Annotated in this window: 50 protein-coding genes, 1 other RNA gene and 1 other annotated feature (2 of these 52 only partly in view); of the genes, 33 read left to right on the top strand and 18 right to left on the bottom strand. The window is 39.4% G+C overall.

The annotated features are described in order from the left end of the window. The 5 genes from guaB to pbpD1 form a co-directional block, all read left to right on the top strand. On the top strand, nucleotides 1-620 hold the 3' end of the coding sequence (guaB, locus tag GL301_RS13965) for an IMP dehydrogenase (RefSeq protein ID WP_003722118.1). It extends 847 nt beyond the left edge of the window; the window shows 620 of its 1,467 coding nt (coding positions 848-1,467); the start codon falls outside the window, past its left edge; the stop codon is at nucleotides 618-620. Nucleotides 621-780: 160 nt separating this feature from the next. Further along, complete coding sequence (gene recQ / locus GL301_RS13960; RefSeq protein ID WP_003725310.1) at nucleotides 781-2,553, top strand: DNA helicase RecQ; 1,773 nt, start codon at nucleotides 781-783, stop codon at nucleotides 2,551-2,553. A gap of 23 nt (nucleotides 2,554-2,576) precedes the next feature. Then, nucleotides 2,577-4,730, top strand: coding sequence for a DNA topoisomerase III (locus GL301_RS13955; protein ID WP_014929276.1), 2,154 nt, complete (start codon nucleotides 2,577-2,579; stop codon nucleotides 4,728-4,730). 108 nt (nucleotides 4,731-4,838) lie between these two features. After that, nucleotides 4,839-6,506, top strand: coding sequence for a CocE/NonD family hydrolase (locus tag GL301_RS13950; RefSeq protein WP_003740321.1), 1,668 nt, complete (start codon nucleotides 4,839-4,841; stop codon nucleotides 6,504-6,506). A 178-nt stretch (nucleotides 6,507-6,684) separates the two neighbouring features. Next, on the top strand, nucleotides 6,685-8,022 hold the full coding sequence (pbpD1, locus tag GL301_RS13945) for a D-alanyl-D-alanine carboxypeptidase PBPD1 (protein ID WP_003734219.1): 1,338 nt from the start codon (nucleotides 6,685-6,687) through the stop codon (nucleotides 8,020-8,022). 80 nt (nucleotides 8,023-8,102) lie between these two features. Here pbpD1 and GL301_RS13940 read toward each other — a convergent pair whose 3' ends face one another. From GL301_RS13940 to GL301_RS13915, 6 genes are all read right to left on the bottom strand, one after another. Further along, on the bottom strand, nucleotides 8,103-9,050 hold the full coding sequence (locus GL301_RS13940; RefSeq protein WP_003725306.1) for a glycosyltransferase family 2 protein: 948 nt from the start codon (nucleotides 9,048-9,050) through the stop codon (nucleotides 8,103-8,105). 10 nt (nucleotides 9,051-9,060) lie between these two features. Continuing rightward, the gene (locus GL301_RS13935) at nucleotides 9,061-10,914 is read right to left on the bottom strand and encodes a DUF6020 family protein (protein WP_003725305.1); all 1,854 of its coding nucleotides are present in this window, start codon (nucleotides 10,912-10,914) and stop codon (nucleotides 9,061-9,063) included. Between the two features lie 179 nt (nucleotides 10,915-11,093). Further along, entirely contained in the window at nucleotides 11,094-12,866 is a 1,773-nt protein-coding gene (locus tag GL301_RS13930) for an ABC transporter ATP-binding protein (RefSeq protein ID WP_003725304.1), read from the bottom strand. Further along, nucleotides 12,866-14,587: an ABC transporter ATP-binding protein gene (locus tag GL301_RS13925; RefSeq protein ID WP_003725303.1), complete on the bottom strand. Its 1,722-nt coding sequence runs from the start codon at nucleotides 14,585-14,587 to the stop codon at nucleotides 12,866-12,868. Before GL301_RS13925 ends, GL301_RS13930 begins: the two co-directional genes overlap by 1 nt. Before the next feature lie 161 nt (nucleotides 14,588-14,748). Next, nucleotides 14,749-16,455 (bottom strand): aminodeoxychorismate synthase component I, encoded by a 1,707-nt coding sequence (pabB, locus tag GL301_RS13920; protein WP_003725043.1) that lies wholly within the window; start codon nucleotides 16,453-16,455, stop codon nucleotides 14,749-14,751. Further along, a complete protein-coding gene (locus GL301_RS13915) occupies nucleotides 16,452-17,024 on the bottom strand; it encodes an anthranilate synthase component II (protein WP_003727636.1) in 573 nt (190 codons plus the stop codon). Before GL301_RS13915 ends, pabB begins: the two co-directional genes overlap by 4 nt. A gap of 129 nt (nucleotides 17,025-17,153) precedes the next feature. On the opposite strand from GL301_RS13915, the gene GL301_RS13910 reads away from it, so the two are divergent. The 3 genes from GL301_RS13910 (at nucleotide 17,154) to GL301_RS13900 (ending at nucleotide 19,461) form a co-directional block, all read left to right on the top strand. Next, the gene (locus tag GL301_RS13910; RefSeq protein WP_003725041.1) at nucleotides 17,154-17,573 is read left to right on the top strand and encodes a pyridoxamine 5'-phosphate oxidase family protein; all 420 of its coding nucleotides are present in this window, start codon (nucleotides 17,154-17,156) and stop codon (nucleotides 17,571-17,573) included. Between the two features lie 52 nt (nucleotides 17,574-17,625). Next, nucleotides 17,626-17,848, top strand: a binding site (T-box leader). 58 nt (nucleotides 17,849-17,906) lie between these two features. After that, complete coding sequence (gene serS, locus GL301_RS13905; protein WP_003725040.1) at nucleotides 17,907-19,190, top strand: serine--tRNA ligase; 1,284 nt, start codon at nucleotides 17,907-17,909, stop codon at nucleotides 19,188-19,190. A gap of 19 nt (nucleotides 19,191-19,209) precedes the next feature. Beyond that, entirely contained in the window at nucleotides 19,210-19,461 is a 252-nt protein-coding gene (locus GL301_RS13900; protein WP_003727637.1) for a TfoX/Sxy family protein, read from the top strand. Between the two features lie 53 nt (nucleotides 19,462-19,514). On the opposite strand, the gene GL301_RS13895 is transcribed toward GL301_RS13900, so the two are convergent. Beyond that, the gene (locus GL301_RS13895) at nucleotides 19,515-21,242 is read right to left on the bottom strand and encodes an ABC transporter ATP-binding protein (protein WP_003725038.1); all 1,728 of its coding nucleotides are present in this window, start codon (nucleotides 21,240-21,242) and stop codon (nucleotides 19,515-19,517) included. Nucleotides 21,243-21,571: 329 nt separating this feature from the next. Between GL301_RS13895 and GL301_RS13890 the strand changes: the two genes are divergently transcribed. The 8 genes from GL301_RS13890 (at nucleotide 21,572) to GL301_RS13855 (ending at nucleotide 28,175) form a co-directional block, all read left to right on the top strand. Further along, on the top strand, nucleotides 21,572-22,261 hold the full coding sequence (locus tag GL301_RS13890) for a Crp/Fnr family transcriptional regulator (protein WP_003725037.1): 690 nt from the start codon (nucleotides 21,572-21,574) through the stop codon (nucleotides 22,259-22,261). A gap of 140 nt (nucleotides 22,262-22,401) precedes the next feature. Beyond that, a complete protein-coding gene (gene fsa / locus GL301_RS13885) occupies nucleotides 22,402-23,046 on the top strand; it encodes a fructose-6-phosphate aldolase (RefSeq protein ID WP_003725036.1) in 645 nt (214 codons plus the stop codon). Nucleotides 23,047-23,064: 18 nt separating this feature from the next. Next, a complete protein-coding gene (locus GL301_RS13880) occupies nucleotides 23,065-23,412 on the top strand; it encodes an SH3 domain-containing protein (protein WP_070298311.1) in 348 nt (115 codons plus the stop codon). A gap of 116 nt (nucleotides 23,413-23,528) precedes the next feature. Continuing rightward, complete coding sequence (gene lde, locus GL301_RS13875) at nucleotides 23,529-24,737, top strand: multidrug efflux MFS transporter Lde (protein WP_070298310.1); 1,209 nt, start codon at nucleotides 23,529-23,531, stop codon at nucleotides 24,735-24,737. Next, nucleotides 24,727-25,017 carry a helix-hairpin-helix domain-containing protein gene (locus GL301_RS13870; protein WP_003725033.1) on the top strand — a complete coding sequence of 97 codons (291 nt, stop codon included), beginning with the start codon at nucleotides 24,727-24,729 and terminating at the stop codon, nucleotides 25,015-25,017. The genes lde and GL301_RS13870 overlap by 11 nt, the downstream gene beginning before the upstream one ends. After that, nucleotides 25,010-25,699: an NAD-dependent protein deacylase gene (locus GL301_RS13865; protein WP_003725032.1), complete on the top strand. Its 690-nt coding sequence runs from the start codon at nucleotides 25,010-25,012 to the stop codon at nucleotides 25,697-25,699. The genes GL301_RS13870 and GL301_RS13865 overlap by 8 nt, the downstream gene beginning before the upstream one ends. Nucleotides 25,700-25,816: 117 nt before the next feature. After that, a complete protein-coding gene (locus GL301_RS13860) occupies nucleotides 25,817-27,151 on the top strand; it encodes a hemolysin family protein (RefSeq protein WP_003725031.1) in 1,335 nt (444 codons plus the stop codon). Between the two features lie 67 nt (nucleotides 27,152-27,218). Next, on the top strand, nucleotides 27,219-28,175 hold the full coding sequence (locus GL301_RS13855; protein WP_003727642.1) for a LacI family DNA-binding transcriptional regulator: 957 nt from the start codon (nucleotides 27,219-27,221) through the stop codon (nucleotides 28,173-28,175). Nucleotides 28,176-28,179: 4 nt separating this feature from the next. Here the strand turns inward: GL301_RS13855 and GL301_RS13850 are convergent, their stop codons facing one another. Genes GL301_RS13850 through GL301_RS13835 form a run of 4 tightly spaced genes read right to left on the bottom strand, consistent with a single transcriptional unit; the run spans nucleotide 28,180 to nucleotide 35,661 of the window. Beyond that, nucleotides 28,180-29,313, bottom strand: a complete 1,134-nt coding sequence (locus GL301_RS13850; protein ID WP_070286748.1) for a glycerate kinase — start codon at nucleotides 29,311-29,313, stop codon at nucleotides 28,180-28,182. Beyond that, entirely contained in the window at nucleotides 29,310-30,992 is a 1,683-nt protein-coding gene (locus GL301_RS13845) for a sugar phosphorylase (protein WP_070298309.1), read from the bottom strand. Before GL301_RS13845 ends, GL301_RS13850 begins: the two co-directional genes overlap by 4 nt. 1 nt (nucleotide 30,993) lies before the next feature. Next, a complete protein-coding gene (locus GL301_RS13840; RefSeq protein WP_021496591.1) occupies nucleotides 30,994-33,642 on the bottom strand; it encodes a glycoside hydrolase family 38 N-terminal domain-containing protein in 2,649 nt (882 codons plus the stop codon). A gap of 60 nt (nucleotides 33,643-33,702) precedes the next feature. Next, a complete protein-coding gene (locus GL301_RS13835) occupies nucleotides 33,703-35,661 on the bottom strand; it encodes a fructose-specific PTS transporter subunit EIIC (protein WP_003725026.1) in 1,959 nt (652 codons plus the stop codon). 165 nt (nucleotides 35,662-35,826) lie between these two features. On the opposite strand from GL301_RS13835, the gene GL301_RS13830 reads away from it, so the two are divergent. The 3 genes from GL301_RS13830 to GL301_RS13820 all read left to right on the top strand — a co-directional run bounded on the left by GL301_RS13830 (nucleotide 35,827) and on the right by GL301_RS13820 (nucleotide 37,655). Then, nucleotides 35,827-36,579: a MurR/RpiR family transcriptional regulator gene (locus GL301_RS13830; protein WP_003725025.1), complete on the top strand. Its 753-nt coding sequence runs from the start codon at nucleotides 35,827-35,829 to the stop codon at nucleotides 36,577-36,579. Between the two features lie 82 nt (nucleotides 36,580-36,661). After that, entirely contained in the window at nucleotides 36,662-37,030 is a 369-nt protein-coding gene (locus GL301_RS13825; protein ID WP_003725024.1) for a hypothetical protein, read from the top strand. A gap of 13 nt (nucleotides 37,031-37,043) precedes the next feature. Next, the gene (locus tag GL301_RS13820; RefSeq protein WP_003727646.1) at nucleotides 37,044-37,655 is read left to right on the top strand and encodes an HAD family hydrolase; all 612 of its coding nucleotides are present in this window, start codon (nucleotides 37,044-37,046) and stop codon (nucleotides 37,653-37,655) included. Between the two features lie 42 nt (nucleotides 37,656-37,697). Here the strand turns inward: GL301_RS13820 and GL301_RS13815 are convergent, their stop codons facing one another. The 3 genes from GL301_RS13815 to GL301_RS13805 form a co-directional block, all read right to left on the bottom strand. Next, a complete protein-coding gene (locus GL301_RS13815; protein ID WP_003725023.1) occupies nucleotides 37,698-38,102 on the bottom strand; it encodes a cupin domain-containing protein in 405 nt (134 codons plus the stop codon). After that, nucleotides 38,102-38,557 (bottom strand): MerR family transcriptional regulator, encoded by a 456-nt coding sequence (locus GL301_RS13810; protein WP_003725022.1) that lies wholly within the window; start codon nucleotides 38,555-38,557, stop codon nucleotides 38,102-38,104. Before GL301_RS13810 ends, GL301_RS13815 begins: the two co-directional genes overlap by 1 nt. 84 nt (nucleotides 38,558-38,641) lie before the next feature. Continuing rightward, the gene (locus tag GL301_RS13805; RefSeq protein WP_003734227.1) at nucleotides 38,642-39,523 is read right to left on the bottom strand and encodes a helix-turn-helix domain-containing protein; all 882 of its coding nucleotides are present in this window, start codon (nucleotides 39,521-39,523) and stop codon (nucleotides 38,642-38,644) included. Between the two features lie 169 nt (nucleotides 39,524-39,692). On the opposite strand from GL301_RS13805, the gene GL301_RS13800 reads away from it, so the two are divergent. Genes GL301_RS13800 through GL301_RS13790 form a run of 3 tightly spaced genes read left to right on the top strand, consistent with a single transcriptional unit; the run spans nucleotide 39,693 to nucleotide 41,992 of the window. After that, nucleotides 39,693-40,142, top strand: coding sequence for a MarR family winged helix-turn-helix transcriptional regulator (locus GL301_RS13800; protein ID WP_003725020.1), 450 nt, complete (start codon nucleotides 39,693-39,695; stop codon nucleotides 40,140-40,142). Then, on the top strand, nucleotides 40,139-41,491 hold the full coding sequence (locus GL301_RS13795) for an MATE family efflux transporter (RefSeq protein WP_003725019.1): 1,353 nt from the start codon (nucleotides 40,139-40,141) through the stop codon (nucleotides 41,489-41,491). The genes GL301_RS13800 and GL301_RS13795 overlap by 4 nt, the downstream gene beginning before the upstream one ends. A gap of 57 nt (nucleotides 41,492-41,548) precedes the next feature. Continuing rightward, nucleotides 41,549-41,992, top strand: a complete 444-nt coding sequence (locus tag GL301_RS13790; RefSeq protein ID WP_003727648.1) for a VOC family protein — start codon at nucleotides 41,549-41,551, stop codon at nucleotides 41,990-41,992. Between the two features lie 19 nt (nucleotides 41,993-42,011). On the opposite strand, the gene GL301_RS13785 is transcribed toward GL301_RS13790, so the two are convergent. Continuing rightward, nucleotides 42,012-42,473 carry a GNAT family N-acetyltransferase gene (locus tag GL301_RS13785; RefSeq protein WP_010959088.1) on the bottom strand — a complete coding sequence of 154 codons (462 nt, stop codon included), beginning with the start codon at nucleotides 42,471-42,473 and terminating at the stop codon, nucleotides 42,012-42,014. A gap of 53 nt (nucleotides 42,474-42,526) precedes the next feature. Then, nucleotides 42,527-43,261, bottom strand: coding sequence for a MerR family transcriptional regulator (locus GL301_RS13780; protein WP_003727649.1), 735 nt, complete (start codon nucleotides 43,259-43,261; stop codon nucleotides 42,527-42,529). A gap of 79 nt (nucleotides 43,262-43,340) precedes the next feature. Between GL301_RS13780 and GL301_RS13775 the strand changes: the two genes are divergently transcribed. After that, nucleotides 43,341-44,060, top strand: a complete 720-nt coding sequence (locus tag GL301_RS13775) for a glucosamine-6-phosphate deaminase (protein WP_003727650.1) — start codon at nucleotides 43,341-43,343, stop codon at nucleotides 44,058-44,060. A 41-nt stretch (nucleotides 44,061-44,101) separates the two neighbouring features. On the opposite strand, the gene mbcS is transcribed toward GL301_RS13775, so the two are convergent. After that, entirely contained in the window at nucleotides 44,102-45,679 is a 1,578-nt protein-coding gene (mbcS, locus tag GL301_RS13770; protein ID WP_003730749.1) for an acyl-CoA synthetase MbcS, read from the bottom strand. A gap of 194 nt (nucleotides 45,680-45,873) precedes the next feature. Here mbcS and tadA point away from each other — a divergent pair, with 194 nt between their 5' ends. The 10 genes from tadA (at nucleotide 45,874) to GL301_RS13720 (ending at nucleotide 57,631) form a co-directional block, all read left to right on the top strand. Then, nucleotides 45,874-46,344 (top strand): tRNA adenosine(34) deaminase TadA, encoded by a 471-nt coding sequence (gene tadA / locus GL301_RS13765; protein ID WP_003730750.1) that lies wholly within the window; start codon nucleotides 45,874-45,876, stop codon nucleotides 46,342-46,344. Between the two features lie 381 nt (nucleotides 46,345-46,725). Then, nucleotides 46,726-48,132 (top strand): cytochrome ubiquinol oxidase subunit I, encoded by a 1,407-nt coding sequence (locus GL301_RS13760; RefSeq protein ID WP_003722078.1) that lies wholly within the window; start codon nucleotides 46,726-46,728, stop codon nucleotides 48,130-48,132. Continuing rightward, entirely contained in the window at nucleotides 48,119-49,132 is a 1,014-nt protein-coding gene (gene cydB / locus GL301_RS13755) for a cytochrome d ubiquinol oxidase subunit II (RefSeq protein WP_003727651.1), read from the top strand. The genes GL301_RS13760 and cydB overlap by 14 nt, the downstream gene beginning before the upstream one ends. Continuing rightward, a complete protein-coding gene (gene cydD, locus GL301_RS13750; protein ID WP_003725011.1) occupies nucleotides 49,132-50,856 on the top strand; it encodes a thiol reductant ABC exporter subunit CydD in 1,725 nt (574 codons plus the stop codon). Before cydB ends, cydD begins: the two co-directional genes overlap by 1 nt. Further along, the gene (gene cydC, locus GL301_RS13745; RefSeq protein WP_003725010.1) at nucleotides 50,856-52,595 is read left to right on the top strand and encodes a thiol reductant ABC exporter subunit CydC; all 1,740 of its coding nucleotides are present in this window, start codon (nucleotides 50,856-50,858) and stop codon (nucleotides 52,593-52,595) included. Before cydD ends, cydC begins: the two co-directional genes overlap by 1 nt. Nucleotides 52,596-52,737: 142 nt before the next feature. Continuing rightward, nucleotides 52,738-53,685, top strand: coding sequence for an LPXTG cell wall anchor domain-containing protein (locus tag GL301_RS13740; protein WP_003727653.1), 948 nt, complete (start codon nucleotides 52,738-52,740; stop codon nucleotides 53,683-53,685). Between the two features lie 42 nt (nucleotides 53,686-53,727). Continuing rightward, a complete protein-coding gene (locus GL301_RS13735; RefSeq protein WP_003725008.1) occupies nucleotides 53,728-54,666 on the top strand; it encodes a GW domain-containing glycosaminoglycan-binding protein in 939 nt (312 codons plus the stop codon). A gap of 112 nt (nucleotides 54,667-54,778) precedes the next feature. Continuing rightward, nucleotides 54,779-56,293, top strand: coding sequence for a gluconokinase (locus GL301_RS13730; protein WP_061661521.1), 1,515 nt, complete (start codon nucleotides 54,779-54,781; stop codon nucleotides 56,291-56,293). 276 nt (nucleotides 56,294-56,569) lie between these two features. Further along, an RNA gene (gene ffs, locus GL301_RS13725) (signal recognition particle sRNA large type) lies at nucleotides 56,570-56,836 on the top strand. Nucleotides 56,837-56,989: 153 nt separating this feature from the next. Next, nucleotides 56,990-57,631, top strand: coding sequence for a hypothetical protein (locus GL301_RS13720; protein ID WP_003725005.1), 642 nt, complete (start codon nucleotides 56,990-56,992; stop codon nucleotides 57,629-57,631). A gap of 31 nt (nucleotides 57,632-57,662) precedes the next feature. Here GL301_RS13720 and GL301_RS13715 read toward each other — a convergent pair whose 3' ends face one another. Next, on the bottom strand, nucleotides 57,663-57,671 hold the 3' end of the coding sequence (locus tag GL301_RS13715; RefSeq protein WP_003722069.1) for a hypothetical protein. It continues 147 nt past the right edge of the window; 9 of the gene's 156 nt are visible here — the last part of the coding sequence; its start codon lies off the right edge, out of view — the gene reads right to left on this strand; the stop codon is at nucleotides 57,663-57,665.

Genomic DNA, 57,671 nt, shown 5'->3' with positions numbered 1-57,671 from the left:
CAGCTGAAGGAGCACGTGCTCTTTTTGAAGTTGGTGTTGATATCGTCAAAGTTGGGATTGGTCCTGGTTCCATCTGTACGACACGTGTTGTTGCAGGTGTTGGGGTTCCTCAAATCACAGCGATTTACGATTGTGCAACTGTTGCACGCGAATTTGGTAAAACAATTATCGCAGACGGCGGCATTAAATACTCCGGTGATATCGTGAAAGCTCTAGCTGCTGGAGGAAATGCGGTTATGCTAGGAAGTATGCTTGCTGGAACAGACGAAAGCCCTGGTGAAACAGAAATTTTCCAAGGTCGTCAATTCAAAACTTACCGTGGTATGGGTAGTTTGGCAGCGATGGAGCACGGTTCAAAAGATCGTTATTTCCAAGCAGATGCGAAAAAATTGGTTCCTGAAGGTATTGAAGGTCGCGTTCCTTACAAAGGCTCCGTTGCTGATATTATCTTCCAATTAGTTGGCGGTATTCGTTCAGGTATGGGTTACACTGGCTCTCCTGATTTAAGACATCTTCGTGAAGAAGCAGCATTCGTTCGTATGACTGGCGCTGGACTCCGTGAAAGCCACCCACATGATATTCAAATTACAAAAGAAGCACCAAACTATAGCATTTCTTAAGGTCGAAAAAGCAGGAATCTCTTCCAAAAGAGGTTTCTGCTTTTTTATTTCTACTATAAAAATAAGAAAGCTGCGAGAAAACACGAATTTCTCCAAAAAGCTTCAATTAAAGTCATAAAACCGCTATACTGTTTCTATAGAGGAGGCGTGAAAAAAGATAATGATAGAGCAAGCAAGAGCTATTTTACAGCAAAACTTTGGTTATCAAGATTTTCGGAATGGACAAGTAGACGTCATTTCGAAACTTTGCGCGGGAGAAGATACGCTAGCAATCATGCCAACGGGTGGCGGGAAGTCACTTTGTTACCAAATCCCAGCACTTCTTTTTGACGGTTTGACCATTGTTGTTTCTCCACTAATTTCACTTATGAAGGATCAGGTAGATGCGCTAGTCTCAGAGGGGATTGCAGCTACTTTTATTAATAGTACACTGACTAATAGAGAAATAGATATTCGACTGGATGCTGCATTTTCAGGTGAGTTAAAGATGCTTTACATTGCTCCAGAACGCATTGAAACGCCAGGTTTTCAGCGTTTAATTGAGCAGGTACCTATTTCATTATTTGCGATAGATGAGGCGCACTGTATTTCGCAGTGGGGTCATGATTTTCGTCCTAGCTACCTGACGCTGTGCGATAGTTTGGATAAAATGACCAGACGTCCGCTCGTTATCGCGCTTACTGCGACAGCGACGCAGGCTGTTTCAGACGATATTTGCCGATTGCTAAAAATAGGAGCAGATTCAGTCGTTAAAACTGGATTTTCCAGAGATAATTTGGCTTTTCAAGTAGTGAAAGGGCAAGATAAAGATAAGTATTTGATTGATTATTTAACAAAAAATGTAACGGAATCCGGAATTATTTATGCTTCGACTCGGAAAGAAGTAGAGCGGCTGCACACTTTCTTGCTAAAAAAAGGTGTTGAATCTGGTATGTATCATGGCGGAATGACCGATTTAGCACGGAAAGACTGGCAAGAGAAGTTTCTATATGATGATATTCGAGTGATTGTGGCGACGAACGCGTTTGGAATGGGAATTAATAAATCTAATGTGCGTTTTGTTATTCATTATAATATTCCGCGCAATATTGAAGCGTACTATCAAGAGGCGGGTCGTGCTGGGCGAGACGGGGTTCCAAGTGATTGTATCTTGTTGTTTTCCCCGCAAGATAGCCGCATCCAGCAGTTTTTAATTGAACAATCCGAAATGGACGATGAGCGCAAACAAAATGAATTCGCCAAGCTACGCCAAATGACAGGGTATGGTTATACGGAAATTTGTTTACAGAAATACATCGTGCAGTATTTTGGAGACGACGAGGAAAACTGCGAGAAATGTAGTAATTGCTTAGATACAAGGGAAGCCACGGACGTTACAATTTTAGCGCAACAAGTTTTTTCTTGTATAAAAAGAATGGGTGAGCGTTTTGGGAAAGTATTAATTGCCAAGGTTTTGACAGGTTCTGCTGATCAGAAAGTGAAAGATTGGCGCTTTGACGAACTCAGTACTTATGGATTGATGAAAGATGCTTCCCAAAAAGATGTGTTACAACTAATTGATTACCTTACAGCAGAAAAATATTTACAACCAACTGATAGCCAATTTCCTTCCTTAAAACTGACGGATAGAGCCGTTTCGGTTTTACGAGGTGAGCTAAAAGTGGAAAGAAAACAAGCGAAACGGGCTGAAAAAGTTAAAATAGATGTAAATAGTGACCTTTTCGAGAAGTTGCGGGAAGTGCGGCGGGAACTGGCAGCAAAACACAAGGTGCCGCCATATATCATTTTTTCAGATGAAACGTTACGTGAAATGTGTGCATATATGCCGCAAACGGAAGATGCACTGCTTGAAGTCAAAGGCATTGGTGCGATGAAACGCGATAAATACGGTGCAGAATTCTTGGCTGTACTGCAACAAGAGGCATCGAAATAAAATAGAAGAGAGGGTTTTGACAGATGACAAAAACATTAGTACTGGCAGAGAAACCGTCTGTCGGTAAAGATATCGGCCGGGTACTCGGGGCTAAACAAGGTAAGAACGGCTATTTAGAAGGTGGAAAATATGTAGTAACTTGGGCGCTTGGACACCTTGTAACACTAGCTGACCCTGAGCGCTACGATTCGAAGTATAAAAACTGGAATATGGAAGATTTACCAATGCTTCCAGAGAAAATGAAGCTAGAACCAATCAAGCAAACGAGAAAGCAATATGAAACGGTTAAGAAGTTAATGAACCGTACAGATATAACCACGATCGTTATTGCAACAGATGCAGGTAGAGAAGGAGAACTTGTAGCTCGCTGGATTATTGATTATGCGAAAATCAAGAAGCCTCTAAAAAGACTATGGATCTCCTCTGTAACGGATAAAGCGATACGTGAAGGCTTCGAACACTTAAAACCAGGGAAAGCTTATGAAAATCTGTATCACTCTGCAGTCGCTCGTTCTGAAGCTGACTGGGTGGTAGGAATCAATGCTACGCGTGCGTTGACAACGAAATATAACGCACAACTTTCCTGTGGCCGAGTGCAAACGCCAACCCTTGCAATGATTCAACATCGTGAGGAAGAAATTCGTAATTTTAAACCACGTGAGTACTATGGAATTACCGCGCTAACCGAACAAGAAAGTTTCACGTGGAACAATGGGCAAACTTTTGATAAAGCTTTAGCAGAAAAACTAGTAAAGTCTTTACAAGGGGAAAATGCGGTAATCACAGACGTTTCTATGAAAGAAAAGAAAAATTTCTCACCAGGTTTATATGATTTAACCGAATTACAACGCGATGCGAATAATAGATATGATTTTTCGGCGAAAGAAACGCTGAATATTATGCAAACATTATACGAGCGCCACAAAGTACTAACGTATCCACGAACAGATTCGCGCTTTATTTCAACAGACATTGTCCCAACACTAAAAGAACGTTTAGCGGCCTGCGGGGTGGGTGAAAATGCAAAAGCTGCTCGTCAAATCAGCGGAAAACCAATCAAAGCGAACAAATCATTTGTAGATAACAGCAAAGTGAGCGACCATCACGCAATTATTCCGACCGAGCAACCTGTTTCCCTCGGAGATTTAAGCGATAAAGAACGGAAAATTTATGACCTTGTCGTCAAACGCTTTTTAGCAGTGCTTTCAGACCCATATATTTATGAAGAAACCTCTGTTAAAGCTAAAATCGGCCAAGAAGAATTCACTTTAAAAGGTAAAGTTGTCAAATCCCTTGGTTGGAAAAGTATTTACGGAGAGTCGCGCGAACCAGATCAATTAACTAAAATGAAAAAAGGCGACACTATCCCAGTTAAACGAATCAATTTAGAGACGGGGAAAACAAAACCACCAGCGAGATTTAACGAGGCAACTTTACTTTCAGCTATGGAAAACCCATCTAAGTACATGGAAACAACGAACAAGGCGCTCGCCAAAACACTGGGTGAGACAGGTGGACTTGGAACAGTTGCAACTCGTGCAGACATCATTGAAAAACTTTTCAATAGCTTCTCCTTAGAAAAACAAGGCAAGGACATTCATATTACTTCCAAAGGACGCCAATTGCTAGAATTAGTGCCCGAAGATCTGAAATCCCCAGAACTAACGGCGCGTTGGGAACAAAAATTATCTAAAATCGCAAAAGGCGAACTAGATTATCGTAAATTCACTGAAGAAATGCGTAACTATGCGAAAAAAGCAGTAACTGAAATTAAACAAAACGATAAAAAATTCCGTCACGATAACATTACTTCACAAAAATGCCCAGACTGCGGTAAGCCGATGCTAAAAGTGAAAGGCAAACGTGGTACGATGCTAGTTTGTCAGGACCGTGAATGCGGTCATCGTGAATCTGTTTCAAGAACGACGAATGCTCGTTGCCCTAATTGTCATAAACGAATGGAAATGCGCGGCGAAGGTGATAAACAAATTTTTGTATGTGTTTGTGGACACCGGGAGAAACTATCTGCCTTCCAACAACGTCGTGACAAACAGAAAAATAAAAATGTATCCAAAACAGATGTAGCTAAATTCATGAAAAAACAAAACAAGCAAGAAGATGGGCCGTTTAACAATCCTATGGCAGAAGCGCTTGCCAAATTAAAGCTAGATAAATAAGAATGGACAAAGCGACCCACTCATATTGAGTGGGTCGCTTTGTTTGACATAGTCTGTCGTATACGAAACAATAAAAGAGAAATCAATACTGAAAAGGAGATGTTTCACGTGAAACATAATCAATTAATTATTGAAACGGATGTCCCAGCTGAAATGCGCGATGGTGTAACGCTTTACGCAGATATATATCGCCCAGCAGACGCGGGGGAATATCCAGTTTTACTTACAAGGTTACCTTATAGTAAATCATACGGGCTTCACTTTATTCGTCCTAATATTTTGGCGGAGCAAGGTTATGTTGTTATTGTTCAAGATGTTCGTGGCAGATATACGTCAGAAGGAGATTTTGTTCCATACATAGCAGAAGTTGACGATGGATATGATACGATTGAGTGGGCTGCGAACCTGCCTTATGCTAACGGAAATGTCGGCATGTTTGGTTTATCTTATTATGGTTATACGCAAATTTTAGCCGCAATTAGCGGGAACAAACATTTGAAAGCCATTGCTCCAATTATGGCTCAAAATAGCATGACAGATGTTTTTAATGACCACGACGGCGCTTTAGAACTTGGAATGTGGGAAACTTGGAATCTAGAGTCCATGCTTCCAAACATGCTAGCCCGTACTTATAAAACGCAAGATGAATTAGAAGAAGCAGTGAACACATTAATGAAAAATCTAGACAATTTAGACGCACTTTATCAATTTAAACCTTATAAAGACTGGCCAGCAATCGGTCAAAATGAAATGCCTTACTTCTCTGAGTTATTAAATTATGAACCAACACATAACCATTGGCAAAAAATCGATGCAAAAAGCAATTATGATAAAATTAATGTACCAGGTCTCCATGTAGCAGGCTGGTATGACTGCTTTTTAGATAAAACAATCGCTAATTTTCAAAATGGTCACTTGCGAGGTCTTGGAGATAAGCTCATCATTGGTCCATGGACGCATGCTAATTTCACTCAGATGATTGGCGACCGTGATTTTGGAATGGCGGGCACTAAATGGGGAGAGGCGAATATGCATGCTAGACATATAGAATGGTTCAATCATTGGTTGAAAAAAGAGCCTTTACCAGCATCAGCGCCTGTTAATTATTTTGTGATGGGGTTAAATGACTGGAAAACAGCTGAAAACTGGCCTCCTCAAAATGCAAATATGACACCATTATATTTTAAAAATGAAAAAGTGAGCGCAGAATTCACACCTCCTACAACATCTTCAGAAGCAAAATTTAGCTATGATCCAGAAAATCCAGTACCATCAAACGGTGGAGGGACCTTACATAAGGCACTAAATGCAGATGGACCTCGTGACCAACAACAAATTGAACTTCGTGAAGACGTTCTTTGCTACTCAACGGAGCCACTAAAAGAAGCAATCGAAGTTACCGGATCAATTCAAGTGAAACTTTGGGCCAAATCAGATGCACCTAACACGGATTTTACAGCGAAATTAGTGGATGTATTTCCAGATGGAACGGCTTTTAACTTAGCAGATGGCATCATCCGGGCGGCCAAGCAACATGGCGACAATGTGCAAAATAATATTAATGAATACACTATCGACCTTTGGGCAACAAGTAATTTATTCCAAAAAGGTCATCAAATCCGCGTTGAAATATCTTCTAGTAATTTTCCGAGATTTGATCCAAACCCAAATACAGGCGATAACTTTATTAATTCCACTGAAAGCCAAATCGCCAACCAGACGATTTATCATAGTCCTGAATTTCCATCACATATTCTTCTGCCAATCGTTCGCTAGAAATTTTGGTTTTTTGGGCGAAAAGTTTTATATACGGCACTACTAAATCATGGTAAAATATGAAAGTATCCGTCAAAAAAATGAAACTTATTCGAAAAGGGAATTTTTATGATAGGTTTCTTTATTAAAATATAGATAAAATGAGTTAATAATTTACTCAAATGAAGGAGAAGTTGCAGTGAAAAACATAATTAAAAAAACAGGGATTGTAATCATGGCAGCATCCCTTGCAGTAAGTGGCTTCTTAGTAAGTCCGAAAGCAGCACAAGCCGCGGAAGCACCAAATGTAAATGCAAACGCAGCAATCGCAATTGAAGAAAGTACAGGTAAAATTTTATATTCAAAAGACGCTGACAAGCTAATGGGCATCGCATCCATGACAAAAATGATGGACGAATACTTACTACTGGAAGCAATTGACAAAGGACAAATTAAATGGGACGACAAAGTAACCATTTCTGAATATGCTTACAAAGTTTCACAAGACACATCACTATCGAACGTACCACTTAGACTTGGCGAAGAATACACTGTACAAGAATTATATGAAGCAATGGCGATTTACTCTGCAAACGGAGCAGCAATTGCTATTTCCGAAAAAATTGCAGGTTCTGAAAAAGAATTTGTCGATGCTATGAATAAAAAAGCGGACGAACTTAATCTAGGCGAGCACCAATTCGTTAACGCTACGGGCCTTAATAACGAAGACTTAAAAGGCGGTCAGCAAGTAGGTGGACCGAAAGACGAAAACAAAATGACAGCTCGCGGCATGGCGAAGTTAGCAAAACACTTAATAAATGATTACCCAGATGTACTTAAAACCGCTAGTACAACTAAGAAAGAGTTCCGAAAAGGTACATCAGACCAAATTGATATGACAAACTGGAACTGGTTATTACCGGGCTTGATTTACGGGCGCAAAGGTGTAGACGGTTTGAAAACAGGAACAACTGATTATGCTGGAATGTGCTTGACTGCAACCGCTGTACAAGATGGAATGCGAGTTATCACAGTCGTACTCCATGCAAATGGTGGAGCGCCTGGCGAGCATACAAGTGCTCGTTTTGATGAAACAAACAAAATGCTCGATTATGCTTTTAATAATTTCAAAGTAAAAGAAGTGCAAAAAGCAGGATCAAAAGTAAAAAATCCTTCTACAATTGCAGTAGATAAAGGAAAAGAAGATACAGTCGGACTAGTTACAAAAGATGCAGTGAAGCTAGTTGTACCGAAGAATGGCAATGAACCTAAGTTAAATACAAAGGTAACTATGAAAGAAAAAACAATAGAAGCACCAGTTAAAAAAGGTACGGAAGTTGGTAAAATGGAAGTATCTCTAAAAGATGGCGACAAGTTAGGCTATGTTGACGGAAAACAAACAGAAACAATTGACGTACTAACTGCTAGCGACGTTGAAAAAGCGAACTGGTTCATGCTCTCCACACAAGCAGTAGGTTCTTTCTTTACAGGCATTGGTAATTACGTTTCTGATGGTGTAAAAGGGTGGTTTAATTAACAGTAGAACAATTGTAGTACCGATATAAATAAAAGAGTCGATTTCCTGAATTAGGAAATCGACTCTTTTATTGGCTAACTTTAGTTCAATGGATTTCTTTCGCGGTATTTAACAAGTTCTAAGAAGTAGCTTTGTCTGCTTCTATGAGCTATCGTATCAAGGATTAATCCACAAATGAAGAACAGCATACCCATTATGATTAAACCAGTTGCAAGTAATGCACTCGGAAATTTTAGTACCAAGCCAATTTGAGCAAACTGAATTATGACTGGCAAACCAACTAGAACTCCTACAAGCACAAACAAAGAGGCTAATAAATTGAAAAATAAAAACGGACGACTATTTTTAAATAATCTTACAATCGTCATAATTACTTTGAAACCATCAGAAAAAGTGTTTAGTTTTGATTCACTACCTTCTGGACGATCACGGTAATCAATTTCAATTTCTTTCACTAAAAAGCGATTTTCCAATGCGTGAATGCTCATCTCAGTTTCAATCTCAAAACCAGGGCTTAAAACTGGCATAGTCTTAACAAAATAACGATCAAAGCCACGGTAGCCTGTCATGATATCTCTCAAATTACTTTTGAAGATACGATTAATTGTATTACGTACTAGTGAGTTACCAAAGTCATGAAAATTTCTTTTATTTTCTTCAGTGTAGGTACCATTACTCAGACGATCACCAATAACCATATTAGCTTCCTTATTGCGAAGCACCTCTAATATTTCATGGCAGTATTCTGCTGGATAGGTATCGTCACCATCGACCATTAAATAGTAATCAGCATCTATATCCGCGAACATAGAACGTACTACATTACCTTTACCTTGGCGCATTTCTTTTCGAACGATAGCACCATGATCTTTCGCTATTTCAAAGGTTTTATCTTTAGAATTATTGTCGTACACATAAATATCCGCATTTGGTAATTCTTTCTTAAAATCATCAATTACCTTACCAATTGTAAGCTCCTCGTTATAACAAGGCAAGAGTACAGCTACTTTCTCATTTAGAATTCCCATTATTCTCTCCTTAAAATTGATTTTCTTTGTAATTTTTTAATTTAGTTGCAAAAAAGACAATAGGCACGGTGAAAATAAAACTATAAGAATATCTAAAGTCTGTTGCTGGCATTGCGATTGCTATAGTAATAAGTGCCATTACTACAGGTGCAAAAATAAGAAGTTTCTTTTTAGGACGTTGGAGGCAGACGGCAGCAATTGCTATTATGAGCAATACTAATGGAATGGCTCCTTTTAATAAATAATTTTGCCACTCATTTGTTGTTTTTGCATAAATGCTATCTGTTATTTTCTTCAGACTTGGAGCTTTAGATATTGAAATAAGTGGATTAGTAGAGTCATCAATCCGTCTCTTATACTCATTGTAGCTAACAGCATCTTTTCCAGTTGCATTTTTGTATTCATTTTGATAGACTTCATATCCTAATTTATTAATCTCTTCTTCCGATAAACCTTCTGGGAAGAATTTGGCGAATGCTCTCACATCATATCTTGTATCTTGAATATTCGCTGAAGTATCAAAGAATACTTTATAATTTTCTGGAGAATAGAATTGCCAAATGACTGCTGTTTGATCTAAATAAGCCCCTACATAAGTACCGAAATTAGCCGTTAAGAGTTTGAACCAATTTTTAATGTATAGTCCAAAATCATCTTCAATGACGGATGAATTGTATTTGGTATCATGCTTAATTGGGTCTACAGTATAAGGGTTGTAATCTTTTTTCCAATTTTCTTCAGGTAATATGGAAGTGAAATACTCTTTTAATTCAGGAGTAAAGTTTCCATCATTGTAAAAAGTAGCCCCAATTTGTTGGGAAGGAATTGCTAGCGCTTGGTTTAATGGATTAGGTTGCGCATTAAGCCCGTTTGTCATAACCAGACCAAATAAAAAATTCAGTCCCAAGGTTCCAACAAGAATACCGGTAATAATAAGACGAAAGTTTTTCATGAAAATAAGCAAGCACAGAAGCGATACGATGATAATCATCATTCCATTGTTTCGTAAATTTATACAAACAAAAGCTACTAAAACAAAAGCGATAAGGTGCCACCAATTTTTCAGCCACATTCCATTAGATTGTACTATTTTTAAAATTAAAACGGTGAAAAGTAATATAAAGGCTGCAAATGGAAAATCTTTCCATGCTGTTGCAGAATAAAACATTGCTGCAGGGTAAATGGCATAGCCGATTGAAATACAAACACCAATCCAAATATGCGCGCCCATTTTTACAAGAGTATAAATAGCAAAGCCAACGATTAATGAAACAACAATTATTTGAGAAAAAATGTAACTCGAAGGTGAGTCGTAAATCGCACTTGTTGTTTCTATCCACAAAGTGTGTAAAAGCGGATGCCACTGACTATATTGGCGAATACCGTGAGCCATTCCCCATTGGTAATAGGAGTCAAATGTCATTTTTGCTGGATAATAGGCTAGAAATGAAATCATCCAGACCACGAATGGAATACTCGTAAATAGTGCGAAAAATGGCCATTTTACTTTGCGATTCGGTCTTGCTTTATATTCCGTTCGCATTTCAAGTAATAAAAGTAAAACAAAGATAGTGATTACAAGAAAAGTTCCTGCTAAAATAATACTATTAAAAACAAAATTCCCGCCATATGGTCCACCATTGAATGATGAAGCCATCCAAAATAAACTAATTATTAGTGAGGTTATCAATGTTGACCATTGAAATTGAAAGTTTTTCTCTTGTCTAAAATAAAGAACCGTTAAAACTACTGCAAATAACAACCAGCTTAAAGTTAGTTTAAAGGTTTCTGAATAATAGCTAATAGAAATTAAACTTAGTAATAGTAGCAAAACCCCAACTATAACTCTTTTTTTATTTAACACTCTTTTTCTCCACTCCCTATATGAGACGTTACTATCCTTTAATATAGCAAAAAAAAGATGCTAGCGCAATTGAAATTTAAAGCGAGCCCTTACTTGAAAAAGATAAGGACTCGCTTTAAATTTACTAGTTAGACAACGTTTTGCCTGCCAGATAAATCACTCTTTGGAAGAGTGATTATTTATTCAATAACAAACTGATTATGATAAAGCTCAGAATAAAATCCTTCCGCCTTCATCAGCTCATCATGGTTACCTTGTTCAATCACTTCACCTTGATGTAGCACGACGATATGGTCGGCATCGAGGATGGTTTTTAAACGGTGGGCAATGACGAAGCTAGTTCGGCCAGAGATTACGTTGTCCATAGCTTTTTGGATGCGGCTTTCGGTTACGGTATCTACATTACTTGTCGCTTCATCTAGAATTAGAAGAGACGGATTTGTAATAATAGTTCTCGCAATACTCATAAGCTGCTTTTGACCAACGCTGAAAATATTGTTTTCATCACTGATTTCTGTTTCATAACCTTTTTCTAGGTTCATAATGAAGTCGTGGATGTTAGCTTGTTTTGCAGCGTTGATTACTTCGTCGTCGCTTGCTTCCGGCTTACCGAAAACAATGTTATCACGAATGGTTCCTGTGAATAGCACGGAATCTTGTAGCACGATACCGACTTGTTTACGAAGGGAATCTAGGCGAATATCGCGGATGTCGATATCATCAAAGAGAATCGCGCCACCATCGACATTATAGAAGCGATTAAGAAGGTTCATAACAGTTGTTTTACCAGAGCCAGTTGGACCGACAAGAGCAACCATTTTACCTTTACTTACATCAATCGAAACGTCTTTTAGAACTGGTTTTGCAGGGTCATAAGCAAAATCTACGTGATCTAGTTTGACACCTTTATTAATACCATCAATTGTTTGTAAGTTTTCGCGTTCTACTTCTTCTTCCTCTGCAAATACTTCACTAACACGGCGCGCACCAGTGATTGCTAGTTGTAGCAAGCTGTACTGGGACGAAATTTGTGTAAGTGGCATATAGAATTGTTGTGAATATTGAACGAACATAACGATTAAACCAAGAGCGGCTGTGCGTTCAAGGTCGCCGTTTAGAGCTAACCATCCACCGAAGAAGATAACAATAGCTGTATTTAATAGGGAAATACCTTGCATCATTGGGAAAAGTAAACCGGAGTAAACTTGACCTTTGTAAGTTGCGTTTTTAACGATATTGTTTTGTTTAACAAAGCCGTCAATTGTTTCTTCTTCTAAGCCATTTGTGATAATAATTTTTTGACCAGAGATTTTTTCGTCAATGTAGCCGTTAAGTACGCCTAGTTCATCTTGTTGAATATCAACGAATTTGCGGGCTTTTCGAATAATCACTGTCGCAATAATAATCGCAAATGGAGCAGATATTAGAGTAACGAAGGCTAGTTCCACGTTTTGTTGGAACATCATGATGATAACACCAATCATTAGCGCGACGTTGGATAGTACTTGGATCAATGCTTGGTTTAGTGTGTTGGAAATATTATCTAAGTCACTAGTGAAACGACTAAGCATTTCGCCATCATTGCGACTATCGAAGAAACGGATTGATAGTTTTTCCATCTTGCGGAAAAGTCCTATACGCATTCTGTTCGTCGATTTACCAGCTACCCCTGTCATAATGATACTTTGGATAAAAGTGGCAGCAGCGAGGAGTACGTAGCAGAGAATCAGCATCCAAATGATATGGATGAAGTCACTCTTGTCATCAACACCCGTTTGCATTAAATTAACAACGTAATCTCCAAGTTCTTGAACGGCGTTACCAATATATTGTGGTGCTTTTACTTGAAGGTATGTCGCAAAAACTACAGCAATTAAAATGACAAAAAGTTGAGGTTTATACCCCCGCAGATAGTGCCAGAAAAAGCGACTAATTTGTTTAAACTCTTTCATTATGCGGTTACCTCCTTGCCTTTTTGAGTGTCGTAAATTTCACGGTAAGTTTCATTTTCTTTTAGAAGTTCTTTATGGGAACCGACGCCAACGAGTTTACCTTTATCTAACACGAGAATTTTATCTGCTTGAATAACAGAAGAGATTTTTTGTGCAATGATGAAAGTCGTTGTGTCGTCTAGCTCTTTATTCAGCGCTTCTTTCACTAATTTCTCGGATTTTGCATCAAGCGCGCTTGTGCTGTCATCGAGGATTAGGACTTTCGGGGAACCGATAACGCCACGTGTAATCGAAAGGCGTTGTTTTTGTCCACCGGAGAAGTTGTTTCCACGTTCGGAAACAGGAGCTTCATAAAGTTTTGCTTGTTTGTCGATAAACTCTTTCGCTTGTGCTATTTTACTTGCGTGTTCCATTTCTTCTGCAGTTGCGTCTTTTTTACCATGACGTAAATTGTCTGCAATTGTTCCGGAAAAAAGAATCGCGCGTTGGAGCACGAAGGAAACAGTGCTGCGAAGCGTTTTTTTGTTGATATCTTTTAGGTTCGTTCCGCCGATAATAACTTCACCTTCCGTTGGGTCGTAAAGTCGGGGGATTAGTTGGGCAAGAGTGGATTTACCAGAACCTGTTGCACCAACAATACCGACCATCTCACCAACACTTGCTTTGAATGAAATATCTTCCAGAGCAGGCGTATCGTCACCGTCGTATTTGAAACTAACGTTACGGAATTCAACTGTACCTTCTAAATCTTGTTCTGGCGCGCTTTCATTGTAAGTAATATCTGGTTCTGTTTCCAGAACTTCGGTAATACGCTTCAAAGAAATAAGCGCACGAGAAGCCATCATCATCAGCATACCACCAATAATAATTGCCATCATAATTTGCATTAAGTAGTTCATGAATGATGCGATAGCTCCGATAACTTCAGGATTATCTGCAGCCATATCGCCTACAAAGAAAATAGAAACAACAATTGCTAAGTTAGAAACGAGCATAAATGCAGGAATCATTACAGAGAAAAGCGTTCCAACGATGATTGTGTGGCGAGTTAATTTGTCACTGACAGTTGTAAAGCGACTGATTTCATTATCTTCTTGCACGAAAGATTTAACTACGCGCATGCCAGCAAGGTTTTCTTTTGCAATAGAATTCACTCGGTCAATTAACTTCTGAATAATGGCAAAATGTTTACCCATAGACCCGAATGTGAATACAACAATCAGAACAACAAGAACAACGAGTACAATAATTACCCACCATAATTCAGGTAAAGTAAACATCGCTAAAATAAAAGCCCCGATGAACATAATCGGAATTCTCGTAAGCGATTGTAGTGAAAGCATCACTAAGTTTTGAACTTGGGTAATGTCGTTTGTTTGTCGAACAACTAGATTACCTGTCGAAAGTTTTTCGATGTTGCTGAATGAAAATGTTTGGATTTTACGGAAACTAGATTCACGAATATCTGCACCGACGCCTTGAGCGACTTTGGCTGAAAGTATTGTGTTTAGGATCCCGGCGATAAGGCCGACTGCGGCAATACCGATTAAAAGTGCGCCGATGGATGAGATTTCATCCATATCATCTTTCATGATGGCGTCTAGGACTTGCTGAAGTAACTTTGGTTGCCATAGTTGTGAGATAACCATGACTACTACAAACAGTGTAGATAGTGTCGCTTGTAGCTTGTATTTTTTTAGATGGTGAAACAATACTTTCATGATTTTCCTCCCTTGGAAAACGGAAATAAAAACGTGCGAACACATATTCTAATATAGATTGTGAAAATTTGCAAGTAATTTTTTCACAAATTATAAATGTGGCGAAAATATGGCGAATTTGACAAATTATTTCATTTTTAAATTGTGAAATTTCTATTCTTTTATTGTTTGATTTCTACTTCTATAAATCCTCTTACGCTATTAATTAACCACACATAGTCCGCTTCTAAAAGGTCTTTTTTTGCTAGTGTTTTCTCGGAAATCTTATTTTTAGCTAATAGTTCTGCTCTCATTGTCCCTGAAAGAAGACCTGAAGTTACTGGTGGCGTGAAAAAACAGCCATTTATACCTAGAACTATATTCCCGTTAATAAATTCTGTCAGTTCACCCCGTTCATTCCAAAGTAGTGTTTCCTCGGTTTGAGTATTTTTTAAGTTTTCATAGACCTTTCGATGAGTCGTTTTATGATAGAGAAATAAATCATTCGAAGGGACTGGTTTATCAGCAAGTTGCGCTGTTATTCGCTTGTTTTTTGTATCAATTCTTGTTAGTTCTAGATCATGTGCGCCATCAGGATGTAATAAAAAGCGCATTTTGTATGTGTCGGTCGTATTTTTTTGCGCAGTTTTGGTCCATAGTTTCTCTGTTTCTTCCCTATTAAAAGGAATACCGAAAAAGTCTGCGCTTGTTTGTAGTCGTTTTAAATGATATTCGGTTCGGAAAAGCTCACCATTTTCAATTCGCAAACATTCAATTAAAGAAAATTTTGTCGTCTTTTCTAAAATAGCTGATTTTGCGTGGATTTCGGAAAATTCGCTAGCGGCTTCCGAATCCCAGACGATACCGCCACCAACACCATAAGTTGCCTTGTTGTCTGCGATAGCAATAGTACGAATCGGTACATTGAAAATCGCATTTCCGTTAGGTTCTAAAAAGCCAATTGCTCCGCAGTAAACACCACGAGGAGAATCTTCTAGTTCTGAAATAATTTCCATTGTTCGTGCTTTAGGCGCACCAGTTATTGAGCCACATGGGAAGAGTGCTTTAAAAACAGCTGTTAAATCAGTCTCAGGAGGTGTTTCTGCTGTAACGGTTGAAGTCATTTGCCAAACAGTTGGGTAAGGTTCTAGCGTCATTAACTTAGGAACCTTGACACTCCCGGGTACAGCAATCATCCCAAGGTCGTTCCGTAGTAAATCGACAATCATCACATTTTCTGCACGGTTTTTAGGATCGTTTTTTAGCCAATCATGTGCTTCTAAGTCCGCTTGCTCCGTTATTCCGCGGCGAATAGTACCTTTCATCGGGCGTGTCGTTAGAAGATTTTCCTTCCATTTAAAAAAGAGCTCGGGTGAAGCCGAGATAATCTCAAAGTCACTGGTTGAAAGTAGGGCGGTGTAATTCGCCTTTCCAATCTGCTGTAACGTTTCATAAGTCGCTTGAGAAGAAAAGCTGTTTGGCACATCACTTTGAAGTCGCACGGTGTAGTTTATTTGGTAAGTATTTCCAGCTGCAATTTCAGCTTTGATTTGCTCTATTTTCTCGGCGTATTCAGGGAAACTAGTATTCATTTTAAAAGAGAGCGGCGAGGAATCTGGTGTTTCGGTAGCTGTATCGTTAAAATTATCGTATACACCAAACCAGACGAGGGGCATGTTTCCGCTCGGTTTTTTTGTTTTTAAATTACTTCGAAAAGCAGGCGCGGCCTCATAACTGACAAAACCGGCGACGTATTTTCCTGATTTTTGGGCTTCTTCGGCTGCTTTCATTATAGGAAGAACTTCTGCTAAATCATGCGTAACTAGTTCATACAGTGGATTTTCAAAAATTTTTGTGTCGCCTTCAAAATCAAATCGTAATAAGCTCATTTAACATTTCTCCCTAATCGTATAAAGTTTTCAAGTATTGCATGTCCGTTTTCAGATAGGATTGCTTCTGGGTGGAACTGGACGCTGTGAATCGGTTTTGATACGTGAGCTAGTCCCATTATAACGCCGTCTTCTGTCAGTGCGGTTACTTTTAAATTAGCGGGAACTGTGGCAGGATCAATAACTAAAGAATGGTAGCGCGTTACTTGGAACTTTGGTGCAAGCTCTGCAAACAACCCTTCCCCAGTATGCGAAATGATACTTGTTTTTCCGTGAACCGGGACTTTTGCCGGCACCACTTTTGCCCCGAAAAAATGAGCAATCATTTGATGACCGAGGCAAATGCCGAGAATAGGAACTTGAATTTTATCTAGTAGAGCTAAACTTACAGGGAAGTCTTCCGGTGAACCTGGCCCTGGTGATAGAACTACCATTTCGGGAACGAGTTGTTGAAATATTTCAAGCGAAAAATTAGTAGCAGAAACAACCTGTACCTCCTCTTGAAGCTCTAAAAAATATTGGTATAAATTATATGTAAATGAATCATTATGGTCGATGATTAAAATCACTTTAAATCCCCCTAGTTAAAACGGTTATACTCTTTTATAGCAAATAGCTAGAGAGATAACAAGCCCGAATGTTTAAAGCCGGGAGCCGAGTGGAAAGGTACACTAAATAACCAAAGGAAGGTGTTTGAGATGAAAAATGAACTAGAAGATAAGATTCTTGCCATTTTGGAACAACATCAAGTGGGTGTATTAACATCCGTACAAGGAGACTATCCTCATGCTAGATATATGACGTTTCTGCACGATGGTTTAACCCTTTACACACCGTCTGGCAAAGAATTACCAAAGACAGAAGAAGTACGTAGAAACCCACATGTATCCGTTTTAATTGGTTACGAAAGCCCAGGGTCTGCGTTTTTAGAAATTAATGGTTTGGCTTCTCTTGAAGAAGATGAATCAATCAAAGAACGCATTTGGGAAAACATTTCTAAAGAATGGTTCCAAGGCGAAGATTCACCGTCCTTTGTCGTTATAAAAATTGTACCTGAACAAATTAGAATATTGAATTCTGATGATGACGGTCCAGACACGCTCGATTTAATCGGTTAAAGATTTGCTTGTAATTTAAGCAGATATGCGATAGAATAACTTTAAATTAATACGAAAAGCGAAGACAAGAAGTAGTAATGAGGCAGAATTTCTAAAGAGAGCCAGTGGGTGGTGTGAACTGGTGAAGTTTCCTTATGAATCCATCTTGGAGTGAGTGGTGGAAAGCATAATTTTGCGAGTAAATCATTCCGGTTGGGTCCGTTAAACCTAAATGAAGCTGGGGATTTTTTGAAGTCCCAATAAGGGTGGCAACGCGGTTAACTCTCGTCCCTTTCCTGTTAATTCGGGAAAGTACGGGAGTTTTTATATGGAAAAAATAAAGGAGGAGTTAGCATGTTAGATGTTAAATTGTTACGTAATAATTTTGATGAAGTAAAGCAGAAATTACAAAATCGCGGGGAAGACCTTGGTGAATTCGAGAAATTTGGTGAGTTAGATAAACGTCGCCGTACGCTAATCGTGGAGACAGAAGCGCTGAAAAGTCAGCGTAATGAAGTGTCTCAAGAAATCGCTAAATTAAAACGCGAAAAACAAGACGCAGATGCTAAAATTGAAGAGATGCGTGTCGTTGGTGATCGTATTAAAACATTAGACATCGAGCTAAGAGAAATCGACGAGAAGTTAGATATGATTTTAATGTCGATTCCAAATATTCCGCATGAGTCTACTCCGGTTGGTGAATCGGAAGACGATAACGTGGAAATTCGCAAGTGGGGCGAAGTACGCGAATTTGATTTTGAACCAAAAGCTCACTGGGACTTAGGAACAGACTTAGATATTCTTGATTTTGAAAATGCTGCGAAAGTAACTGGTAGCCGTTTTGTCTTTTATAAAAAATTAGGTGCAAGACTGGAACGGGCGCTAATTAACTTTATGATGGACTTGCACTCGAATGAACATGGCTATGAAGAAATGTTACCACCGTACATGGTGAACCGTGCGAGCATGACTGGAACTGGTCAATTGCCGAAATTTGAAGAAGATGCTTTCTTAATTGAAGCAGAAGATTATTTCCTTATTCCAACAGCGGAAGTACCAGTAACAAACTACCACCGCGAAGACATTTTAAAAGCAGAAGATTTACCAAGAAAATATACAGCATTTAGCGCATGTTTCCGTTCTGAAGCGGGATCTGCTGGTCGTGATACGCGCGGCTTAATTCGCCAGCATCAATTTAACAAAGTGGAATTAGTTCAATTTGTTAAACCAGAAGATTCCTACGCGGCGCTTGAAAAATTAACTGGAAACGCAGAAGAAGTATTGCGTCGCCTAGAATTACCATATCGCGTATTAAGCATGTGTACGGCTGATTTAGGCTTCACTGCTGCTAAAAAATATGATTTAGAAGTTTGGATTCCAAGCTATAATTCTTACCGTGAGATTTCTTCTTGCAGTAATTTTGAAAGCTTCCAAGCAAGACGCGCTAACATTCGTTTCCGCCGTGAACCAGGGAGCAAACCGGAATACGTGCATACATTAAATGGTTCCGGGTTAGCACTAGGTCGTACAGTCGCTGCTATTTTGGAAAACTACCAAGATGCAGATGGTTCTGTACGCATTCCGAAAGTATTGCAAGGCTACATGGGCGGTATCGAGAAAATAGAATTACCAAAATAATATGGAAGAAGGAACTGTAATGGCGAACCTTAGCGAATTACCAAACATTGGCAAAGTACTGGAGCAGGATTTAATCAAAGCGGGAATAAAAACTCCCGGCGAGCTAAAAGATGTTGGAAGCAAAGAAGCCTTTTTACGTATTTGGGAAAATGATTCAAGCGTTTGTCTAAGTGAACTATATGCGCTTGAGGGAGCCGTTCAAGGCATCAGGTGGCATGGTTTAGACGAAGCAAAGAAAATCGAACTCAAAAAGTTTCATCAATCCTTATAGAAAAAGCGACGATGCATATTCGCATCGTCGTTTTTTTATTTCCCGGGAAATAGTTATTTTAATTGTTGTTCTGCAAAGGAAGCGTAAAGTGGATGGGAAGCAACTAATTCACTATGTGTGCCACGACCAGTTATTTCCCCGTGTTCAATAAAGAGAATTTGGTCGGCATTGACGATAGTAGAAAGGCGATGAGCGATAACAAAAGTAGTTCGACCTTCCATTAAGTTTGCCAAAGCTTGTTGAACGATTTGCTCGGATTGGCTATCTAAACTAGCTGTAGCCTCATCTAACATAAGGATATTAGGATTACGCAAGAATGCTCGAGCAATGGCAATTCGCTGTCTTTGACCACCTGAGAGCTTCACGCCACGTTCGCCGACTTCGGTTGCCATTTTGTCAGGAAGTTCGGAAATAAAGCCGTCAGCATAAGCTAGTTTTGCTACATTCCATAGCTCATCTTCCGTAATTTCTCGGTCCAAACCATAACAAAGATTATCGCGAATTGTACCAGAAAGCATCGCACTTTCTTGGGAGACATAACCAATTTGTGTTCGCCAGGAATTGATCGAAATCTCGGAAAGGGGAATATCGCCTACTAAAATTTCTCCCGTTTTCGGTTGATAAAAACGCTCTAAAATCGCAAATAAGGTTGATTTACCTCCACCGCTTGGACCAGCGAATGCGATAACTTCTCCGGGTTTTGTATCAAAAGAAACATGTTTTAGAATAGGCTCACCTTCATTATAGGAGAAGGAAATATCAGACGCGCGAATGGTTTTTCCGCTCACATCTACTTTTTTACCAGCGTCGAAATCTTCTTCTGTTTCATTCAAAATATCCGCAATTCGTTCTGTTGCGCCTTTTGCTTTTTGAAGTTGGGCGAAGAATGTTGCGAAAGAAGTGACAGGAACGATAATTTGGAACAGATAGAGCAAAAAGGCGATGAGGGTACCAGTAGTCATCGTTCCAGCTGAAACACGAATCCCACCGTAACCGATGATGCCAACGATAACCCCCATGACAACAAAGAAAATTAGCGGTCCAAGCACAGCAACAACTTTCGCCTCACGAATACCAAAGCCAAATAGGCGATTAATTCCTTGATGGCCAGCTTCGGTTTCTAGTGTTTCCGCATTCGAAGCCTTTACGAGCCTAGCTTCTGATAGCGTTTGGCTAATGGAACCAGTGAAGTCAGCCGTTTCATTTTGAAGACCTTTAGATATTTTAAACATTTTCTGACCAAGTGGTGCAACAACTAGCGCAGTAATCGGAACGGCCACTAAAATAATGAGTGTCATTTTCCAGTCCATGAAGAACAAAATAATAATCGCCCCGACAACAGAAATTATCCCCGTTACAAATTGCGGAAAATGGTCGGCAATCAGCTCCTTCACTACCACTGTATCATTTACCATGCGACTTACCATTTCCCCAGTCTTTGTATTATCAAAGTAAGAAACCGGTAAATGCACAATTTTCTTCCATAAACGTTCGCGAATCGTTGCAACGACTTTCTGACCCATGTAGTTAAGTAAGAAAATCGAGAAGCCATTCGTTATAGCTTGTAAAACAAATGCCAACACAATTAAAGCAATCATTTTTACATCGAGTGAAGCTATTGAAAAGCCATCAATTAAGTTCTTTGTAAAAAGTGGCACAACAAGGCCGGCAACTGTAGTTATCACACTGGCAAATAAAGCGCAGAAAATTATCCAATTCGCAGGTTTTGCGCTAATAAGTAATTGGAAAAATTTTCGCCAACTATATTTTTTCTGATCCATTCATTTCACCCTTCCTGAGTTACCCATCCATAAATTACTTACTTTTTAAGTATAATCAATTTATCTAAAAATAAACCAGTCTAAAGTGGTAGTTATTGAATTATTATCTGACTTTAAATATTTAATAAAAGTAACAAAAAGTTCGAATTTAGGATAAAACACTAACGAAAAACGAGATATAAATTAAGTATTTTATAAAAAGTTGTAATATATTTATCTTTAATTAGGTTTTTAGCTTTTTATGACTGACTGTGAATAGGATTTTGAATACAGCCTTTATGATATAATTACGAAGAGTTTCTTCAATATAATATAGCAAAGGAGAGAATATGCTATTCTTAAAAGAGCTTGAATCCAATCTAACGGTTAGCAAATTAATGGAGTTGTGCTTTGAACATCCAAGTTACAAAGACTACTGCTCGGTTATCAGCACCAAGAAAGGTGAGGTTCTAGAAAGTTTAAGTCCGGCTGGAACAAAAGTATATTTTGTTCTAAGCGGCATATACGGGATGATTGTAGAGGAAGATGCAGAAATGGAAGAAGAAAGCTATAAAGAAAGCATTGTTCGTTTCTTGCAAAAAGGAGATAGTTTTGGACTATATCATCTTTTTTACGATGAATGGAGTCCGCATGTTTCGATGCAGAGCTTAGGTCACGGAGAAGTTATGGAAGTAGATAGCAATTTCTTGTTCTCTATTTTCGACAAAAAAGATGAGAACAACTTTTTTATGATTAAAGTGATGGCAGAAGAATTACGTGAAGCCCATACATTTGCAAAACTAAGCTTCTTGAAAAAGGAAGAACGAATCCGCAAAGCCATTCTCAAATGCGCTCAAACTTTAGGAACGTTTTCTGATAACGGGATATTGCTACCAAGAGAAATCACGCAAGAAGTACTTGCAAGATACACAAATACATCACGAGAATACGTGGCTCATACAGTCATGCATTTAATTAAAGAGGATATAATTAGAAATAGACCAAAGCCTCTCCTAGTGATGGACAAAACTCGATTATAATTTTGTTTCACGTGAAACTTTTTGGAATGCTCAGTGGCATTCTTTTTTTTGTGGAAAAGCACTTCAAAAGCATTATTTAAATTTTTGCGTTATAATGGCTCTGTAATTGAAAGCGCTTGATAGAAAAGGAGGATGTTTTAATGAGATTTTTTATCGATACAGCGAACGTAGAAGAGATTAAAAAGGCTAACAGAATGGGATTCATTGCCGGAGTCACGACAAATCCATCACTTGTTGCAAAAGAAGGTCGCGATTTTAATGAGGTCATTCAAGAAATCACATCCATTGTTGACGGACCGATTAGTGGCGAAGTAGTAAGTTTAGAAGCAGATGAGATGATTGCGGAAGGTCGAGTTATTGCAAAAATCCATCCGAATATGGTTGTAAAGATACCGATGACAGGCGAAGGTTTGGCAGCTGTAAAAGTGTTGACAGAAGAAGGCATTAAAACCAATGTAACACTTGTGTTTTCTGCCACACAGGCCTTGCTTGCAGCACGAGCTGGCGCAACATACGTATCACCGTTTTTAGGTCGATTAGATGATATAGGCGACGATGGCTTAGTTCTAATTCGTGACATTGCGGATATTTTCGAGATTCACGGGATTCCAACAGAAATTATTTCAGCAAGTGTGCGACACCCAATCCACGTTATTGAATGTGCCAAAGCCGGAGCTGACATTGCTACGGTGCCATTTAAAGTGTTCGAACAAATGCTAAAACATCCGTTGACCGACAGTGGGATTGACAAATTTCTTGCAGATTGGGAAGCGGCGAAAAAATAAAAAGGTAGGTTTCTAACTATGAATCAAACATTTGTCGTGAAAAAAGAACATGTTAGTCAATATCCAAATCCCCTTTTTGTGAATAAAAATGAGTCTATTTGGGTGTTTGAAGAAGATACAGAATATCCAGGCTGGATTTTTTGTAAAGTGAAGTCAACCGGAAAAGAAGGCTGGGTTCCTAAACAAATTATTCAATTGAGTAATGATGGAAAGAGTGGAACCGTATCAGAAGACTACTCTGCGCGCGAATTAAATGTTAAACCAGGCGATAAATTAGAAAGTAATCGTGAACTTAATGGTTGGGTTTGGTGCGTAACAGAAGAGAATGAAGCTGGTTGGGTACCACGAGGAAATTTAGAAGCATAAAATGTTCCACGTGAAACATTTTACGCAAATATAGCAAAAAAGCGAAGGGTTTAGTTTTACTTTCGCTTTTTTTGTGGAATAATTAAGGATAACGATAGAAGAATCTAGGTGGGTTTATGGAAAATTGGAAGAAGAATTTGTATGTTGTCTGGGTGGGGTGCTTTCTAACCGGAACCGGATTAAATTTAATCATGCCATTTTTACCATTGTATATTGAAGAATTAGGAGTGCATAATCCGGGTCAAGTAAGCATGTGGTCAGGGATTGCACTCAGTTCGACCTTTTTAGTATCAGCTATTATGTCACCAATTTGGGGTAAACTAGCTGACCAAAAAGGGCGGAGAATTATGCTTTTGCGAGCTGCGCTAGGTATGGCGATAGCGATGATTCTGATGGGACTCGTAAGCAATGTATACCAATTTGTTGGTTTGCGCTTATTAATGGGGATTTTTTCAGGATATATTTCAACAGCAAATGCCCTTATTGCTACACAAGTTCCTCGTCATCGTAGCGGCTGGGCTCTTGGGGCATTATCTACGGCGGCGGTTTCGGGTGTGCTAATTGGCCCGTTAATTGGCGGAGCGTTGTCGGATACATTTGGCGTCAGACCAGTGTTTTACATCACAGGAGCACTTCTTTTAGGTAGCTTTTTCCTCACACTGTTCTTCGTAAAAGAGAAATTTACACCAGTAGAAAAAAAGGAAATGCGGTCAGGGAAAGAAGTTTTCTTATCGCTTAAAAACCCGGGCTTGATTATTTCCTTATTTATTACGACAATGATGATTCAAATTGCGTCCAACTCAGTGAACCCGATTTTGACATTATACGTGCGTGATTTGGCAGGAAATGCGCAAAACATCGCTTTTATTAGTGGGATGATTGCATCTGTTCCAGGGGTTGCGGCGCTTATTGCGGCACCGAGACTTGGGAGATGGGGAGACCGAATTGGTTCGGAGCGAATATTGTTAGGTGCGCTCATAGGTTCAATGTTACTCCAAATTCCAATGGCTTTCGCACAAAACCCATTACAACTAGGGATTTTACGTTTCTTATTAGGGCTTACAGACGGCGCCTTGCTTCCAGCGGTTCAATCATTGCTTACAAAAAATACACCGCGCGAGGTTTCAGGTCGGATTTTTGGTTATAATCAATCGTTTCAATACATTGGGAATGTTATCGGACCGCTTGTTGGGTCAAGTGTTGCCGCCCATTTTGGTTACGGAGATGTCTTCCTCGTAGTTGCAGGCTTTATTTTTATCAATGTACTAATCAGTTTTTATTTCAACCGAAAAATGCACGGAGAGAAGGGAAATCATGCCAACTGAACTAATAAAATTACCAGGAATAGGTAAAAAAATGGTGTTAATGTTAAATGAAATTGGGGTTGAAGAGGTTGCTGATTTAAAAGGGAAGAATCCGCTTGAATTATATGAGGATACTTGCGATAAGCGAGGCGAGAGAATGGATCCGTGTGTACTTTATACGTATCGCTGCGCAGTCTATGTTGCGGAAACGGATGAAGCGGAGCAAGATGTTGATTTGCGAAAATGGTGGAACTGGAAAGATAAACAACATATAAATGAAAGGAATTTAAAGAATGAATAAGTTGAATGAAGCACTCAAAAAAGCTGAACACATCGTTTTTCTAACTGGGGCGGGTGTTTCTGTCCCTTCTGGAATTCCGGATTATCGCTCGAAAAACGGCTTATATGCTGGGATGAGTAGCCCGGAATATATGTTGAGCCATACGTGTCTTGTGCGTGAACCGGAGAAGTTTTATCAATTTGTTACAGAAAACATGTACTATCCGGATGCAGAGCCAAATGCGATTCATACAAAAATGGCTGAAATCGAAGCGGAAAAAGATGTCACGATTATTACGCAAAATATTGATGGTTTGCATGAAAAAGCAGGTTCAAAAAAAGTCGTAAATTTTCACGGTAGTTTATATCATTGTTATTGCCAAAAATGCGGAATGTCTGTTACCGCTGAGGAGTACTTGAAATCGGATATCCATTCGGGTTGTGGTGGCGTCATTCGTCCGGATGTGGTGCTTTATGAAGAAGCGATTCCAGAGAGTGCGATAGACCAATCTCTTGCAGCTATAAGACAAGCGGATTTGATAGTGATAGTAGGGACATCTTTTCGCGTGAGTCCGTTTTGTAATTTAACGGATTATCGAAATAAAAAAGCGCGGATTTTTGCTGTAAATAAAGAACAGATTTCGCTTCCTTATCCATTTGAAATGATGGAAAGTGACGCTGTGAAAGTTTTCGCGGAGATTTGAAACCTTGCAGTAATAGGGGTGGCGTGATAAAATTTTCTTAACCGGCAAATTGTCCGGAATATTTAGAGAAAATGCATGGTCGTTTTCTTGATGAAAATAAGGAGTGGAGAGTTCCATATGAACCCTGACCCCGAGAGTCAGCAGATTATCTTGCAGTTAATTCTTATTGTGGTGTTGACGATGCTCAACGCATTCTTTGCCTCAGCAGAGATGGCCCTTGTATCACTGAACAAAAATCGTGTAAAAAGCCAGGCAGAAACCGGTGATAAAAAAGCGGTTATGCTAGCTAAACTCGTAGATGATCCAAGTAAATTTCTAGCTACTATTCAAGTTGGTATTACGCTTGCGGGATTCTTCTCCAGTGCGTCAGCTGCCACTAGTATTGCGACTAGACTTGAATCTGTTTTTGGAGGAAGTAGTTTTGCGAAAGAGTTATCCATTATCGTCGTAACTATTGTGTTATCATATATCACGTTAGTTTTCGGTGAACTTTATCCAAAACGTTTAGCACTTCAAAAATCAGAAAAAATTGCCCGTGTTTCTGTACGACCAATCATGGCAGTTGGTGTTGTGCTTCGTCCGTTCGTGAAATTCCTGTCTTTTTCAACCGATATTCTTGTGAAATTAACGAGAATGGAGAAAAATACGGATAATGAAAAAATGACGCGAGAGGAAATGCAGCTACTGATTGAAACCGGTCGACGTGACGGTGTAATTGAGGTAGAAGAATTACAAATGCTTCGTGGTGTATTTGAAATGGATAATAAATATGCGCGTGAAGTTATGGTGCCACGAACAGATGCGTTTATGATTGATGCCGAAACAGAGTCGGAAGAACTTTGTGACGCATTATTAAGTGAGAATTTTTCAAGGGTTCCCGTTTTTACAGGCGATCAGGACTCGGTGCTAGGTATTCTGCATATGAAAGATTTTTTTGCGGAAGCGAGAAAGTCAGGTTTTGAAAACATTGATGTGAAGGCGCTCGTTAAAGACGCGTATTTTGCGCAAGAGACGATGTTTATTGACGATCTACTTAAAAATATGCAAAGAACTAGAAATCAAATGGCTATTTTAATGGATGAATACGGTGGTGTTGCTGGTATTGTCACTGTAGAAGATTTATTAGAAGAAATTGTTGGCGAGATTGACGATGAAAATGATGTGTTTTCGGATGAAGTGAAGAAAATTGATGAGACGACATTTATCGTAGAAGGTCGCATGCCGCTTGATGATTTCAATGAAATGTTTCACGTGGAACTTCCATCACGTGGCGTAGATACTGTGGCTGGATTTGTGCTTACTTTAACTGGGACAATTCCAGAAGAAGATGATAAAGTAGTAGTAGAATACGGTACACTTCGATTTACAGTAGAAGAAATGAATGATGCCAGACTGGTTTCGGTTCGTGTCGAAAAAGACATCCAAACAAGCGAACTTGAACAGATGGCTTAATGATAAAAATAGGAGTGCGGTATGAGAAATCTGTCCGCACTTTTTTCTTAGGAATGAGGTTTTTAAAATGCCAAATATTAAAGAAATAGCCAAATTAGCGGGAGTTTCAGTGACGACAGTATCACGTGTGCTCAATAATCATCCGTATGTTGCGGAGGAGAAAAGAGCCCGTGTGCAAGCTGTTATTGATGAATTAGATTATTCTCCTAACCGTAGCGCCATGGATTTAGCGCGTGGGAAAACAAATACGGTTGGCGTGATTATACCTTATAATGATCACCCGTGGTTTGACAAAATTGTAAATGGTATTTTGGAAGTAGCTTTTAAAAACCGTTATTCGGTGACGCTTTTTCCAACAGGATATGATCCGAAAGAAGAAGAAAAGTACTTGATGCGTCTTAAAACGAAACAGGTGGATGGCCTGATTATTACTTCGCGTGCCAATAATTGGGACGTGATTTTGCCGTACCTAGCGTATGGACCGATTATTGCGTGCGAGTATGTGGAATCAAAAGAGGTATCGTGCTCTTATATTGACCGCGTGAAAGCATACCGGGCTGGATTTCAGTTTTTGGAAGATGAAGGTTATAAAAAAGTGGCTTTTACAGCGGGGAGAGCATCGCGTGAAAGTACGAGTACATATGGAAAAATCAATGCTTATGAGCAAGTTTTTGGTTCAGTGGGTGATAATCGGTTTCTAAGTGAATGTTATACGCTTGAAGATGGTTTGAAGGCTGGGGAGCATTTTTTTGCAGAGGGGAAAGACTGGCCTGATGCGATTTATGCGAATGGTGACGAGGTTGCGGCAGGGGTTATGTATCACGTGAAAAAACTCGGCTTGCGTGTTCCGGAAGATGTCGCTATTTTAGGGCAAGAAAATCTCCCAATTGGTAAGGTTTTAGAAATCACAACGCTTGATCATAACCTAAAAAAATTGGGAGAAAATGCTTTTACTATTTTTGAACAAGGTAAATTGCAAAGAATTAAAGTGGAGCATGAATTGATTAGAAGGAAAACAGTTTAAAAAATTATTTGCCAATTAAAGTTAGTTTGGCAATGTTTTCCGCCGTGCGTTCGAGGTTCTTTGTTGTATTTTCGAAAAGAGTGGGTAAATCTGTTATTTCTGGGATGTTTGGGAAAAACGCATCGATACCGTGTTGTTGGGCGATATTGTTTTCGAGTGCAAGGCTACCGACGATTGCTAGGACGAAACAACCTTGTTTTTTAGCTTCTTGAGCAATTTGAACAGGGATTTTCCCCATCATCGATTGCTTGTCCATTCGTCCTTCACCAACAATAACGATATCCGCATCTTTCATTTTATCCTTCATATTAGAAAGTTCCATAACTAGAGCTGAACCGCTTAACACGTCTGCATTTAGGAAAGTCATTAGTCCGGCAGCGATACCACCAGCGGCTCCGGCTCCTTTTTTTGTAGTGATTTTTTGAGATGAAAATTGATCGAGTTTTGCTCCGTAGTTCTGCATGGCGCGCTCTAGTTGAACGAGCATTTCGGGAGTTGCGCCTTTTTGAGCACCGAAAACGAAGGTAGCGCCGTTTTCTCCAAGAAGTGGATTCGTGACGTCGCAGGCTATTTGGAATTGAATGTTTTTCAGCTTTGGATTAAGGTTGCTGGCATCAATGTAGGCTAGTTCTTGCAAATGAATGCCACCGCGCGGAATAGGCTGTTTGTTTTTATCAAGTAGTGCAACGCCCAAAGCTTGGATTAGCCCAGCGCCGCCATCGTTTGTGCCACTTCCACCAAGGCCGATAATGATTTTTTTGACGTTGTGATTCAGTGCCGCCAAAATAAGTTCACCGACGCCTTTAGAGCTCGCGTAAGCTGGATTGCGGTCTACGGCTGGGATTAAATCTAATCCAATCGTGTTAGCGGACTCGATAATTGCAGTTTCTTGGCTAGCGAGAATACCGTAGGAGGCCGTTATTTTGTGACCATTTAGGTTGGTTACTTCTGCTTGAAACAATTCCACCTCGGAAGACTCACTTAAAACAGTAAGAAAACCCTCACCCCCGTCAGAAACAGGGGCAAGGCTAATTTGATCGGCTGGACGTGCTTTAGTCCAGCCTTTTTTTATAGCATTTGCTACTTCAACAGCAGTGGCGCTCTCTTTGAATGAATCAGGTGCGATGACGATTTTCATTGGACCGCCTTCTTAATCCAAACAACCTCATATGCAGTTAATTCAAGTTCACTCGTAACGGGTTGATTGGTTAATAGATTCGTGCCAGAGAAAGCGAGCGTTTTGCGGATATTATGAGAAGTGACGTTGATAATTCCGTAAATACATTCTTCCTCAGATTCCCGTTTTATCGCAAAAACATCTGGTCCTAAATCTAAAATTTCTTGGGTTGCAAATGGTGAAAAAGCGGTGTGGTTTCGTCTGATTTGCACCAATTTTTTCAGTGATGAGAAAATGGTTTGGCGATAAGTGTCTGTTTCAAGTTCATGAACCAATTGATTTTTTTCCAGTTTTTCACGATTGATGCGGCGATTAATACCGGATTCTTCGTAACCAACAAGGTCGTTTTTAGAACCTAGAAGGGAATGATAGTAAATCGCTGGGACGCCTTGAAGTGTTAGCAAAATACTATGGGCAGCGATAATTTTTTTCGTTACGAGTTCTTCGGTTGTGTCTTCGCCCAGGTTTTGCAGGGCTTCACCGTAGTTAATATTAAGTTCGTATACCGACTGCGTGCCATCTGCGTTGTCTTTATAGGAAACTTGGCCACCGTTTTGGACCGCTTTTTGGACGAGAGAATTGATTTCTTCGTCGGAAAGAATTCCGGTCGCAGGGCGCATACCAATTCCGTCATGACTTGCTAAGAAGTTAAAATAAGTCGCTGTGCTAGAAACTTGTGAAATGGATTTCGCCCACTTCGAAAGTTTCGTTGTATCATGGCAAGTGAAGGTATGGAGCACAAGTGGCGGAAGCGGGAACTGATAAACCATATTTGCTTCATTTTCACCATCGCCAAAATAACTAATGTTTTCTTCATGAGGGACGTTTGTTTCTGTGATAATTTGCAGATTTGGATATAGTTCATCAATCAGCAGACGCCAAAGCGTGATGATCTCATGGGTTTCTGGCAGGTGCATACAAGTAGTGCCAGAAGTTTTCCATAAAAATCCAATGGCATCAAGTCGAATGCTTGTCGCTTGTTTGGATGCATAGAAAAGCAGTACATCTGTTAAGGCTACAAGGCAATCGATATTACGGACATTTAAGTCTAACTGATCTTCGCTAAAAGTAGTCCAAAGTTCTTTACCGTTTTCGTATTTGTGGAACAGCGGAGAAGTCCGCGGACGTGTGACGTTTTTATAATCAAATTGGCTGTCCTTCTCGATGAAAAATTGATTGTACGGCGCTTCGTTATCGGAGAATCGCTTAAACCAATCACTTGATTTCGACATATGATTGGCTACGAAATCAAGCATCACTCGGAAGTTCTCAGACATTTTTTGAACGTCATCCCAGTCGCCAAGCTGTTCGTCAATTTGCTTGTAGTCTGTGACAGAGAAGCCATCATCTGACGTACTAGGGAAAATCGGCAGCAAGTGGACATCTGTAATAACATCTTGCGCATATTCTTGTAGGAATTCATTCAATGTTTGTAACGGATGCTTGTTTTTTTCGAAAATGCTGTCGCCATAGGCAATAAGATAGACGTTTTTTTCGGAAATAGTATCAATCGAACCACGCGCATTATTAGAATAGTTTTCGGCGCATGCGAGCATTTTTTCCAAGTATGCGGGTTGGTATGCAGCTTGATAAATTTTTCTTAGTTTTACTTCTATTTGATTAACCAGTTCGGTTTGCATATTATTCTCCTTCCAACAAAATAGTTGCAAATCCTTTTTTAGGAATACAGATAGTGTTTTCTTTTAGTTCTGCGATTTTTTCCTCCGCTAGTGAAACTTCAAAACTGGAAGCGTTGGTTGTCCAGCGAACGGTTTCTTCTTTGTCTGATGGGTTAAATAGGCGGATAATTGTGCCAGTGCCATCCCACGATTTTTTGCAAGTGCTCATGAATACGTTCGGGTTATCTAATTCAAAGATAGAATTTTGAGCTGGTAAACGGTCGATTGGATAATCTACTTCAAAACGTTCTAGGCGCTCTTCAAATGTATTTAGGTTTTGTAAGTGATAGGTTTCTGTATGACCTTCAAAAATGTTAGATTGCGCGTAGAGCGTTTGTTCATTTAGTTTCTCAGGTTGTACGTACACAGCATATTCAAAAATCATTTCTGCGAGCATTTGACCGTCTGGTGTAGGAACGACTTTGTTATTAATACCGGAAGCACGACCTGGACGCCACATGAGATCATCTTTTCCAAGCAAACCATTACTTCTGAAAAGAGTTAATGCGATTTCAGCAGTTTTCGGTAAGATTTCATATTCTTTGATACCGCCAACTAACAAGGCAAGTGTTGCGTCTTCTTCAGAAACAGCGACGATATTTTCCACTGGGAAAATCGGCACAGGTGCTTCCACGAATTTGTCCTCGCGCCAATTTGCAAGGTAAGGGTTTATGACGCTGCGTTTCATGAGGCTATAACCTTGGTCTGCGTAAGAATATTTAGGTTCTGCTACATTTGTTTTAATCAATGCTCTAATGCGGTGGTCTTTTACTTTATTGTCAATAGTATGGCGAACACGGACGAATTCTTCACCGTCAAAAAGTTCGATTTCTGTTAAAATTTCAAATGTTTCTGTACTTGTTTTTTGTGCGCGGGCTTCTAAATCTTTCGGAACTAAAGCAGTATGTTTTAACATCATTTTGCTATATAGATGATTTTTTTCAACGGTTAGTAATTCGCTTGTTTCGATATAGATGGCTTGGTCGCCTTCAAGTGGTGAGAAGTCAAAGGAATCCCCAGCGTCAGCCACATTTTCGAAGCGAATAAGGTCATTTATAATGCTTTGTTGTTCTTTATTTAAAAGATTGATTTTCCCGTTTTCGAATTGAACAATGATTTTTTCATTTTCAATTGTTTGTTTGGAAATGCTGATTAATTGGTCCATTTCTGTAGTAACGGCTTTCACTTGCAATGTTTTGTAACCAAGTGCAGGGATTAGGCCGCTTTTCAAGTAGATTTCTGTACGATAATAATCAGGAACAGCAACTTCTTTTTCGCCTTTTGCAGTTACGATTACCTTCCGTCCACCGTCTAATTTTTCTTGATGTACAACGCTGAAAGTCACTTCCGCATCACCTGAGAACAGTTGGAATGATTTTTCAGGAGTGAATAATGTTAGTTTTGCAGTTCTTTCTTCTGCCACTGGGTTAGTATTGAATAATAGCGCAATATTTTCGTCGCCCATTTCCTGACTAACGGCCTTCGTAATTTGTTTTTTCAAAAGGTTAATTAAGCCATCTGTCATCCGAAGTGCGCTAGTTAGCCGAACTACGATGTCATGGTTTGCGTCATCTGAATTTGAAGCACCAATACCGTTATGAGCGTGGCTATCAAATAATTTTTTCCAAATAATATCTAACCAAGGTTTAGGATATTTGATTCCGAATTTATTGGCCATTGTTGCAAGTGGTTCTAGAATGTTGACTAATCTATTTTCTACTAAGTAATTAAGACGTTTAATATCGTAGCGTTCTGAACGACATGTATGGTGGATTCGTGATTTTTGGCAAGCAAGCAGTTCACCAGTGATTTCGTTCGGGAAAGTAGAAGTCCAAGCATCATTCATAAATGCTTCGTAATCGGACAGAATGAAGGTATAACCTAAGTCCATCTCGTTCAATTCCGCGACAATTTCTGGGAAGTTTTCGCGCACAAGTACTTGGTCGCCGCCTGCTGGTAAAAGAAGGACATCTGTATGTGTGTTCATTTCAGCAAGTCGATCTAAAATTGGCAGAAGACGCGTTTCTACATAGCTTTTTTCACTGCTTAAAAATTTGCCGGGTCCATAACCGAAGAAAATATTGTTGGTTGGGATGGACTTGTTGTCTGGAGATGTCCAGTGGAAGTTAAGGTCATCTTGCACTTGATCGTTATAAACACCACGCTGGAAAATGCTATGCTCCATATTAAATGATTTATAAATAGCTGGCAGATAAGCATGTTGCCCAAAAATATCTGGGGAATAACCGATACTCATGCTATGGCCGAATTCTTCGCCCATTTTATAACCATAAAGTAAGTTGCGAATCACAGCTTCTGTTTTAACTAACAAGCTATCGGTTTGTGTATACCACGGACCGACGAACAGACGACGATCTTGGATAAGTTTTTCAACGCGCGCTTTATTTTCTGGACGAATATCTAAGTAACGCTCAATGACAGACATTTGACCATCAAAGGAATAACTTGCAAAGGAATCTTTTGTTTCTAAAACATTTAAAAGATAGTCTAAATTCTCAATTAATAAGATATTGGAATCTTCCATGGTGAAATACCATTCGTGATCCCAGTGGGAATGTGCGACAACATGTACAATTTTATTTTTTTTCATTTTAAAAACCTCTCAAATTAAGTGACAGGTACTAACGAGAGTACCTGTCAGCCTATTTTTTTATTTGATTTTATTTTCTTTACGTGTGATTAAGCCGTAGCGTACGAAGATATTCGCGAATGTGATAAAGGCGATACCTACGATTAAACCAATCGCATAGGCCCAGAAATTTTCAACGAGCGGCCAACCCCAAATTGCTGGAAGTGGAAGCCATTGTACTGCACCAAGTAAAACGGCAGTAACCGCACCAAGAGAAGCACCAATCATATTAATTGGAATAGTGATAAGTGGATTTTGTAGCATAAACGGTATCGCGCCCTCTCCTATGGCAATAAACCCTAGGAAAATAGAGGTTGTACCTGCAACACGTAAGTTTTCATCAAAAACACGACGTTTAACAACATATTTATCTAATACAGTCGCAAGCCCAAGTCCGATTGGCGGGATAACGATTGCTAAAACACGAGCAGTTAGCGGGAAAATTCCGTCTGCTGCGAGTCCGATTGCGATAGCTCCAGCTGCTTTATTGACTGGTCCACCTAAGTCAAATGCAGTCAAACAAGCAATAATTGTCGAAAGTAGTACAGCACTTGCATCTTGATTTTGAATAATTAGTTCTTGTAACCATGCGTTTAAGCCCCCGAATACCGGGTCGACCACATAGTAATTGACGAAGAACAAGACTAAAACGGTAATCCCTGGAATCAGGAACATTGGTTTCATAGCTTGTAAATTTTTGTGTAATTTAATTTTTTCGTTTAAGAATTTAGCAACAAATCCGGCAATGATACCTAAAATTAGAACACCGAAGAATCCAGATGGTATACCGCCATCTATGCCCCAGAAGGTGTAATGTAGCCCTGCTGCGAAAGCACCACCGATAAACCCGGGAGCAAGTCCAGGACGGTCAGCAATTGAGTAAGCAAGGAAGGCACCGAAAACAGGATACATGAATTTCATAATCATATTTCCGTATAAACCGAGATAATGGAAGATTACAATAAGCTGGTTAGAGTTTGTTGCATACTCTGGATTACCAATAACTTTTTCAAGACCAAAGGCAGTTGCGCCAAGTTGGCCAATACCAATCATTAAACCACCTGCGACAATAACAGGTAACATATAAGAAATACCAGTTAAAATCCCACGATAAATTTGCGAGAAAACACTGCTCTTATTATTATCAAATTGTTGTTCTGAACCATCTGTATCAGCTTTGACATAGCCATCTGGTTTGCTTAATACAGTTTCAATCATTTCTTTACCACTACGAAGTGGCTCAGCGACACGTCTTTGGATAAAGGGCATTCCGGCGAAACGTTCTTTATCTTTTGCGGTAATATCTGTCGCGAAAATGACTGCTTCTGCGCCTTTAAGGATTTCAGGAGTAATGCGGTCTTCAATACCATTCGCACCTTGTTTTTCGACGATAACTTCAATACCAAGTTCTTTACCAGCTAGTTCAAGGGCTTCCGCTGCCATATACGTATGGGCGATACCCGCTGCACATGCTGTAATAGCAACGATTTTTCGTGTATAATCTACTTTTTCATCTTCTTGTTGTTCAGAATCTAGCACGGTTATAAATTCGTTTACTGTCGGAGCGGTAGAAATGCTCTCAATAAAAGCAGGGTCGAGTAAACGCTTACTTAAAGCTGCCAAAAGTTCTAAATGAGTTGATCCGGCTTCGTTTTCTGGAATAGCTAATAAAAAGATATATTTTACTTCATTTGTTGGATCAATGCTGCCCCAAGAATTAATTGGTTGATTGATACGAGCAAATGCAAAAGCAGCTTTTTTAACGGCTTTAGATTTACCATGTGGAATAGCAAAACCTTTCTCTAAACCAGTTTCAGAAATCTTTTCACGTTCTAAGACAGCTTTTTTGAATTCATTTTTATCTGACAAAACTCCTTGATTGTGTAAAGCATCAATTAATCCATCAAATACTTCTTCTTTAGTGCGCCAATCTTTATCTAAAAAGATGAGTGGCTCCGATGTAATATCGCTTAATTTCAATGCTATCAGCTCCTTTATTAACAGTCTTTTCCCTAGGTTACTTTAGTTATACCATATTATTTTTTTGAAAAAGTACGAAAATCGTACAATTGTACGCAGTGTTGTTCATTCGCTTTTATTTCATGTATACTAAAATTAATTCGGATAGCCATGGAGGTATTTATTATGTCAGCTACTTCACTTTATCGCTTGTTTGCGCCTCAAATTGAATTTTTAAGTCCTGCTGAAAAACAAGTTTTCTTCTATATTGACAACCATATTTCTACCATTGAAAAAATGTCCCTCACATCTCTAGCGGAGTCAACCAATGTCAGTACCACAACCGTTATTAGAATGTGTCATAAATTAAAGCTTTCCGGTTTTTCTGAGCTGAAATTTTTACTTCACTCGGATAAAACAGAAACAAAACCCCTTTCAAAAGACTATTCATCTACATTTTTAGAAAAAATTCGTTTAGGAATTGAGCAACTTCCAAAGAAAGAAATTGAGCAAGTCGCGACAAGAATTGCGTATGCACCTAAAATCTATATTGCTTGTCTAGGCATGACGAAAACATTAGGAGAATATTTTTCCAAAAGTCTTGTTACATCGAAAAAGAATGTAGTTTTCACCTATGATTCATTTATTATCGATATTTTGCCACAAATTGTTGAAAGAGATGATTTGATTATTATTATTTCTGAAAGCGGTGGCACCGAAAACACCCTTTCGCTCGCGGAACATTTAAAATATAATTTATCGAATGTCATTGCGATTGTGAATAATCCCAATGCCCAGATTTCCCAATATGTGGAGACGATTATTTATGCTTCCAGTGAGGAGTTTGATGAAGATTCATTTAAACATCATCACGCCCCACTGTTAATTGTGATTGACTTGATTCTAAATATTTTTGAACAGCAAAAAAAACTTATTTAAAATATTTTTATGAAATTGCTTGACATGAAACCCATTTCATCATTTAAAACTAATATATAAGGCAATGAAGGAGGCGAATGATATGAAATTAGATGGGGTATGCAAGATTAATTCAGCACTTGGAATGGAGTATCAATTCGGAGAGTTTTACATCGATAGAGACTATCTTGTTTTTGACCAAGATTTTAGTTTGGGTATGAAAAAAAGACAAACGTTTCCAGTTGCAAAATTAGGGCATATTGCGCTAGTTCGAGAAGAAGAGGAAATCATGCTAACATTTAGCTGCGATAATATTGAATTCGAAATAAATGGAAATTCCCATGATAATTTGCGCGAATTTCGAGATTTACTTCAAAATAAAGGCACCAACAGCGCAGAAATCCAAAAAGCGGAAAGTAAGAAAAAAGCAAGATATACAACGCACCATTATCACAACTTCGCTAAATCTTGAAGGAGGAAATTATATGTATAAAGCAATAATTTTTGACGTAGATGGAACAATTCTAGACACGGAGAGAGCTGTTTTGCATTCTCTTCAAGCGGTTTTAGCCGAAGAAGGATTAAGTTATGAACTGGACGAATTACGATTTGTCCTTGGAATTACCGGAGCAGCTGCGGTGGAACAATTAAACATTCTGGATCCAGAGAAAGTATTGGATAAATGGATTGAACGAGAAGCAACTTTCATTGAAGAAGTAGAGGTGTTCGAAGGCATTCATAAAGTACTGCATGCCATTCCAGAAAGCGGTGTTGTCACTTCTAAAAACGCGTTAGAAATGGAAAAAGGTTTCTATCCGTTTAATATTCAGGATCATTTTCAAGCGATTGTTTGCGCAAGTGATACCGAAAACCATAAACCTCACCCAGATCCACTGCTGAAAGGGTTAGAAATTCTTGGAAGAGAGCCACATGAAGTGCTTTATGTTGGTGATTCTTCGTACGATATGAAATGTGCCCATGCGGCCGGAGCTCATTTTGGCTTAGCACTTTGGGGCGCGAAGACAACAGATGGCTTTGAAAAAGCAGAACTTGTCTTCGAAAAACCAGAAGATATTTTAGCTTATGTAAGTAAATAAGTAAAACCCGCCAACCTTGAATGAAGGCTAGCGGGTTTTTTGTTATAAATTATTGTAATGCTCGTTGGAAACAGGTTCTAACCAGGTCGTTCCGCCTAATTCCACATTTGTCGAAATGGCTAAGTGGACAAACCAGCTATCTTTCGTAGCGCCGTGCCAATGTTTCACGTCTTTAGGGATTGTTACCACGTCGCCCTCTCTGAGCAACTGGGCAGGTTTTCCTTCTTCTTGATAGTAGCCAGTTCCGCCTGTCACAAGTAGGATTTGTCCGCCGTCATGTTTATGCCAGTTGTTTCTAGCTCCCGGTTCAAACGTAACGTTCCCAATCGGACAATTGTAAACAGTGTCTTCAGGGACAAGCATTTTTAAATAAGCATTACCGGTAAAGTAGTCATTAGTAATCAGTTCCCCTTTATCAAAAATAACGCTATTTTCAAGTGTAGTCATTATGAATTACTCCTTTCAACATTAAAATCTTTTAGTTCTTCTTGAGCCGGAATGAGGTGGGTATCGTAATTGTCTATTTTGAAGTCAAGTCGATCGAGCGCTTCTTGCATAACATCAATGCGATTTTTCAGCTCTATGCGTTGCTTTTTCAGCAATTCGGCGCGAGCTTCCAGCGTGTGTTCGCCTTCTCTGAAAAGTGCCAAGTAATCAATTAAGGCTTCAATAGACAAACCAGCTCGGCGCATTTGGCGAGTAAATAAAATCCATCGTAGGTCTTCTGCGCCAAATTTACGAACCCCACTTTCATTACGGTGGATGGGTGGAATTAAACCAATGCGTTCATAGTAGCGAATTGTATCGGCAGAAACGCCACTTTTTTCACTAGCTTCTTTGATATTCATGGTTAATTCTTCCGAAGCATCTACTACATAAAAACTAATATTATTTTTGGTCATGACTATTCTCCTTTACTGATTTTCTATAATGATTGTATTCCTTGAAGTGGACTTTAAGTCAAGCGAAAAAGCAACCATGATCATTTATTCATGATTGCTATTATTTGTTTGAAGTGTAGACAGATAAGCTAAGAGCAACCCGTCCATCTTGCGGAGCGATAAGTTTGTTTGCTCATAAAATTTATCCAAACGATATTGAATGGTATTTCGGTGCATAAAAAGCTCTTTAGCCGTGAGACTGATGTTTCCTTGGTTTTTAAATAATGTGTGAATCAGCGGAATCCAAGTATCATCTTGATGGAAAAGGTCGTTGAGTTCATTCGTGATTAAACTTTCCTTCATTCGAAGCGCGATAACTTTTAAACTTTCGGAAGCCACGGTCTGAACTACCTCACGATTATTATGGTTGAAAATGGCACGTTCTTCTGCAAATAAACCACGCAATCGATCATTTAACGGATGGAAAAGACCCATGAAAAATGTAGATTGTATATAGAAATCATTTTCAAGCGTACCGGCAACGGCGATTAGTTCCTCTTCGCCAAGCAGCGACCCCGTTGATTTTTCAATAATAACGCCATAGTTAGTCGAAAACATAATTAACTCAGCTTCTGGACTGAAAAAACTCAGCAAAGCCTTTTGCCACTCTTGTAACATGCTTTTAGTTGTAGTTGTCTTAATATGGAACTGCGTAATGCGATATGTTTCTTTCTCATTTGTCATCGCCAATTCCTTGTTTCCAAACAATAAATCGAACCAAAATTGGGTGGATTCTTTAGGAAATGTTGGTAATGGTTCTGGAAATAGCGTATGTAATAACATCGCTTCTTCTTCTGAAAGATTGCTTTTAGGAATAGTAAAATAATACGGTTCTTCGAAAAAAGAAATCGTATCTGAACTGGATTTTATTGGATTTTTTGAAACGACTATATTGGGATATCTATTTTTTAATATTTTAATATGCACAGTGGATAGCACCCCTTCTCTATTCTTTATTTTTACAAAAGAAAGATAGGAAGTCAAATTATTGCCCGGGAAATAAAAAGGTTGCGCAGTCAACTAAAATCCTGCTATACTATAATGGTTGACGCCGCAACTAATTATGTGGCGGATTTTTTTATGAGGAGTCGGATAAATGGCAGATAGACAGGAAAGCTTAGCGAAAGCCATCGCAATTATTCATCGTTCAGAAAGCACTTTTAAAAATAAAAAATTACTAGAAACTGGTCTTAATATAGGTCAATTACGTTATTTATGGACGCTTTATAAAGAAGATGGTATTTCCCAAGAATCTATGGCTAAAAGGTTTATGGTTGATAAAGCAAGTGTGACAAGGCATATTAAGCGTTTGGAAGAACTGGGGATGATTCGCCGCGAAATTGATGCGAAAGATAGACGTATTCAGCGGATTTTTGTGACGGAAACTGGTTTTCAGATGCGCGATTTAATTGAAGAAGTGACAGCCGAATGGTCCGCACTTTTAACAGCGAATTTTAGTGAAAAGGAAAAAGATGACTTAATGCATTTGATAGGACGACTTTCAGATAATGCGATTATAGCAGTCGAAGGAGGAGAATCTGAATGAAAGAACAGAGTAAACGATTAGGTGAAGATAGCATTCCTTCACTCATGGCGAGATTGTCGATACCGGCATTTATCGGCATGTTTGTTATGGGGATGTATAATATTGTTGATACGATTTTCGTGTCATATGGCGTTGGGCCATCAGGGGTTGCAGCACTTTCAATTGCGTTCCCAGTTCAAATGATACTAATGGCAATGGCAGCTATGTTTGGTATTGGTGGCGCGTCGATTATTTCCCGCTCGCTCGGTGCTGGGGAACAAAAACAAGCGGATAAAGTATTCCATCAAGTTATTTGGTTAGTGCTTATTTCCAGCATTTTTATTGCAATTGTAACCTTTATTTTTTTAGATCCGCTTATTACGCTTTTCGGAGCACCGGCAGATATTCATGATATTGCCAGTGATTTCTTATCGCTTATTTTGTTAGGCGCAGTGTTCCAAACCTTCGCGATGGCGATGAATAATATCGTTCGCTCAGAAGGTAATGCGAAAACAGCGATGTTAACCATGATTATTTCCGCTATTTTAAATATGATTTTAAACCCAATTTTCATTATGGGATTCGGTATGGGCGTTCGTGGTTCTGCCCTTGCAACTGTTATTGCACAAGCTGTTGGGGCGATTTGGCTCTTGATTTATTTTTTATCAGGAAAAAGTACTTTATCTTTAAAAGGGTTCTCATTCCGAATGGATTTCCCGCTGATTCGCCGGATTATGGCAATCGGGTTCCCGTCATTTATTATGATGTCCGCAGGTAGTATCGTAACGGTTGCGGTAAACTGGATGCTTAATATTTATGGTGGAACGATGGCGATCGCTGTATACGGAATTGCGAACCGGATTGCGTCGTTCGTCATTATGCCAATCAATGGTGTTACACAAGGGATGCAACCAATCGTCGGCTTCAACTACGGTTCCAGACAATTCGAACGCGTAATGAAAGCTGTTAAAGTATCAATGATAGCTGCAACTGTCATGTCACTAATTGCTTGGGGATTGGTAGAAATTTTCCCAGGAATGCTCGTACGAATTTTCTCTAACGACCCAGAACTGATTGCACAAGGAACAAACGCTGTTAGATTTATGCTACTAGCTGCGCCAACAATTGGTTTCCAAATTGTCTGCGGTGGGCTATATCAAGCACTTGGTCGAGCAAGAATTTCATTCATCATTTCCCTAATGCGCCAAATCATCTGTTTAGTACCACTTTTACTTATTTTGCCGCAGTTCTTCGGTTTAGATGGTATTTGGTACGCCTTCCCATTAGCAGATTTAGGCGCGTTCACCGTCTGTCTAGTGATTATGAGCAAAACATGGCGCCGAATTTTTAAAAATCCCGAGATAGTTTAAGGTAAAACGAATTGGGTATTTTCTAACTAGTGTCTCAAAAACAAAGGAGCGATTTTTATGGCAAAAATGTACCCGTATTTGGCTTTTGAAAATGCAAAAGAGGCTTTAGGATATTATGAAGAAGTGTTCGGAGCAACGAATATTTCAAGGCTTCCAGTAAGTGAGGAACAAAGCGAAATGTTTGGCTTAGCAAAAGAAAACCTAGAGAACACAACTGTTCACGGTGGCTTTACCGTCCTTGGCGCAAACTTATTTTGTTCAGATTCATTTGGCAAAGAAGTAAAACCATCCAATCAAATTTCGATTATGCTTGATTCTAACAGTGAAGACCCAGCGGCAGTAGCCGACGCCGATGCTTTCTTTGAAAAAGTGAGCAGCTCAGGAAGAGTAACAGTAACGTTACCTTTCGAAGAGCAATTTTGGGGCGGAAAAATGGGACAATTCGTCGATGAGTACGGAATTTCTTGGATGATTCATACGCAACCTTATTCTAAATTATAAAAAACAAGTGGACCAGATATTAGTTATCGTGGTCCACTTTTTTATTTGGATTCACTTTTTTCATTAAGTAATGTTCGCCGATGCCAGGAATGACAAACGATTTGCCGACTTTGCGATAGCCGTGTTTTTCATAAAAACCAACAGCGACAATCCGCGCATTGCACCAAATAATATCTGCGCCGCGCTTCCAAATTTTCGCTTCACCGTCTGCAAGTAAAGCTGTGCCGAGGCCTTTCAAGCGCATCCGGCGTTCTGTCGCCACACCGCGAATTCGGTACTGGGCAGGATTCATAATAACAGTCGATTTTTCTGGATAAAAACTGGCAATCCCAAGTAAAACATCTTTTTCAAAAGCGCCTAAATGAAAAGTACCCTCCATATCATCATTAGGGTAAATTGCGTTTTCTTCAGGCTGTTCTGGGCGAAGAACCCGGTGCCTAATATCTTGCGTGTCTTTTGCTTTGATTTGCTTGATTTCCACGGCGCCCACCTCCACGTTATTTCTTTCTATTATAACCAATCTTTCTAAAATATCTATTCAAAAGTTAATTTTGTTTCATAGGAATAACCACGAATCAGCTCTTGATTAATCCAAGCCACCGTTTCTTGTAAAAGGTAATTTTCATTTTCTGGAGGTGTCTCCCAGTTTTGCGGCGTGACAAAAGCTTGCCGCTCGCTTGATAACAAACGCCGTTCACCAGGCGCGCCAATAGAATGATCCAACTCAATGAAAAGATAAGTCTGCCCGTCTAAAATACAATAACCAGGAAACTGCTGATAGCTTTTCGAAAGACCAAGGCGGCTCACGGTTTTCTGCACTTCTTGATGAAAAGCCGGGTCGTTTAAAATATCCGCATGAACAGGCGTTAGAAGTGGCTCTGTAAGCAAAAGTCGGACCGCTGTTAGAGGTTTTGTCGAGTCAGTTTCCCGTTTTAACAAACCTTGATAACGGTCAATAAGCCATTTTTTACGGGCAATGCGAGCTTCTTCATCCATTAATTTTTGTTGGTATTTTATAAGCAAATCGGGCAAGCTTTCCGATGTGTTTTTGTCGAGGTATTGTTTTAGTTCTTGCAAGGAAAACCCCATATACTGCAACGCTTGAATGAGGTTGAGTTGTTCTTCTTGAGCCGTTTTGTAGTAGCGATATCCAGAAGTTGGATCGGTAAAAGCCGGGACCAAAAGCCCAATTTTATCATAATAGCGCAGTCGTTGGATGGAGAGTTGGCTTTTCTTTGCCATTTCCCCAATGGAAAAAAGCGGTTCCACATTTATCACCCTTTCGTCTTGACTCTATAGTTACTATACACTTTATCATAAAGGTAATTCAAAGCGAGAGGTGAAAAAAATGAAAATTATTGTGGAAAAAGATTACGAAAATATGAGTAAAACAACGATGCAACTGCTTTTAGGGAAAATGTATCAAGACAAGTTGGTTCATTTAGCCATCACAGCAGGCTCCACACCGAAGCGAATGTACGAACTGATGGTAGAAGAAATGAAAGAAAAGGCACCACTGACAAATGTAAGCTATTATAATTTTGACGAAATTCCAATTGGGGACGAAAAATACGGCGTAACCATTGCCAATTTAAAAGCGATGTACTTTGATCCGGCGGGAATTCCAGAAGAACAAATTCACATGCTAGATACGAAAAACTATACAGACCATGAAGCACATTTGAAAGCAGTTGGCGGTTTGGACGCGATTTTAATCGGGATTGGTGAAGATGGTCACTTCTGCGGGAACTTACCTGGCGTAACCAAATTCGGCGATGAAACCCGACTTGTTTCCGTTCAATCACGCCCAGATATGTTCGATATTTTGCTCGGAGAAGTTGGCGGCGACGTGGAAAAAGTCCCCGAATACTACGTAACAATGGGACCAAAAAGCGTCATGCACGCAAAAGAAGTCATCCTATTCGCAAACGGCAAGAAAAAAGCAGCGATTATCAAAAAAGCCCTACAAGGCCCAGTGACAGAAGACATTCCAAGCTCGATTTTCCAGTTACACCCTAATTTTACAGTGGTGCTGGACGAGGAAGCGGCGAGTGAGTTGAATATTTAAAAGAAAACCCAACCTTCTATTTAGGAAGGCTGGGTTTTTGATTATCCATGCACACTAGCAAACTCCGCATCACGCAACTCAACGCGACGAATTTTACCAGAATCAGTTTTCGGTAATGCCTCAACAAACTCAATCCGGCGCGGATACTTATACGGAGCGGTTTGTTCTTTCGTGAATGTTTGTAATTCATGCACAAGATCTTCCGTGCCCTCGTAACCATCCTTTAAGACGATAAATGCTTTTACGACCGTACCGCGGATTTCGTCAGGACTTGCGACAACAGCGACTTCTTTTACGGCTGGATGATGTGTGAGCGCGTCCTCTACTTCGAACGGTCCAATCGTGTAACCAGAGCTAATAATAATATCGTCATTCCGGCCTTGGAACCAGTAATAATTATCTTCATCGCGGATAGCGCGGTCACCAGAAACGAAATAATCACCGCGAATCGCTTTTTGCAAACGTTCTGGTTCTTTATAGTACTCTTTGAAAAGTGCTGGGAAATCTCTACGCATCGCGATATCACCAATTTCACCGACGCCAACTGGATTTCCTTCAGCGTCAATAATTGCCATGTATTCTGGCATAATCGGTTTACCCATCGAACCAGGGCGAATCGGCGTATCAACCAGTGTCCCAATCAACAGTGTACTCTCCGTTTGACCGTAGCCGTCGCGAACTTTAATATCAAAATTATCTTGGAAAACTTGAATTACTTCGCGGTTTAGAGGTTCTCCTGCTGATACGGCGCTACGAAGGGAACTTAAATCATGTTCGCGCAAATTATTTACTTTAGCCATTAAGCGATATTCTGTTGGCGTACAGCACAGCACGTTGATTTTTTCTTCTTCCAGTAAATGAAGTTGTTTTTCAGGAATGAAACGACCGTTGTAAATGAAGCCAGTGGCACCTTTTCCGAGTACAGAAAGGAAAGGAGACCAAACCCATTTTTGCCAACCAGGTCCGGCTGTAGCCCAAACGATATCGTCTTCGTGAATATCGAGCCAATGATCAGCAGCGATACGAATATGCGCGTAACCCCAGCCGTGAATATGTACAACGCCTTTAGGATTACCTGTTGTTCCACTCGTGAATGCAAGCAGACAAGCATCATCGCGCGAAGTTTCCACGCGTTCAAATTCGGTTGAAGCGGCTTCCATTAATGTTTCGTAGTGATCCCAGCCGGATAATTTCTCCCCAACAATAATTTTTTTCGAAACAGAAGGGATGCTTTCAATTTTATCAAATTCAGCAGTCATTCCATTGTAAGAAACGATTGCTTTTACGTTTGCATGGTGGATGCGGTATTCTAAATCGTGCGCTTTAAGTAGCTCGGATGCCGGGATGATAATGGCACCAGCTTTCCATAAGCCCATGTAAATTGCGTACGTTTCGAGTAATCTAGGTGTCATGACGATAACGTGGTCACCTTTTTTTATGCCTGCGTCTTTGACAACATTGGCAAATTTATTCGCTTGTTCAAGCAGGTGGCGGTAACTCCAAGTTTTTGTTTCGTTATGCTCATTTTTCCAAATTAAAGCAGTTTTTTCAGAACTGAATTTAGCAATCTCGTCGGTAATATTATAAAGTTCAGGAGCGATTAAATTTTCTGAATTCATAATGACTCTCCTTTATAAGTAGATTGTATATTTTGATAATTTTGTTTTAGGACCTAGTATTAATATATGGTAATATAAATGTTCCGCGAAAGCAACTAAAGTGTTCCTGTGAAAGTTTGAGCAGATTATTCCTACATCCAATCCAAGCTATGCTAAAATAACAATGAGTGACTTTTTAGAAATGAGGTGCATAGATGGAACGAGCTTTCTTTATGCAACAAGCGCTTGAAGAAGCCGAGAAAGCACGAGATATTGGAGAAGTTCCAATTGGTGCAGTCGTTGTTTTAGATGGAGAAATTATTGGGCGGGCGCATAATTTGCGTGAAACGAGCCAAAATGCAGTGACCCATGCGGAGTTGCTTGCGATTCAAGATGCGTGTAAACATCAAAATTCATGGCGACTTAGCGGTGCAGAACTATACGTTACGCTAGAACCATGTCCGATGTGTAGCGGCGCCATTTTACTTTCGCGGATTGAAAAAGTTTATTACGGAGCCAAAGATCCAAAAGCGGGAACAGCCGGATCGTTAATGAATTTACTCCAAGATGACCGATTTAATCATACGTGTGAAGTAGAAGCAGGATTAATGGAAAAAGAAAGCAGCGAAATGTTAAAAAGTTTTTTCCAAGATCTACGAAAACGGAATAAATTGAATAGGTCTTAATGCTTATTGTAAGAAATCATACTTTTAAATCTTTCATTGTGAAATAAAAAGCAATAAGCCTTACCAACATTTACAGCCAGATAATAATTGCGAAAAATATCACAATCTAACTAAAACAAAATAACATCGAAAGTACTAAATAAATTTGTCGCAAAATAGGATAAAATATACTCCAGATAGAACTCATTATAAAGTGAAAATCTTTCTTAACTAGTTCCTAAATCTGTGAAAAATAAGGATTACATATTATTTTATTATGCTTTGTGAATTACAGAGCAACTGAACGCGTCACTTTGGGCGATTTTTCACATGATTTTTAAGAGAGAAGCACAAATCAGGGAACGAAGCAGTAATTTTTAGCACAAAAAGGAGGAGAAAAGGGTGGATAAACTATTTTTAGCCCGTTTTCAATTCGCATCAACAACGATTTTCCATTTCTTATTTGTACCACTTTCAATTGGACTTGTATTTATGGTTGCTCTTATGGAAACGTTGTATGTCGTGAAGGGGAAAGAAATTTACAAAAAAATGTCGAAGTTTTGGGGACACATATTCCTTATTAACTTCGCAGTCGGTGTCGTAACCGGTATTATTCAAGAATTCCAGTTTGGGATGAACTGGTCGGATTACTCTAGATTTGTTGGGGACGTATTCGGAGCACCACTTGCAATCGAAGCGTTACTTGCATTCTTTATGGAATCTACGTTTATCGGACTTTGGATTTTTGGTTGGGACAAACTTGGCAAAAAACTTCATTTAGCATGTATTTGGCTTGTTTCAATCGGAACAATTATGTCTAGTTTCTGGATTTTAGCAGCGAACTCATTTATGCAACATCCGGTTGGTTTTGAATTTAAGAACGGCCGCGCAGAAATGAATGACTTCTTGCAACTTATTACTAATGGGCAACTACTTGTGGAGTTCCCGCACGTTATATTCGGGGCATTTGCCACTGGGGCCTTTTTCATTGCTGGTGTCAGTGCGTATAAGATGCTCAAAAAACAAGATGTCGCCTTCTTTAAACGATCATTCCAAATTGCAATGGTCATGGCGGTAATCGGTGGCTTTGGTGTGGCTTTCAGTGGTCACTCACAAGCACAATACTTGGTTAAAACACAACCAATGAAAATGGCAGCAACAGAGGGGATATGGGAAGATACAGCCGACCCAGCTCCGTGGACGATGATTGCCAAGATCAACCCAGAAGAGAAGAAAAACGAATGGGAAGTCAATGTCCCGTACGCGCTAAGTTTCTTATCTTACGGAACATTAACTGGTAGCGTGGAAGGTATGAACACGCTGCAAAAACAATACGAAGAAAAATATGGTGAAGGTGACTACATCCCACCAGTTAAAACAGCATTTTGGAGCTTCCGTATCATGGTTGGCGCTGGTATGTTAATGATTTTATTCGCATTAATCGGTATCGTGCTTGCTTGGAAGAAAAAACTCGTTAATGCAAAATGGTATTTACGTTTCATGATTCCAATGATTGGTTTCCCGTTCCTAGCGAACTCCATGGGTTGGATTATGACAGAAATAGGGCGACAACCATGGGTAGTCTTCGGTTACATGAAAACCGCCGATGCCGTATCGCCAAACGTTTCATCAGGACAAATTTTGTTCTCGATAATTGCGTTCTCGACAATTTATACGATTTTAGCCATTCTATTGGTTTACTTGTTTATACGTGAAATTAAAAAAGGACCAGACGGACACAAACCAGAAAAAGCAGAGATTTCCGTAGATCCGTTTGATAAGGGGGATGAAAGCTTTGTCACTAAATGAGTTATGGTTTCTATTAATCGCCATCTTATTCATTGGATTCTTCTTCCTTGAAGGTTTTGACTTTGGTGTTGGGATGTCTACACGATTTATGGCTAGAAATGCACTGGAACGCCGCGTGCTCGTTAATACGATTGGGCCGTTCTGGGATGCAAATGAAGTTTGGTTACTAACTGCAGGGGGCGCGATTTTCGCCGCTTTCCCTAACTGGTATGCAACCATGTTTAGTGGTTATTATATTCCGCTAGTATTCTTATTACTTGCGCTAATTGGCCGTGGTGTTTCTTTTGAATTCCGTGGTCAAAAAGATTCACCGCTTTGGATAAAAACATGGGATTGGGTTATTTTCTTCGGTAGTATTTTACCGCCATTCCTATTTGGTGTATTATTTGCTAGCTTGATTCAAGGTATGCCGATTAATAGTGATATGGATATGTACGCTGGGTTCTTTGATTACATTACCGTATTCTCCGTATGGGGTGGCGTGACGATTACGCTCATGTGCCTACTTCACGGATTACTATTTATTACTTTACGTACAGAAGAGGATATTCAAGACCGTGCTCGTCGTATGGCGAAACGTGTTTGGTTTATTACTGTACCAGCTCTAGTAATTTTCGTTGTACTTGCTTACTTCAATACTGACATGTTCCAAGTTAGACCTGTACTTGTACCACTGATGATTGGAATTGTAGTCGTTATGTACGTGCTATCTGCCCTGTTTATTTGGAAAGATCGTGATATTTTGGCATTTACATTCGGCGGACTTGGAATTGTCTTCACGATTGCGACGATTTTCGTGTCACTATTCCCACGTGTAATGATCAGTTCTATCAACAGTGCGTTTGATTTAACTATAGAAAATGCAGCTTCCGGACAATATTCGCTTAGTGTGATGACGATAGTTGCCGTTACGCTACTGCCGTTTGTTCTTGGTTACCAAATTTGGAGCTACTATGTTTTCCGTAAGCGCGTTTCTAGTAAGGAGAAAATGACGTATTAATGGGAAAAGATTTAAGGAACTACAAAGGAATTAAAAAAATAATGGCGATTCTCGCAGTTTTCACGCTAGTTCAAGGTGCTGCGATTATCGTGATGGCGATAACTTTAGCTCGTGCGATTACTGACTTATTTCACGAGCACGCGTTTCAATCAGTCACAATACAAATAGGTCTCTTCGCGGGGGCCTATTTCTTGCGTCACTTTTTGAATGTATGGAAAAAACAAATCGTTTACCGTTACGCTGCGAAACTAGCGAAAACGATGCGGGAAGAGTTGCTTGATAGTTTGTTCGCACTTGGACCGCGTTTTGCTCGTGCGGAAGGAACTGGGAAAGTTGTCACGATGGTTATGGAAGGTGTGGCGGATTTCCGAAATTACTTGGAACTGTTTTTACCTAAAATGATGAATATGGCAATTATTCCAGCGATGATTTGGGTGTATATTGCTTTTCAAGACTGGACTTCTGCTTTTATTTTGATGATTACTTTGCCGATTTTAATTGTATTTATGATTATTCTAGGATTAGCCGCGAAAAAACAAGCAGATTCCCAATTTGAAACGTATCGCGTGCTCTCTAACCACTTTGTAGATTCGTTGAAGGGTTTGGAAACGTTGCGGTATTTGGGGCTTAGTCACGACCATGAAGGGAAAATTGCTTCGGTTAGTTCGCGTTATCGTAAAGCCACGATGAAAACGTTGCGTGTGGCATTTATGTCGTCATTCGCGCTAGATTTCTTTACGATGTTATCGATTGCGCTCGTTGCGCTGTTCCTAGGTCTTGGTCTCATTGACGGTAACATGAATTTGCCAATTGCGCTTAGTGTCCTAATCCTTGCGCCAGAATACTTTTTACCAGTTCGTGAAGTTGGCTCGGATTATCATGCTACACTTGATGGTCAAGAGGCTGGTCGCGTTATTCAAGGAATTATTGACCAAGCCAAAGCAGAAAAACCGGAAACGAATGCACTACCTTTAACAACTTTTGCTGAAAATACGGAGTTTTCGTTTGAAAATATTACTGTAAAGCATGATGTAGATGCTGCAGATTCGCTTCATGAAGCCAGTTTTACGGTAAAAGGATTTGAAAAAGTTGGGATTATTGGTGCGACGGGCGCTGGGAAATCTACCTTGATTGATGTTTTGAGTGGCTTTTTGACCCCGACTTCTGGAGGTTTTCGTTGGAATGGGGAAAGTGGTGCGTCGCTTGCTTCGAGTGATTGGCAAACCCAAGTCACTTATATTCCGCAACATCCATACCTTTTCCACGATACAATTGCTGGAAATATTCGCTTTTATCATCCTAACTCTACAGATGAGGAAATGAAAAAAGCAGCAGAATCTGCCGGTTTAAATAAGCTTGTAGCGGGACTGGAAGATGGTTATGAAACGCTTGTCGGAGAAGCTGGGCGGATGCTGAGTGGTGGGCAAGAACAGCGTGTCGCACTGGCTCGTGCATTCTTAACGGATCGTCCAATTGTGTTAATGGATGAGCCAACAGCCCACTTAGATATTGAAACGGAATATGAGTTAAAAAAACCAATGCTAGACTTATTTGAAAATCGACTTGTCTTTTTCGCGACGCATCGTTTGCACTGGATGCTCGAAATGGACCGAATTATTGTTTTAGATCACGGGGCTGTCGTTGAAACTGGAACGCACGAAGAATTACTTTCGCGTAAAGGTTTCTATTACAATTTAGTCAAAGCCCAATTGGAGGAAGTATGATGCGGAAAAGTAGCTGGATTATCCCATATATTAAAGAAAACCGCGGCTTGTTTTTACTTGTCATCTTCCTTGGAACACTAACTTTTGCCTCTGCTGGAGCACTTATGTTTACGTCTGGACATTTAATTTCGAAATCGTCCTTGATGCCGGAATCCATCATGGCGGTTTATATTTCGACAGTTGGTGTTCGTGCATTTGGTATTATGCGCTCCGTTTCACGCTATGTGGAACGCCTTTCGAGCCATTCGCTTGTCCTTCGAATTCTGGAAAAGATGCGCGTTCGACTGTATCGTTTACTTGAGCCGCAAGCGTTACTACTAAAATCACGTTATAAAACTGGCGATATTCTGGGCCTCCTCGCAGGTGACATTGAGCATTTACAAAATTTCTATTTAACTACAATGCTACCGGCAATTGTTAGCCTCGTGCTTTACGCGGGCGTCGTTATCGCGCTTGGAGCATTCTCGATTCCATTTGCTGCGCTCTTTGTACTCTTGATTGGCCTCCTTGTGCTCGTTCTTCCATGGGTATCACTTTTATATGCTCGTGGAAAGAATGCTTATCTAAAACAAGGGCGCAATAGTTTATATCAAAAATTTACCGATGCAGTGTTTGGTATTAGTGATTGGAAATTCAGTGGACGTGAAAAAACATTTATTTCTAACTACGAAAAAGACGAGGCAGACATGCTTCGAACAGAAAATAAACAGTTTCATTTTGTTAATTGGCGCGATTTCTTTAGTCAGTTAGTTGTTGGCTTTATGGTTATCGTGATGGTTTATTGGAGTACAGCAGAATCACGTGATGGAGCATTTTCTGGAACGATGATTGCCGCTTTTGTTTTGGCAATTATGGCGCTAGCAGAAGCGTTTGTACCAGTTTCAAGTGCTATCAGTGACAAATCATTATACCAAGACTCGCTTGCTCGTTTAGACAAAATAGAAGATCCGACGCTACCAACTTTTGAAGAAGAAACGAAAGAAATAGAGCGAATCAACACAGAAAATGTTGTTTTAAAAGCAGAAAATCTAACTTTCGCGTACGATGAAAAGTCACCAGAAATCTTAAATGGTTTTGACTTCACATTGCAACAAGGTGAAAAAGTGGCGATTATCGGTCGAAGTGGAACAGGGAAATCAACTTTTCTTAAATTAGTTCAAGGAGCTTTACTGCCAACAGCTGGAAAAGTAACTATGAACGGCGTTGAAGTGGAGAATTTAAGACCGCAAATTCCTGAAATCACATCAATGTTAAATCAGAAAGCGCACCTTTTCAGTACGACCGTCTTAAACAACATCCGCCTTGGAAATCAAGATGCATCGGACGAAGAAGTATACGAAGCGGCGAAAAAAGTTCAGTTGCACGATTTTATAATGAGCATGCCAGATGGCTATCATACACAAATGAGTGAAATGGGTGAACGTTTTTCAGGTGGTGAGCGTGGTCGTATCGCTCTCGCTCGGATTCTACTACAAAACACACCAATCGTTATTTTAGACGAACCAACAGTTGGTCTGGACCCAATTACAGAACGCGATTTACTAGCGACTATCTTTGAAACGTTAGCAGATAAGTCACTCATATGGGTAACGCATCATTTAGTTGGTGCCGAAAAAATGGACCGCGTCTTGTTTTTAGAAGAGGGAAAAACGTTAATGGAAGGACCTCATGCTGAATTAATGGCAGAAGAACCACGCTATAAACGACTTTATCAACTAGATCGCCCGATTGAATTATAAAATTAAGCCTTGCTAAGTACAATCTTAGCAAGGTTTTTTTGTATCGCAGTTTTAATATTTGTAACAATATTGTAATTTAAAATTGACTTTCATCACATTTCTGCTTATTATTAAACTAAGCAAAATGAAAGGGGAATTTATTATGAAAAAATTCCACGGGCTAGTGCTTACTGCGTTAGTAACTTGTCTAATCATTCCATTCTCATTGGCAGCAAGCGCTGAAACAAATGAAAATGGTAACAATTCAACACCTACAGAAGAAAAAACAACAGATACTACTGAAAACATAATTACTGAAGAAAAGCCAGAACCAGCAGTACCGACAAAAGACACGACTGTAACAACATCGCAAAAAAGCAAAGTTCAAACAACGATAGATATTACCGATTCTCAAGAAGTTTACTCGTATGAACAAAATAGTAAGATTGATCTCAAAGATTTCACCGCAACATTAACTGATTACACCGATACAAAACTAACCAATTATCGCTTAGCAGCCAATTCTAAACTAAGTACTGCACAAACAGGTATCCAAGAAGTCACGCTCCTTGGAGATAATGAAGACGGCAAAACAACAGCAGTCAAACTCAATTACTTAGTCAAAGAAAAAACGGCCCAACTGACTATTACAGATATGAATTTTGATTTAGAAACAAAAATTTTCACAGGTAAAACAAAACCATTCGCTAGTGTATATATGAGTTCTCCGGCAGATGAAAACTTTGGAGAAGGAACAACAACTGCGGATAAAGATGGTTATTTTTATGCAGAATGGGCGACAACACCAAAACAAATTACTGCATATGCTTTTGATGAATCAGGTAATTATAGTGAAGAAGTAACCTATCAAGTCCCAGCGAAAAAACAAAATGAAGCAGTCGTAACAGCTCCAGATAAAGTGAAGAAAATCGAAACAAAGAACGCGGTCAAAAGCGCAACAGCAAAACCTGCTGATGTTGCAAAAGTTACAAAAGATGACAAAACAGATTTGCCAAGCACAGGTGACAAAGGTACAGAATGGATTTTCGTGGTAGCGGGTGTTATAGTTATTCTTGTGGCAGTGTTATTACTTAGGAAACGTAAAAAATAAACTAATTGCTATAGGGAATAACTCAAAAATAAGGAGCGAATAATGAAGAAGTTATTAAGCGGTTTAATTATTGTTTTAATGGTTAGCCTACTTGGTCACTCCTTTAATGCCGAAGCAGCATCCTACGAAAAAATCATTTATGACAAAGCAGTTAATCTAAAAGGGGTAGTAAATCAGTCAAAACGAAATGATGGTATTAATAGCAAGATGTACAAAACGAGTAGTAGTGTTAAGTACCTCGGTTCAGCTAAGAAATATGACAAGAAGACGTTGATTATTACGCGCGAAGGAAAAACAGCAAGAGCTAAATGGTATTATTGTAAGCTAGGAAATACTACAATCGGATGGATTGACTCGCGTGCCTTTACGAATGTCGGCAAACCAACAATTGCTGACACCGTTCCAGCTCTTTGGAACAGTAAAAAGGCAATCATCACCACAAAACCAAAGAATACTACCGCAACAACCTACTTTTTCCAAAAAAATAGTGCAGGAAATTGGTATGAAGTTCGTCATTTTACCAGTCATATTGGCAAATGGGGATTTGATCCAAAGTTCTCTGAAAAAAGTTCTGGAACTCCAGTTGGCGTTTATCGTACAGGCATTGCATTTGGGCAAAAGGGTAATCCTGGTACGAAGCTGACATTCAGAGCGATTACTAATAGAAGTTATTGGATTTCTAACTCTAACGACAAATCCTATAACACTTGGCAAGAACGCAATTCCTCTAGTTCTGCAGATGAAAAAATGAAGATTCCGCAGTACAAATACGGAATGGAAGTGAAATACAACGCTAAACGTGTAAAAGGTAAGGGATCGGCTGTGTTTTACCATGTTGATTCACCAAAATACAATTACACATTAGGTTGCGTCGCTCAAAGTGAAGCCAATACAAAAGAAGTGCTAAAATTCGCGGATAAAAATACACTTATTGTGTTAGGTGAAGAAAGCCGAATAAAAACTTTTTACGGTATAAATTAAGCTAGAGAATTTCTCTAGCTTTTTTGTTTGGCAAAAAAGCTAAGTAGCCTAGCCCCAAATTTTCTTCTATTTGACGTATAATAAAAAGAAACGAAAACGCGGGGTGAATTGTTTGACGAGTAAACCATACATAATGGGCGTAGACATTGGAACTTCAAGCACAAAGGCAGTACTTTTTAATCAACGAGGAGAAGTGATTTTCCGGCAGGCGACGCATTATGAACTAATAACGGATGAAACTGGGAAAGCGGAAGAGAGCCCCACGGAAATTTTCGAAGCAGTTTTATCATCTATTCAAGCTGTGATGAAAAATGTGAATAAAGAAGAATTAGCGGGGATTTCGTTTAGTTCTGCGATGCATAGTTTAATTATGGTTGGAAGTAATGGAGAGCTTTTGACTGAATGTATCACTTGGGCGGACGGACGAAGCAGTGAGACGCTTGAAAAAGTAAAAAGGGATAATTACTTATTCCAACTGTATGAGGCCACAGGAACGCCGATACACCCTATGAGCCCCTTTGCCAAAATTTGCTGGTTGAAGGAGGAAAAGCCTACTTTATTTAAACGCACAGAAAAATTTGTTGATATTAAATCCTATATTTTATACCGATTATTTGGTGTTTGGGTGATGGATGAATCGTTAGCATCGGGGACTGGACTATATAACATTATGGAGCACGACTGGGAATTTGAAGCAATGGAAATTGTCAAATTGACTCCTGATCTCTTGCCAAAAGTTGTACCAGAAACATATCAATTAACTGGTGTGAAAAAAGAATATGCTGAATTAATGGGAATCCCAGAAAATTTACCATTCATTGTAGGGGGGAGTGACGGGGCGCTAGCTAATATTGGTATTCAAGCGACCGGCCAAAATGATGTTACGATTACAGTAGGCACAAGTGGTGCAGTTCGCAAACTTACCAATCAATTCCAAATAGATTCTCGTGGTCGGACATTTTGCTACGGAGCTGGTGATGGCTACTTTATCGCAGGCGGCGCAGTGAATAATGGTGGAAAAGTAGTCGAGTGGGGTTTGCAACAATTTGGCTCTGAAGCTGAAATTAGTAGGCGTGATTTCGCAAGCTTTATTGCAAAAATAGAGGAAGTTCCTCCGGGCGCTGCGGGTCTTTTATTCCAGCCATATTTGTTAGGCGAGCGTGCACCATTTTGGACTAATGATATTCGAGGAGGTTTTGTTGGGCTGACGATTAATCATACAAAAGCCCATTTTATTCGTGCGATTTTGGAAGGTGTTGCTTTTAATCTTGCAGAAGTTTATGAGGCGGTTTCGGCTCCAGATGATATTATTTATGTCACAGGCGGGATTTCAGCGCATGATGCTTGGTGTAAACTTCTGGCGGATATTTTGAACCGAGAAATACGTGTTCCGCATACGATAGAAGGCTCAAGTTTAGGAGCAGCGATTATTGGTATGCGATCACTAGGGATTTTGAAGGATCTTAATCTAAAACATACACTGCCTATTAAAGCGGTATATCATCCAAGTGAGAACGTCCTTAAATACGCGGAATTACGTCTGATTTTTAAACAAGTAACCACACAGTTAATGTCGAGCTACAGCCAATTAAATAGTTGGCAAAAGAAGTTTGATATTAACAGCTAAATTTTGGATTTCATGATATAATCACTAAAAGAAAAGTGATGACGAGGGGGAGAAAACCATGAATAAAAAAATAGTATGGATAGCTTTAACATTAGTAGGTATTTGTGTAGTTGGTACGATTATCGCAGCAATCATGAGTGTTTACTTACGTTAAAAAATATTTCCTTGTTCCCGCTTGCACTTTTTACACGAAAAAGGTACACTAGTAATTGAGCTCTTTTCAGAGTTTGCGCTAAATAATTTTTATTTGGCATTTAATTATTGGTAGCAAATTTGTCGTGCTAGACGGGGAGGTAGCGGCGCCCTGTAACCCGCAATCCGCTCTAGCGGGGTTGAATTCCTCATTTGAGGCATCGTAATTGTTTGGTCTGCCCTTGACAAGTGGTGTTGAAGGTTGGGTCTTGCGCAATGGGAACCTGTGAACCATGTCAGGTCCGGAAGGAAGCAGCATTAAGCAGTGCTTCTCATGTGCCGCGAGGTCGCCTGGCCCGAGCTAACTATCAGGGTAACGCAGATGATTGCATGTCGATGTGAGGTGCGCGACACTAATTTTAAATATATAAAAGACTATTTTGCTTAGCGCAGAGTAGTCTTTTTTCTACAAATCAGCCCTATCCTCAGAAAAATAATGTATAATGATTCATAAACTGGTACAATATAAAATAGTAAAGCAATTCATGACAAAGGATGAAAATAATGCAACAACTAAAATCAAAAAAGAAATGGCTGCCCGCTCTAATCGTCGCAGTTTTCGTAGGAATTATCGTAATCTTAGCAATTATGTTTGGCTTTTTTCAGCGCCAAGAAGTGTTTGATAAGTATGAAGTAGCTTACGAAATAGACGGCAAATTATATGAAGTCTTCCCAATTAGTGCGACAGATATTGGCGTAGATAAAAAATCCAAAGATAAAAATCTCTATTTCCGCGTGAATAGTTACTACAATATTGATTACTTATTCCGACTAGCTTATAAACAATATGAAATTAATGAACCATCTACCAATAAATATTACGCAGGTTTGATTGACTACAGCGTGGCCGATAATGCTTATGTTACACAAAAAGATGTGTATATCACAAACAATGAATCCTATGCAACATATGACTTTTTTGATAAGAATGGTAAGAAAATCTATACTTATAATCCTGAAGAAACATCAAATGATGATTACATTGTGCGTATCAAGCCGACAATTCTACAAGGATACGAAAAAAGTGATATCGGTAGCTATGATGACTATCTAAATATTACGGCACTTTTTAAAGATAAATTAGGCATGGACGTAAATGTCCGAATTGATGAGGATAAAGAAATGGTTATCTTCTCTATTAAATAAAAAAGAGCATCCCCGCGGATGCTCTTTTTTATTAATTATC

This window comes from Listeria sp. LM90SB2, assembly GCF_028867355.1.
Taxonomy (GTDB): Bacteria; Bacillota; Bacilli; order Lactobacillales; family Listeriaceae; genus Listeria; species Listeria monocytogenes_B.
This window is presented reverse-complemented; position numbering and strand designations above follow the sequence as displayed.

Bases quoted from the DNA above. Each gene is read 5' to 3' on its own strand.
- recQ (WP_003725310.1), top strand. From the start codon at position 781: ATGATAGAGCAAGCAAGAGCTATTTTACAGCAAAACTTTGGTTATCAA.
- GL301_RS13955 (WP_014929276.1), top strand. From the start codon at position 2,577: ATGACAAAAACATTAGTACTGGCAGAGAAACCGTCTGTCGGTAAAGAT.
- GL301_RS13940 (WP_003725306.1), bottom strand. From the start codon at position 9,050: ATGGGAATTCTAAATGAGAAAGTAGCTGTACTCTTGCCTTGTTATAAC.
- GL301_RS13930 (WP_003725304.1), bottom strand. From the start codon at position 12,866: ATGAAAGAGTTTAAACAAATTAGTCGCTTTTTCTGGCACTATCTGCGG.
- GL301_RS13925 (WP_003725303.1), bottom strand. From the start codon at position 14,587: ATGAAAGTATTGTTTCACCATCTAAAAAAATACAAGCTACAAGCGACA.
- pabB (WP_003725043.1), bottom strand. From the start codon at position 16,455: ATGAGCTTATTACGATTTGATTTTGAAGGCGACACAAAAATTTTTGAA.
- GL301_RS13910 (WP_003725041.1), top strand. From the start codon at position 17,154: ATGAAAAATGAACTAGAAGATAAGATTCTTGCCATTTTGGAACAACAT.
- serS (WP_003725040.1), top strand. From the start codon at position 17,907: ATGTTAGATGTTAAATTGTTACGTAATAATTTTGATGAAGTAAAGCAG.
- GL301_RS13900 (WP_003727637.1), top strand. From the start codon at position 19,210: ATGGCGAACCTTAGCGAATTACCAAACATTGGCAAAGTACTGGAGCAG.
- GL301_RS13895 (WP_003725038.1), bottom strand. From the start codon at position 21,242: ATGGATCAGAAAAAATATAGTTGGCGAAAATTTTTCCAATTACTTATT.
- GL301_RS13890 (WP_003725037.1), top strand. From the start codon at position 21,572: ATGCTATTCTTAAAAGAGCTTGAATCCAATCTAACGGTTAGCAAATTA.
- fsa (WP_003725036.1), top strand. From the start codon at position 22,402: ATGAGATTTTTTATCGATACAGCGAACGTAGAAGAGATTAAAAAGGCT.
- GL301_RS13880 (WP_070298311.1), top strand. From the start codon at position 23,065: ATGAATCAAACATTTGTCGTGAAAAAAGAACATGTTAGTCAATATCCA.
- lde (WP_070298310.1), top strand. From the start codon at position 23,529: ATGGAAAATTGGAAGAAGAATTTGTATGTTGTCTGGGTGGGGTGCTTT.
- GL301_RS13870 (WP_003725033.1), top strand. From the start codon at position 24,727: ATGCCAACTGAACTAATAAAATTACCAGGAATAGGTAAAAAAATGGTG.
- GL301_RS13865 (WP_003725032.1), top strand. From the start codon at position 25,010: ATGAATAAGTTGAATGAAGCACTCAAAAAAGCTGAACACATCGTTTTT.
- GL301_RS13860 (WP_003725031.1), top strand. From the start codon at position 25,817: ATGAACCCTGACCCCGAGAGTCAGCAGATTATCTTGCAGTTAATTCTT.
- GL301_RS13855 (WP_003727642.1), top strand. From the start codon at position 27,219: ATGCCAAATATTAAAGAAATAGCCAAATTAGCGGGAGTTTCAGTGACG.
- GL301_RS13850 (WP_070286748.1), bottom strand. From the start codon at position 29,313: ATGAAAATCGTCATCGCACCTGATTCATTCAAAGAGAGCGCCACTGCT.
- GL301_RS13845 (WP_070298309.1), bottom strand. From the start codon at position 30,992: ATGCAAACCGAACTGGTTAATCAAATAGAAGTAAAACTAAGAAAAATT.
- GL301_RS13840 (WP_021496591.1), bottom strand. From the start codon at position 33,642: ATGAAAAAAAATAAAATTGTACATGTTGTCGCACATTCCCACTGGGAT.
- GL301_RS13830 (WP_003725025.1), top strand. From the start codon at position 35,827: ATGTCAGCTACTTCACTTTATCGCTTGTTTGCGCCTCAAATTGAATTT.
- GL301_RS13825 (WP_003725024.1), top strand. From the start codon at position 36,662: ATGAAATTAGATGGGGTATGCAAGATTAATTCAGCACTTGGAATGGAG.
- GL301_RS13820 (WP_003727646.1), top strand. From the start codon at position 37,044: ATGTATAAAGCAATAATTTTTGACGTAGATGGAACAATTCTAGACACG.
- GL301_RS13815 (WP_003725023.1), bottom strand. From the start codon at position 38,102: ATGACTACACTTGAAAATAGCGTTATTTTTGATAAAGGGGAACTGATT.
- GL301_RS13810 (WP_003725022.1), bottom strand. From the start codon at position 38,557: ATGACCAAAAATAATATTAGTTTTTATGTAGTAGATGCTTCGGAAGAA.
- GL301_RS13800 (WP_003725020.1), top strand. From the start codon at position 39,693: ATGGCAGATAGACAGGAAAGCTTAGCGAAAGCCATCGCAATTATTCAT.
- GL301_RS13795 (WP_003725019.1), top strand. From the start codon at position 40,139: ATGAAAGAACAGAGTAAACGATTAGGTGAAGATAGCATTCCTTCACTC.
- GL301_RS13790 (WP_003727648.1), top strand. From the start codon at position 41,549: ATGGCAAAAATGTACCCGTATTTGGCTTTTGAAAATGCAAAAGAGGCT.
- GL301_RS13775 (WP_003727650.1), top strand. From the start codon at position 43,341: ATGAAAATTATTGTGGAAAAAGATTACGAAAATATGAGTAAAACAACG.
- mbcS (WP_003730749.1), bottom strand. From the start codon at position 45,679: ATGAATTCAGAAAATTTAATCGCTCCTGAACTTTATAATATTACCGAC.
- tadA (WP_003730750.1), top strand. From the start codon at position 45,874: ATGGAACGAGCTTTCTTTATGCAACAAGCGCTTGAAGAAGCCGAGAAA.
- cydD (WP_003725011.1), top strand. From the start codon at position 49,132: ATGGGAAAAGATTTAAGGAACTACAAAGGAATTAAAAAAATAATGGCG.
- cydC (WP_003725010.1), top strand. From the start codon at position 50,856: ATGCGGAAAAGTAGCTGGATTATCCCATATATTAAAGAAAACCGCGGC.
- GL301_RS13740 (WP_003727653.1), top strand. From the start codon at position 52,738: ATGAAAAAATTCCACGGGCTAGTGCTTACTGCGTTAGTAACTTGTCTA.
- GL301_RS13735 (WP_003725008.1), top strand. From the start codon at position 53,728: ATGAAGAAGTTATTAAGCGGTTTAATTATTGTTTTAATGGTTAGCCTA.
- GL301_RS13720 (WP_003725005.1), top strand. From the start codon at position 56,990: ATGCAACAACTAAAATCAAAAAAGAAATGGCTGCCCGCTCTAATCGTC.